We start from the raw sequence: 55,755 nt of genomic DNA, 5'->3' as shown, positions 1-55,755 counted from the left end.
CACCGGGATGTCGGCGGCGCCGGCCTCGCGCAGCCGCTCCAGCACGTCCGGCACCAGCTGCGCGTGCGAGCCGGACAGGATGGACAGGCCGACGCCGTGCACGTCCTCGGCGACGGCCGCGGCCACGATCTCCTCGGGCGTGAGCCGGATGCCCTGGTAGACCACCTCGAACCCGGCGTCACGGGCCCGTACGGCGATCTGCTCGGCGCCGTTGGAGTGCCCGTCCAGGCCCGGCTTGCCCACCAGGAAGCGGAGCTTGCCGACCCCGAGGTCGCGGGCGGTCGCGTCGACCTTGCGGCGGACCAGGGCCAACGCGGTGCCCGCCTCGGCGGTCACCGCGACCGGCGCGGACGAGACACCGGTGGGCGCCCGGTACTCGCCGAAGACCTCGCGCAGGGCCCCGGCCCACTCGCCGGTCGTGACGCCGGCGCGGGCGCACTCCAGGGTGGCGGCCATGAGGTTGTCGGTACTGGCCGCCGCCTCCTTCAGCCGCTCCAGCGCCTCGCCCTGACGGGAGTCCTCGCGCGTGTCGCGCCACTGCCGGAGGGCCTCCACGACGCGTGCCTCGACCGTCGGGTCGGCCGTGTGGATGGCCGCGTCCAGATCCGCCGTCAGCGGGTTCGGCTCGGTCGCCTCGAAGCTGTTGACGCCGACGATCGTCTCCTGGCCGGACTCGATACGCGCCCGGCGCTCGGCGTGCGAGGAGACGAGCTGCGACTTCAGATAGCCCGACTCGACGGCGGCCATCGCGCCGCCCATCTCCTGGATCCGGTCGATCTCGGCGAACGATTCCTCGACCAGCTCCGCCACCTTGGCCTCGATGACGTGCGAGCCCTCGAAGATGTCCGCGTACTCCAGCAGGTCGCTCTCGTACGCGAGCACCTGCTGCATGCGCAGCGACCACTGCTGGTCCCACGGGCGGGGCAGGCCCAACGCCTCGTTCCAGGCCGGGAGTTGGACGGCACGCGCGCGTGCGTCCTTCGAGAGGGTCACGGCCAGCATCTCGAGGACGATCCGCTGGACGTTGTTCTCCGGCTGGGCCTCGGTCAGGCCGAGCGAGTTGACCTGGACCCCGTACCGGAAACGCCGGTGCTTGGGGTTCTCGATCCCGTACCGCTCGCGCGTGATCCTGTCCCAGATGCGGCCGAACGCCCGCATCTTGCACATCTCCTCGATGAAGCGGACGCCCGCGTTCACGAAGAAGGAGATGCGGGCGACCACGTCCCCCTTCTGGTCCTCGGCGATCTGGCCCGACGCGAACACCGCGTCCAGTACGGCGATCGCGGTGGACATCGCGTACGCGATCTCCTGGACCGGCGTGGCTCCCGCCTCCTGCAGGTGGTAGCTGCAGATGTTGATGGGGTTCCACTTGGGGATGTTGTTGACCGTGTAGCAGATCATGTCCGTCGTCAGACGGAGGGAGGGCACCGGCGGGAAGACGTGCGTCCCCCGCGACAGGTACTCCTTCACGATGTCGTTCTGCGTCGTCCCCTGGAGCTTGGTGATGGCCTCCTTGTCGAGACCTTGCTCCTCGGCGACGACCTGGTAGAGCGCCAGCAGCCACATGGCGGTGGCGTTGATGGTCATCGAGGTGTTCATCTGCTCCAGGGGGATGTCCTGGAACAGCCGGCGCATGTCACCGAGGTGCGAGACCGGTACCCCGACCCGGCCGACCTCGCCGCGGGCGAGGATGTGGTCGGGGTCGTAACCGGTCTGCGTCGGCAGGTCGAACGCGACGGACAGACCGGTCTGGCCCTTGGCGAGGTTGCGCCGGTACAACTCGTTCGACGCCTCGGCCGTGGAGTGACCGGCGTAGGTCCGCATCAGCCACGGCCGGTCCTTCGGGCGCTCTGTCATCAGTCGAACCTCAGACGTTCCGGAAGCGGTTGATGGCGTCGATGTGCTGGGCGCGCTTCTCCGCGTCGCGCACTCCGAGGCCCTCCTGGGGGGCGAGGCACAGGACCCCGACCTTGCCCTGGTGGAGGTTGCGGTGCACGTCGTACGCGGCCTGCCCGGTCTCTTCCAGGGAGTACACCTTGGAGAGCGTCGGGTGGATCTTGCCCTTCGCGACGAGCCGGTTGGCCTCCCAGGCCTCGCGGTAGTTGGCGAAGTGCGAGCCGATGATGCGCTTCAGGGACATCCACAGGTAGCGGTTGTCGTACTCGTGGTTGTAACCCGAGGTCGAGGCGCAGGTGACGATGGTGCCGCCCTTGCGGGTGACGTACACGGAGGCGCCGAAGGTCTCGCGGCCGGGGTGCTCGAAGACGATGTCCACGTCCTCGCCGCCGGTGAGTTCACGGATGCGCTTGCCGAAGCGCTTCCATTCCTTCTGGTCCTGGGTGTGCTCGTCCTTCCAGAACCTGTAGTCCTCGGCCGTGCGGTCGATGATCGCCTCGGCGCCCATCGCCCGGCAGATCTCCGCCTTCTGGGGCGAGGACACGACACAGACGGGGTTGGCGCCGCCGGCGAGCGCGAACTGGGTGGCGTACGAGCCGAGTCCGCCGCTCGCGCCCCAGATGAGGACGTTGTCGCCCTGCTTCATGCCGGCGCCGTTGCGGGAGACGAGCTGCCGGTACGCGGTCGAGTTGACGAGCCCCGGCGCGGCGGCCTCCTCCCAGCTGAGGTGGTCGGGCTTGGGCATCAGTTGGTTGGACTTCACGAGTGCGATCTCGGCGAGGCCGCCGAAGTTCGTCTCGAAGCCCCAGATACGCTGCTCGGGGTCGAGCATCGTGTCGTTGTGGCCGTCGGACGACTCCAGCTCGACGGAGAGGCAGTGCGCGACGACCTCGTCACCGGGCTGCCAGGCGTTCACGCCGGGGCCGGTGCGCAGGACGACGCCCGCCAGGTCGGAGCCGATGATGTGGTACGGCAGGTCGTGTCGCTTGGTGAGCTCGCTGAGCTTGCCGTAGCGCTCCAGGAAGCCGAACGTCGGCAGCGGCTCGAAGATCGACGTCCACACCGAGTTGTAGTTGACCGAGGAAGCCATCACGGCCACCAGAGCCTCGCCCGGGCCGAGTTCGGGGACGGGGACGTCGTCGACGTGCAGGGACTTGCGGGGGTCCTTGTCGCGGGTGGTGAGCCCGGCGAACATCTCCGTCTCGTCCTTGTGCACGGTGACCGCGCGGTACGAGTCGGGCAGCGGCAGAGCGGCGAAGTCGGCGGAGCCCGACTCCGGCGACTGAATCGCGTCCAGGATTTCCTTCACGGTGTTGCCTCCGGCGAGTGGCGTCCTGAGGGAAGACGCTGAGGGTTACGTCGGGGTGGTTGCTGCTGGTGTGAGGCGTGCCGTCGGTTCGGCGGAGTTGGAGCTCGGCAGCGCTTTGTGGCGCGGAAGGTTGCCTGTGACGCAGGCGTCCGGGCGCGCAGGCCAGTGGCTTGCGGGGACAGCCGGCGTACGAAGGTTCTCTGCACGCCGGCCGCCCGGACATCTCCAACGTATGGCACGGCGTGTCACCTGACAAGGCACCGAGTGCCAACAATTTCTCTCACTTGTCATCTGCCGGTAACAGATGAGCGATGATCGATCAGAAACAGGGTTGGCCTGCTCGCTCCGGCAGGTCCGGCAGGTCCGGTGGGTCCGGCGGGCCTGGGAAGTCGTGCTGGGGTCGTCGTCGGGTGGGCTCACGCACCCAACGGTCCGCCTGCTCGTCGATCTTCGCCAGCCGGTGGTACCCGCACGGGGACGCCCGGCGACCGTCTGGCGCCGTCGGGTGACGAGAAGGGGTACTACGAACGTTCCCGAAGAGCCTGTTCGATCGTGCGCATGACCTGCTGCAGGGGAGCGTCGACCCGGGCGACGGTCACCAGCACCTCGCCCTCCACCGATGCGGCGGACACCGGCGACGAGAGAGGCGCGGTGTCCCGCCCGACCCCGATCCCCGTACCGAAGGTCTTCCGTACGATCGAGAAGGCATGGTCCAGCTGGGCCTCGACGTCACCCTGCGCCCCGGCCCGCAGCCACCGCCGCAACACATGGTTGTGGGCCGTGACCACGGCGGACGCGGCGACCTCCGCGAGCAGCGGGTCGTCGTTGGCGTCGTCGTCGTGGGCGTGCTCGTCGAAGTGGCCCAGCAGATAGCGGGTGAACAACCGCTCGTACCGTGCCACGGACGCGATCTCCGCTTCACGCAGCGTCGGCACCTCGCGGGTGAGCTTGTAGCGCGACACCGAGATCTCCGGCCGGGCCGCGTACATCTTCATGACTTCCTTGATGCCCCGGCAGACCGTGTCGAGCGGGTGCTCGTGCGCCGGTGCGGCGTTGAGCACCGCCTCGGCCCGGATCAGCGTGTCGTCGTGATCCGGGAAGATCGCCTCTTCCTTGGATCGGAAGTGCCGGAAGAAGGTGCGCCGGGCCACCCCTGCCGCCGCCGCGATCTCGTCGACCGTCGTCGCCTCGTACCCCTTCGTCGCGAAGAGCTCCATCGCGGCGGCCGCCAGTTCTCGGCGCATCTTGAGTCGTTGGGCGGCCGCGCGACTGCCCGCGGCGCTCTCCGGAGCGTCGGACGTAGCTGGTGTACGGGAGGACTTGGCGGGCTGGGACATGCCACGAACGTACTGCATCTGCGCAGGGGGGCGCTCATGACCGGGTCTCTCCCCGCCCGGGGCGGGGAGCGGGGAACCGGCCGGGTCCAGCAGTCCGCCCCAGCCCGCGCGGTCAGCGAGCCGCTCGCCCGGCAAGTCCCCGGGCCACTCCTCCCGCGGCTCAGCGCCGGGCATATTCGCGGAAGCCGCGGCCCGTCTTGCGGCCGAGGCAGCCCGCGGCCACCAGGTGCTCGAGCAGCGGGGCCGGGGCCAGACCCGGGTCGCGGAACTCGCGGTGCAGGACCTGCTCGATGGCCAGCGAGACATCCAGACCGACCACGTCCAGGAGCTCGAAGGGGCCCATCGGGTAGCCGCCGCCGAGCTTCATCGCGGCGTCGATCTCGTCGAGCGAGGCGTAGTGCTCCTGGACCATCTTGATCGCGTTGTTCAGGTAGGGGAACAGCAGCGCGTTCACGATGAAGCCCGCCCGGTCGCCGCAGTCCACCGGGTGCTTGCGGACCTTCGCGCAGACCTCGCGGACCGTGGCGTGCACGTCGTCCGCCGTCAGGACCGTCCGCACGACCTCGACGAGCTTCATCGCCGGGGCCGGGTTGAAGAAGTGCATGCCGATCACGTCCTGCGGCCGCGAGGTGGCGCGGGCACAGGCGACCACGGGCAGCGAGGAGGTCGTGGTGGCCAGGATCGCGCCCGGCTTGCACACCTTGTCGAACACCGCGAACAGCTGCTGCTTGATCTCCAGGTCCTCGGCGACGGCCTCCAGCGCGAGATCGACCTCGGCGAAGGCGTCGTACGAACCCGCCGGGGTGATCCGTTCCAGCGTCTCGGCCGCGGCCTCGGCGGTCATCCGGCCCTTGTCGACAGACCGCGAAAGCGACTTGCCGATACGGGCCTTGGCGGCCTGCGCCTTCTCCTCGCTGCGGGCGGCGAGGACGACCTCGTACCCGCCCTTCGCGAAGACTTCGGCGATCCCGGACGCCATCGTTCCGGAACCCGCGACACCGACCGAGCGAACGGAGCGACCAGGAGTTTCCGGGCCCCCGGAGAGCGGTGTCAGCGCGTCCCGCACGACGGTCGCGCTGCCCGGGGCGTCGTACGTGTAGAAGCCGCGGCCCGACTTGCGGCCGGTCAGGCCCGCCTCGCTGAGCTGCTTGAGGATGGGCGCGGGCGCGTGCAGCCGGTCGTGCGACTCGACGTACATGGCCTCCAGGACCGTACGTGCGGTGTCGACGCCGATCAGGTCGAGCAGGGCGAGCGGGCCCATGGGCAGGCCGCAGCCCAGCTTCATCGCGGCGTCGATGTCCTCGCGGCTCGCGTACTTGGCCTCGTACATCGCGGCCGCCTGGTTGAGGTAGCCGAAGAGCAGGCCGTCGGCGACGAAGCCGGGGCGGTCGCCGACCGCGACGGGCTCCTTGCCGAGTTCAAGGGCGAGGTCCGTGACGGCGGCGACGGCGCCCGGCGCGGTCAGCACGGACGAGACGACCTCGACGAGCTTCATCGCCGGGGCCGGGTTGAAGAAGTGCAGACCGAGCACGCGCTCGGGGCGGGCCGAGTCGGCGGCGAGCCGGGTGACGGACAGGGCGTTCGTGCCGGTCGCCAGGATCGTCTCCGGGCGCACGATGCCGTCCAGCTCGCGGAAGATCTGGTGCTTGACCTCGTACGACTCCGGGGCCACCTCGATCACCAGGTCGGCGTCGGCCGCGGCCCGCAGGTCGGTGGAGGTGCGGAAGCGGGCGAGGGTGTCGTCGCGTTCCTGCTCGGTGAGGCGGCCGCGCCGCACGGCACGGGCGGTCGAGGACTCGAGCGCGGCGGCGGCGTGGGCGGCGGCGGCCTCGCTGATGTCGACGCCGACGACCTCGCGGCCGGCCCGGGCCAGGATCTCGGCGATGCCGGTGCCCATCGTGCCGAGGCCGACGACGGCGACGGTCTTGATCGGGGACGGAGAGGTGTCGGACAGAGAGGTGCCGGACAGGGGAGTGGCCATCGCGGGACTCCAGGAATGAGTGACGACTGAGGGACGCACCCGGCGCCAACGGGCGCACGCAGTGCGGAGATTGCGGGTGATGCCGGGCTACGAAGCGCACACGCCCGGTGCCGTTCGCGGATGCGGAACGCAGGCCGCGAAGCGGTGTTGGGGAACCCGACCGGCCCTGTCCCGGAGCCGAGTCGTACTGAGGTACATGAAGTACCGAACCGACCAGCACTCATGGTGGCTGCGTCACCAGGCCACCGCGAGCAAGTCAGCGAGTGGGTAACTCGCTCGATTGAGCTTAACTCGTGGGTAACGAGCACGCCAGTCCGCGTCGGTGCCGGTCCTTTGTGATGTACGTCGCCGATAGGCTCGGCATCATGGACGAAGAGTTGCGATCGCTCACCCAGCGCTTACGGAACGAGGCGGGCGCGGCGGCGTCGTCCTCGTACGAACGTCTTGTCTCGACCGGCGACCTCGACGAGCTGGCCGCCCTGCTCATCGCTCCCGAACAGCCGTTGTGGGCAAGGGAGTTGGCCGCGTTCCGGCTTGGTGTCGCGGGGGACCGGCGGGCCTTCGAAGCCCTTGTCCTGCTCCTGAACCACCGCGACCCGCAGCGCTGCGCGTCCGCCGCGTACGCCCTGGCCCGGCTCGGCGACCCGCGCACGGCCCGCGCGGCGGCCGCCCTCGCCACCAACGAACTGCGCGTCGCCTACGCACTCCATCCGGTGCGGCTCCTAGTCGAACTCCGCGCCCCCGAATCCGTGCCGGCGCTGATCACCACCCTGGCCCGCCGCTTCCGCCCCCAGGACCCGTACCGTCGCGTCGCCCTGGCCTGCGTGGAAGGCCTCGGCACGCTGGGTGACGAACGAGCCCGCCCCATCCTGAACGAGGCCCTCGCCCGCCCGTCCCTGGCCCAGGCGGCGGCCGGCGCCCTGAAGAGGCTGCCGGCACCGCGAGCACCGAGGGCACCGAAGGAGTGACGGGGTAAGGGGTGTGCCAGGGAGGGTGGTCGACGGGCCGCCTCCCGCAACGCCTCGTCGACCGTTCCCACCGAACGAGCGTAGTGCCGTACGCCCCCGGCAGGTCCCGGCCGTGCTCGGAATTATGTACTCCGCGCCCGGTCCAACCTCCTTGCCTTCAACCATGGTTGAAGCGCGAAACCGGGTGTAGCGGTAGTGCGTAACGCACCTCGGGTACCTCGATTCCCTCCACTTCGAAGGGCTCCTCGGTGCCGTCCGCGGTAAAGCCGGCCTTCTCGTAGAAACGCCGGGCGCGCTCGTTCTCCTTGAGCACCCACAGCAGCATCCGGCCGTGTCCCGCGGCCGCACACCGGGCGGTGGACTCCCGCAGGAGGGCGCGGCCCACACCGCGTTCAGCTCCGGAACCCGAGCAGTTTGTGCAGCGTCGCGCCGCGCGAACCCGAGGCCTTCTTGCTCAGCGGCTCCGGGTCGGGCAGCGCCTCGCACACCGCGTCGGCCTCGCCGCCGCCGCGCGGCACCTTGCCACTGGCCAGGTACGTGGCCAGGTGTTTGTCCAGGCAGGTGCTCCCGCTCAGCGTGATGCCGTGGTTGCCACCGCCCTGCTCGACCACCAGGCTGGAGCCGCCCAGCAGGTGATGGACCGTGACGCCGCCCTCGTACGGGGTGGCCGCGTCGCCCGTCGCCTGGAACAGCAGCGCCGGCGGCACCGAGTCGTTGGAGATGTCCACGGGGTCGAGGATGTCCGTCGGCCAGAACGCGCACGGCGCGTTGTACCAGGCGTTGTTCCAGGTCATGAACGGCGCCTTCTCGTACACCGCCTGGTTGTGGTCGCGCCACTGGTTCCAGTCGCGCGGCCAGGCCGCGTCACGGCACTGCACCGAGGTGTAGACGCTGTAGCCGTTGTCGCCCGCCGCGTCGACGGCGCCGAAGTTCTCGTACGCCTCGACCAGCGGGTCGTCGTTCTTGTTGTTCACGAACGCCGCGAACGCCTCGGCGAGATACGGCCAGTAGCCGTTGAAGTAGCCGCCGGGACTGAACGTGTCCTCCAGTTCGGACGGGCCCACCGTTTTGTCGGCGGGCTTCTTGGCCAGCGCCGCCCGCATGGCGTACCACTTGGCCTCGATCCTCTCCGGGTCGGTGCCGAGCTTGTACGTGGCGTTGTGCTTGGCGACCCAGGCGATGAAGGCCCGGTGGCGGTCGTTGAAGGCGTAGTCCTGCGCGATGTTGTCGTCGTACCAGACGCCGCTGGGGTCGACGACGGAGTCGAGGACCAGACGCCGTACGCGCTCCGGATAGTGCTTCGCGTAGACGGCGCCCAGGTAGGTGCCGTACGAGTACCCGAAGTAGTTGATCTTCTTGGCGCCGAGCGCGCGGCGGATCGCGTCCATGTCGCGGACCGCGCTCGGCGTGTCGATGTACGGCAGCAGGTCCCTGTGCTTCGTGCCGCACGCCTCGGCGAAGGCCCGCACCCGGTCGAGGTTCGCCTTCTCGATGGCCGGAGTGCTGGGCACGGAGTTGGGGCGTGCGGGGGAGAAGTGCCCCGGCTTGCAGTTCAGGGCGGGCTTGCTCGCGCCGACGCCGCGTGGGTCGAAGCCGATGACGTCGTACTGCGAAGCCACCGCCTTCGGTAGCGAGGCCGCGACGAACCCGGCCAGCTTGAGACCGCTGCCCCCGGGTCCGCCCGGGTTCACCAGCAGCGGCCCCTGGTACTTCTTCGAGGTGTGCGGGACCCGCGAGAGCGCGAGCGTGATGCGCTCGCTGTGCGGGTCGGCGTGGTCGAGCGGAACTTTCAGGGACGCGCACTGGAGCGTCGGATAGTCCTCGGTGCCGCACTTCTTCCAGCCGAGCTTCGCCGATTCGGCGGACCGCGTGGTGCGTGGTGCGGTCGCGGAGCCCGCACGCGCGTCGGCCGGGATCGCTGTGATCATTCCGGCCACGACGGCAGCGGTGCCGCACAGAGCGGCCGCACGTCGGTTCACGAGGAACCGCTTCGCATCAGCGTTCAGAGTGCGGATTCCGACCTGGTCTTCCGGCCGGGGATCCGGGGGTTGTCCCCCGGGAAGATGCAGCATGACGCCTCCCGAGACGGAGGTTTTGAGCCGTGCACGCCACGGCCTTCGCCGTATCGTCCCGGAGTAGGCGCCCGGAAAGACCCGATTCGAACAGACTTGACCCAATCGGGCCGCGGGATGCGCCCGGATGCCGCGTAAGGGGTGTCAGTTGGGGAACGCGGAGATGCTGGTCAGAGGAGTGTGAGCTGGGTCGGTCCCGGCACGGGCGCCTCGGGCTCGGGTACCGGAATCCTGCGCGGCATCCCCGCGCGCGTGGGGCCTATCCCGTACTCCTCGGCCAGCTCATGCACCTGACGGGTGATCCGGCGCTGATACCACTTCGGGGCGTACGCGCCCTCCGCGTACAGCCGCTCGTAACGGCGCACCAGGTGCGGGTGGTAGTGCTCCAGCCAGCTCATGAACCATTCGCGCGCCCCCGGCCGCAGGTGCAGCACGAGCGGGGTCACCGAGGTGGCGCCGGATGCCGCGATCGCCCGTACCGTCGCACGGAGTTGGGACGGCTCGTCGCCGATGAAGGGGATCACCGGGGCCATCAGGACCCCACAGCCGATGCCGTTCTCGCTCAGGGTGCGTACCACGTCGAGGCGGCGCTCGGGGGCAGGCGTGCCCGGCTCGACGGTCCGCCACAGCTCGTGGTCGGTGAAGCCCACGGAGACGGAGATTCCGATCTCGGTGACGGCAGCCGCCTGCTTCAGGAGGTCGAGGTCGCGCAGGATGAGCGTGCCCTTCGTCAGGATCGAGAAGGGGTTCGCGCGGTCGCGCAGGGCCGCGATGATGCCGGGCATCAGCTGGTAGCGGCCTTCGGCGCGCTGGTAGCAGTCCACGTTCGTACCCATCGCGATGTGCTCGCCGAGCCAGCGCCGTGAGCCGAGCTGCCGTCGCAGCAGCTCCGGGGCGTTCACCTTCACCACGATCTGGCTGTCGAAGCCGAGGCCCGTGTCGAGGTCCAGATAGCTGTGGGTCTTGCGGGCGAAACAGTAGACACACGCGTGCGTGCACCCCCGATAGGGGTTGACCGTCCACTCGAAGGGCAGGCGTGAGGCCCCCGGCACCCGGTTCACGATCGACCGGGCCCGGATCTCGTGGAACGTGATCCCACGGAACTCGGGAGTGTCGAACGTACGCGTGGTAACCGCGTCCGCGCCGAACAGCGCGGCGTTCCCGGCCGGATTCCCGCCGGACTCCACTGTGAGGTTTTCCCAGCGCATGAGGCCTCCTCGTTAGCACTGGCCCCAGAATAGAACACATGTTCCCTTGGTGGTGTGTGGAGTCGGTCAAACTTTCCGGCAGGGGTTGAGTCGAGGGATCGATGTGCCCGCCCGCCTGCCTCCGCCGGGCCGTTGCCGACGCTGGAGTACGAGGAAAAGAATTTGAGGAAGGCGTCTCTGCCGCGCCACCATCGGCGACGGCCTGGGAGGTCCTGACATGACCAGTAAGTTCACCGAGCTCGCGATCGACTGTGCCGATCCCCGCGGTCTCGCCCGGTTCTGGTGCTCGGTCCTTGACTACGAGGTGCGGGACGAAGGCGACGGAATCGTCACCATTGGCTCCCCTGTGGTGCCCGAAGGCAGGAACCGCCCTGGTCCGGTGCCGCCGACGTTGACATTCGCGCACGTGCCCGAGGGCAAGACCGTCAAGAACAGGCTCCACATCGACGTCAACCCAACCGACAGGGAGCAGGACGAAGAGGTCCGTCGCCTGCTCGACCTGGGTGCTCGGCATGCCGACGTCGGCCAAACCGGCGATGAGAGCTGGGTCACGCTTGCCGACCCGGAGGGGAACGAGTTTTGCGTCCTCGCGGGCCGCCGGCCCTGATCGGAGACCGCACCCTCCCGAGTTGGAGAATCCCGACACGAGCGAGATCAACTATGCCGACTTCTTGACCCATGGCATGCGAATGGCGTGCGACCGGAGTTTCGATGGCCTTGGAGGACCCCGATTTGGGCGGCTCGGGCGCGTGATGGTTGGCTGAGCGGCGACCCCCGAGATCCCGAGTGCTGGAGGAACGCAATGGCGCAGGTCGAGGCCACCACGGAGCGAGTTGTAGCGGCTCAGCCGGACGACGTGTTCGACGCGCTGGCCGACTACAACGGCACGCGGGCGAAACTCCTGACCGAGCACTTCAGCGAGTACGAGGTGCGCGAGGGCGGCGACGGTGAGGGCTCCCTCGTCCACTGGAAGCTCCAGGCCACCAGCAAGCGCGTCCGCGACTGCCTGCTCGAGGTGAGCGAGCCCACCGACGGCGAGCTCGTCGAGAAGGACCGCAACTCCTCCATGGTGACCACGTGGCGGGTCACCCCGGCCGGCGAGGGCAAGTCCCGGGTCGTCGTGAGCAGCGTCTGGAACGGTGCCGGCGGCATCGGCGGCTTCTTCGAGAAGACCTTCGCGCCCAAGGGCCTCGGCCGGATCTACGACGGGGTGCTCACGAAGCTCGCCGCCGAGGTGGAGAAGTAACCCTCCCGGTAGTCCTCGGGGTGTGGTGCCCGGAAGTGCCCTTCCGGGTGATTCTCACGCTCACCGTTTCGAGTGGTTTTCGGTACGGCTCAGCCGTACGCCGTAGGGCTCCCACCGGCGGTTACGTCCGCTCGGCCCGCTTGAAGGCGACTCGTCGCGCTTGCTCCCAGTTGTCGCGTAATGCGAGAAATGGGCCGCGCAGGCGCGACGAGGGGAGCAGCACGTGGGCGGGACGACTCTGGCGAAGAGCGAGAGGGCTCTTTCGGCTCCGGTCCCGGAAGCCCCTCAAGGGCCTCTGGAATCCCAGCGGTTGGAGGAGCTCGGTCCCCGCCGCATCCGGATGGTGTTCTTCGCCCTGATGCTGGCGCTGTCGCTCGCCGCGCTGGAGCAGATGATCGTCGCCACCGCGCTCCCGAAGATCGTCGGCGAGCTGCACGGCCTGGACAAGATGTCCTGGGCGATCACCGCGTATCTGCTCACCTCCACCGTCGGACTGCCCGTCTACGGCAAGTTGGGTGACCTCTACGGCCGCAAGGGCGTCTTCCAGTTCGCGATCGTCGTCTTCGTCGTCGGCTCCGCGCTGGCCGGATGGTCGCGCACCATGGACCAGTTGATCGCCTTCCGCGCGCTCCAGGGCGTCGGCGCGGGCGGTCTCCTGATCGGCGTCCAGGCGATCATCGCGGACATCGTGCCGCCACGGGAACGCGGCCGCTTCATGGGCCTGATCGGCGCCGCGTTCGGCCTGGCGTCGGTCGCGGGCCCGCTGCTCGGCGGCTACTTCACCGACCACCTCTCCTGGCGCTGGTGCTTCTACATCAACGTGCCGTTCGGCCTGGTGACGCTCGCCGTCGTGGCCGTCGTGCTCAAGCTCCCGAAGCCCACCGCCAAGCCGCGCCTCGACGTACTCGGTGCGCTGCTGCTCGCCGCCGCCTCAACCTGCCTGGTGCTGCTGACCAGTTGGGGCGGCACGGAGTACGTCTGGGGCTCACGCGTCATCCTGGGGCTCGGTGCCGGAGCCGTCGCCGCGACAGTCCTGTTCCTCGTCGCGGAGCACTTCGCCGCCGAACCCCTCATTCCGCTGCGGCTGTTCCGCGACAGCGTCTTCAACGTCACGGGACTCGTGGGCGTCATCGTCGGTGTCGCACTCTTCGGCGCGGCCAGCTATCTGCCGACGTTCCTGCAGATGGTCGACGGCGCCACCGCCACCGAGTCCGGTCTGCTCATGCTCCCGATGATGGGCGGCATCGTCGGCGCCTCGGTCGTCTCGGGCCAACTCATCAGCCGAGGCGGCCACTACAAGATCTACCCGATCCTCGGCGGTGCCCTCTCCGTCATCGGCATGTGGCTCCTGTCGCGGCTCGAGGCCGACACGCCCCGGCTGCACTACAGCATCTGGATGGCCGTACTCGGCGCCGGTATCGGCCTGGTCATGCCGGTGCTGATCCTCGCCGTGCAGAACTCCGTGGACCCCCACGACCTCGGTACCGCGACCAGCGCCAACAACTACTTCCGGCAGATCGGCGGCAGCGTCGGCGCCGCGATCTTCGGCACGCTCTTCGCCGACCGGCTCGCCGACGCCCTCACCGGTCGGCTGCCCGCCGGAGCCGCCGCCGGGGCCGGACTGCCCGACATCGAGTCCATCACCCCGCAGGTCGTCCACGCGCTGCCCGCCGAGCTGCGCGACGGCTACATCCAGGCGTACGCCGACGCCATGCCGCGGATCTTCCTCTACCTCGTGCCGGTGCTCGTCCTGGGCCTGCTCATCGCCTTCTTCCTCGAGGAGAAACCGCTGGTGTCCCACCACACCCCCGTCGCCGACCCCGAGACCGCGCCCCTGAACAGCTCGATTCCGCAGGCCGGTTCGTCGTACGCCGCCGAGGTCCCCGTGTGCGGCACGGTGCGGCATCCCGACGGCAGCGTCGTGCCCGGCGCCACGCTCACCCTCATCGACATCGCGGGACAGCAGATCGGGCGCGGCGCGAGCGGTGACGACGGGCGGTACGCGCTGTCGACGCCCGGATCGGGGTCGTACGTCCTGATCGCCGCGGCGGGCGGGCATCAGCCGCAGGCCGTCAGCGTCACCGTCGGCGAGCGAAGCGAGATGGGGGTCCCCCCGCCCGGGGGGTGGGGGAGGCCGGTGGAGCTGGACGTCGTGCTCGGGGGTGCGGGGCGGCTGGCCGGGAGTGTGGTGACGGCGGACGGGACGCCTGTGCGTGACGCCGCCGTCACGCTCACCAATGTGCACGGGGAGGTGGTGGCCACTACGCGCAGCGGGCGTGAAGGGAGCTATGTCATCACTGAGTTGGTGGCGGGGGAGTACACGCTCGCCGCGAGTGCCCCCGCCCTTCGGCCGGCCGCGCTGCCCGTGAGTGTGCAGGCCGCTCGGGAGACTCGGCAGGATGTGGAGCTTGCGGGCGGGGCTGTGTTGCGAGGGACTGTACGGGCCAGTGGGGGGCGGCCGGTGGAGCATGCGCGGGTGACGTTGCTGGATGCCGCGGGGAATGTGGTGGACACGTTGACGACGGGTGGTGAGGGAACGTTCCGGTTCGTTGATCTTTCGTCTGGGGAGTACACGGTGATCGCGACGGGGTACCCGCCGGTGGCCACGGTGCTTCAGGTGGCCGGGGGCGGGCGGACTGAGCGGGATCTTCAGTTGGGGCATGAGGACTGAGGGGCGGGGGTTGTTCATGGCTGGTCGCGCCCACGCGGCGGAGCCGCAAATTGGCACAGCCCCGCGCCCCTCAGGGGCGCGCCGGTGTCAATTCAGGCAATGGCACACATGGCAACCGGCTGCGGACGTACCGTGGTTGTGGCGGTACAGACTTTTGCGGACCGTGGGAGAGAGGGCCTGGGTCATGGACCGTGGCACCAAGAGGGGCGCGACTCCCGACCGTGTGGCCGGTAACGGCGCGGCGGCCGGTCGTGTCCCGCTGGCCGTGGTCGTCGTCGACCGGGACGGTCTGGTCTCGCACTGGAGCCGGGGCGCTCGGCGCCTGTTCGGTGCGGCCAGGGAGGAAGCGGTCGGCCGCTCCGCCGTCGACCTGCTGCCCGTCTCCGGTGCGCTGCCCGAGGGCGACGAGAGCACGCTCTCCGGTGCGTATGACGCCTACGACGGACTCGGTCCCGACCTCGAATCCTCGCTCGACGGGCGGCTGTCCTACCCGGCGGCGGGCCGCGCGCGGCTCACGGTGGCGGGCAGCGACCGGGTCGACGTGCTGTGGTGGGCGTACCCGCTGGTGGGGCCCGGTCCGGAGCGACTCCTGGTGCTCGCCGCCGACGCGGGCGGGCTGCGCCAGGATGATGACGCCGACGGAAATGTGGTCCTGGAGCGCATCGCGCCCGGGTTCGCGCTGCACACCGACTTCCCCGGAGCCGAGGAGCTGGCCCGCAGGCTGCCGGAGATCCTGCCCAGCATGAGCGTCGGCGACAGTGCCCGCATCGTCGCGCAGGTACTCGAACTGGGCTATCCCATCCTGGAGTTCAGCCAGAACGACCGGGTGCCGGTCACACCCGACTGGGGCGTGCCCCGGCGTGCCGAGCGCAAAGCGCGTCGGGAATGGGCGGTCGCGGCGGCCGCATCCGGAGAGCCCCTGCCGGAGGATGTCGAGGACGAGGGCGAAGACCTCGAATACGTCGCCGTCCGCGAACGTCTGGAGTTCCTGAACGAGGTCAGCGGGCGCATCGGCACCTCGCTCGACCTGTCCCGCACGATCGTCGAGGTCAGCAAGGCCGTGGTGCCGCGCTTCACCGACGTGGCCGGGACGTATCTGCGCGAGCAGGTCGTCGCCGGTGAGGGCTTTCCCGACGGCGTGCCCGACACGACCACGATGTGGCACCGGGTCGCTGTGGAGCACACGGACGAGCCCGGCCGCTGGGACGACGTCGTGCCGGTCGGCGAGGCCATGCCGTTCCCGGCGCACACCCCGTTCTTCCAGTGCATGACCTCCGGCGAGCCCGTCCTCGTGCCGCGCATCAGCGAGCAGATGGGGCACATGATCGCCGCCCAGTTCGAGAAGCGCGACATCCGGCCCCTCATCAGCAACCGCTCCATGCTGATCGTGCCCCTCAAGGCCCGCAACGTGGTGCTGGGCTTCATGATCCTGCTGCGCCACCCCGAGCGCGTCGAGTTCAACGACATGGACCGGGTCACCGGTGCCGAACTCGCCGCACGCGCCGGGCTCGTGCTCGACAACGCCCGCATGTACACGTACCAGGAGAGCGTCGCAGAGACCCTCCAGGACAGCATGCTGCCGCACATCGCGCCGCGCATGGCCGGCTGCGACATCGCCACCCGCTATCTGCCGGGCACGTTGCTGGGGCGGGTCGGCGGCGACTGGTTCGACTCGGTCAAGCTGCCCGGATCCCGGACCGCTCTCGTCGTCGGCGACGTGATGGGCCACGGCCTCAACTCCGCGGCGATGATGGGCCAGTTACGCACCGCCGTACAGACCATGGCGGCCCTCGACCTGCCGCCCGCCCAACTCCTGCGCAACCTGGACGACTTGGCGCAACGCCTCGGCGAGCACTACCTCGCGACCTGCCTGTACGCGGTGTACGACCCCATCGCGAGCGAGCTGGAGATCGCCAACGCGGGCCACATTCCCCCGGTGTTGGTCCGAGCCGAGGACGGCCGCAGTGATCTGCTCGATCTCCCGACGGGCGCGCCCATCGGGGTCGGCGGGGTCCCCTTCGAGTCCGTACGAGTCCGGGTGGCGCCCGGCGACCGGCTCGTGATGTGCACCGACGGGCTGGTCGAGGTGCGCGGCGAGGACATCGGCGTCGGCCTCGCGACCCTCTGCGAGTCCGCCGCGCACCCGGCCGCCTCCATGGACGACGCCTGCGACACCATCATCCGCGCTCTCAACACCCGAGGCGGCCGCAAGGACGACGTGGCCCTCCTGATGGCCCGCCTCAACGGCATCGAGCCCGAGGACGTCGCCCAGTGGCGGATCGGGCTCAGCCCGGTCGAGGTGGGCAGGACGCGCGCCGTGGTCCGCGAACAGCTACACGTGTGGGGCCTCAACTCCGTTGTGGACACGGTCCAGTTGCTGGTCAGCGAGCTCATCACCAATGCCGTGCGCCACTCGCACAGCCGCCCCATCGAACTGCGGCTGGTCCGGGGCGACACGCTGCTGGTCGAAGTGGCCGACGACGACCACACCCTGCCGACGCTGCTCAGCGCGGGCCCGCTCGACGAGTCCGGACGCGGCATGCGCGTGGTCACCACGCTGGCGCGTGAGTGGGGGACCAGCCGCACGGGCTCCGGCAAGACGGTGTGGTTCGAGTTGACCGTGCCGCGTCGCTGACCCTCTGGGGGCGCGAGGGGCGCTCACATCGGCGTACGCCTGTGGAATGAGCGGTGAAGGTGTGCGCCACGCGCTTGTCGCTTTGCCCGGGGCACGATAAACCGGACTGCCCGTCACTTTTCGGCGGTCTGTGGTCACATCCTGGGGAGCTGGCATGAGCGTGACGACTCGTTACAAGGAGGCCTGGGAAGGCTTCTGGCGTGAGGCCCCCGACGAACAGGGAGCCGTGTTCTGGGACGCCGAACCCGCTGTCACGGTGGGCGTCCATCTCGCCCTGTTCGAGCCGCACCTGGCGGCTCCCGGCCTGCCCCTCGTGGACCTCGGCTGCGGCAACGGCACCCAGACCCGGTTCCTCGCCGACCGCTATCCGCGCGTCGTCGGCGCCGATCTGTCGGCTGCCGCCCTCGACCATGCCCGGCAGGCCGATCCGGCGGGCCAGGCCGCGTACCGCCTGTTCGACGCGGCCGAGAAGAGGGAGGCCGAGACGCTGCACGCCGAGATCGGCGACGCCAACGTCTATATGCGCGGCGTGCTCCACCAGTGCGAGCCCGACGACCGGCAGCCGCTCGTCGACGGCCTCGCGACGCTCCTCGGCGAGCGAGGCCGCGCCTTCCTCGTCGAACTCGCCGAGGCGGCCGGGCAGGTCCTGCGGGGCCTCGCCCAGAGCCCGGCCGGCCCGCCGCCGAAACTCGCGCCCGTCTTCCGGCACGGCATCGCGCCGGGTGCGGTGTCCGACGCCGCGGTACCGGAGTATCTGCGCGCCGCCGGACTCACCGTCCTCGCGAGCGGCGAACTGCCCCTGGTCACCACGGAGTTCCAGCCCGACGGCACGCGGATCGAACTGCCGTCGAAGTGGCTGGTCGTGGAGCGTACCTGAGCCGCGTCGCCGGGCCCACGGTACGGGGCCCGGCGATCTCCCCGGTGGTGCGGTGCAGTAGTTCAGACCGTCGGGCTGGAAGTAGAGGTCCCGGGTGGACGAGCCTGGAGACCCTTGGCCCGAAAAGGAATATGTGACATAGTACTGGCGTGACAAAGCCTCTGACCTGCGATGTCGTGATCGTCGGGGCCGGAATGGTGGGCGCGGCCAGCGCCCTTTACGCGGCCCGGGCGGGCCTCGACGTCATCCTGGTGGACCGCGGTCCGGTGGCGGGCGGCACGACCGGCGCGGGCGAGGGGAACCTGCTCGTCTCCGACAAGGAACCGGGGCCCGAACTCGAACTCGCCCTGCTCTCGGGGCGGTTGTGGGCCGACATCGCCGCCGAGCCCGGGCTGGCCGAGGCCGTCGAGTACGAGGCCAAGGGCGGGCTCGTCGTCGCCTCCGCGCCCGAGGGCCTCGCGTCCCTGGAGGCCTTCGCCGCCGGACAGCTCGCCGCCGGCGTGGACGCCGTTCCGGTCGCCGCCGGTCAACTCCACGACCTGGAACCGCACTTGGCGCCTGGACTCGCGGGCGGAGTCCTCTATCCGCAGGACGCTCAGGTGATGCCGACGCTTGCCGCCGCACATCTCGTACGGCTCGCCCGCACCGCCGGGGCCTCGCTGCGGGCCGGTTGGACGGTCACGGAGGTGCTGCGCACGGCGGCGGGGGCTGTACGCGGAGTGCGTACCTCCAAAGGCGACATCCACACCCCCGCGGTCGTCAACGCGGCCGGCACCTGGGGCGGGGAACTGGCCGCGCTGGCCGGGACCTCCCTGCCCGTGCTGCCCCGGCGCGGCTTCGTCCTCGTCACCGAGCCACTGCCGCGCATGGTGCGACGCAAGGTGTACGCCGCCGACTACGTGGCCGACGTGGCCAGTGACTCGGCGGCGCTGCAGACCTCGCCCGTGGTGGAGGGGACGGCCGCGGGACCGGTACTGATCGGGGCGAGCCGGGAGCGGGTCGGTTTCGACCGCTCCTTCTCGCTGCCCGTCGCGCGGGCGCTGGCCGCCGGGGCGACGGGGCTCTTTCCCTTCCTGGAGACGGTCAAGGCCATGCGCGGTTACCTCGGTTTCCGTCCGTACATGCCCGACCACCTGCCCGCGATCGGCCCCGACGCGCGCGTGCCGGGCCTCTTCCACGCCTGCGGGCACGAGGGCGCGGGGATCGGACTCGCCACCGGTACCGGGCACTTGATCGCCCAGGCGCTGACGGACAAGAAGCCCGACATGGACGTCGCACCGTTCCGCCCCGACCGCTTTCCGGACCCGTCGCCCGAGGAGGTCCCGTGACACCCCGCACCCCGCTGGAACTGGCCCACGCCAGGCCAGGACCCGCCTTCACCGTCACCTTCGACAACCGCGAGATCACCGTCCTGCCCGGCCAGACGGTGGCCGCCGCGCTCTGGTCGGCGGGCATCACGTCCTGGCGTACGACCCGGGGAAGCGGCGAGCCGCGCGGTGTCTTCTGCGGTATCGGTGTGTGCTTCGACTGCCTGGTGACCGTCAACGGGCGGGCGAACCAACGGGCTTGTCTGATTCGCGCCGAGGCCGGGGACGTGATTCGCACGCAGGAAGGGACCGGTCACCATGGCTGAGCGGCCGCGTCCGACGGTGGCGGGGAGACCGCACCTCGCGGTGATCGGCGCGGGACCCGCCGGTCTCGCTGCCGCCCTGGCCGCGGCCGCACGCGGGGTACGGGTGACCGTGGCCGACTCCGCGGCGGAGGCGGGTGGGCAGTTCTACCGTCAGCCCGCCGCGGGGCTCGGCGCCCGCCGTCCCCAGGCCCTGCACCATCAGTGGCGCACCTGGGAGCGACTGAGGGACGGGCTCGCGGCGCAGATCACGGCTGGCCGTATCACGCACCTGACGGATCATCATGTCTGGTTCGTGGAGCGGCATTCCGACGCTTTCACCGTCCACGCCCTCCTCGGTCCCGATCAGGAGGAGGCCGTCGCCGTCCGCGCCGACGCGGTGCTGCTCGCCACCGGTGGGTACGAGAAGGTGCTGCCGTTCCCCGGGTGGACCCTCCCCGGAGTGGTCACCGCGGGCGGGGCGCAGGCCATGCTCAAAGGCGGGCTCGTGCTGCCGGGGCGTACCGCCGTGGTGGCCGGGACCGGGCCGCTGCTGATGCCGGTCGCCGTCGGACTCGCCTCGGCCGGGGCGAAGGTCGCCGCGCTCGTGGAGTCCGCGGATCCGCAGGGGTTCGTACGGCAGTCCCGTACCCTCGCCTCCCATCCCGCCAAGCTCGCCGAAGGCGCCCGGTACGCGGCAGAGTTGGCGCGGCACCGGGTCAAGGTGCACGTCCGCCACACCGTCGTCGCGGCGCACGGCACCGGCCGGCTCGACGCCGTGACCGTCGCCGCGCTGGACGGCGACGGGCGGGTGCGGGCCGGCACCGAGCGCCGCATCGCCTGCGACACCCTCGCCGTCGGCCACGGGATGCTCCCGCACACCGACCTGGCCGAGGCACTCGGCTGCCGCGTCGACGGGGTGAACGTCGCGGTGGACGACGAGCAGCGCACCGACATGTCCGGCGTGTGGGCCGCGGGTGAGATCACGGGAATCGGTGGCGCGGTGCTCTCGCTGGCCGAGGGCAGGATCGCGGGACTGTCCGTCGCCGCGCGGCTCAACTCCCGTACGCCCGATTGGAGTTCGTACGCGTCAGCCGCCAAGGCCCGGGCGCGGCTGCGCGAGTTCTTCGCGGCTGTCGACACCGTCTACGGCCCGCCCGCCCACTGGACCGAGCAGGTCACCGACGACACCGTCGTGTGCCGTTGCGAGGAGGTGCCCGCCTCCGCGGTCCGGGAGGCCGTCGACGAGCTCGGCGCGGGGGACGTGCGCACCGTGAAGTTGCTGACCCGGGCCGGGATGGGCTGGTGTCAGGGCCGGATGTGCGCGCCCGCGGTGGCGGGGCTCGCGGGGTGCCCGGAGGCGCCCTCGCGACGGCCGTTCGCCCGGCCTGTGCCGCTCGGCATCCTCGCGCGCGAACCCGGTGAATCCCAGTGAAATCCAATGAACCCAGTCAAATGCCACATCCAATGCCACACCCTAAGAATCGGATGGGACCGCTCATGACCGACAACCGCCCCTGGCGTGGCGTCCTCGTCGCCACCGCGCTGCCGCTGAACGACGATCTCTCCGTCAACTACGACAAGTACGCCGACCACTGCACGTGGCTCGTCGAGAACGGCTGCGACGGCGTCGTACCGAACGGCTCGCTCGGCGAGTACCAGGTGCTCACCCCTGAGGAGCGGGCCAAGGTCGTGGAGACCGCGGTCGCCACGATCGGCGGGCAGCGGGTGATGCCGGGCGTGGCCGCGTACGGTTCGGCCGAGGCCCGCCGCTGGGCCGAGCAGGCGCGCGACGCTGGCTGCGCCTCCGTGATGCTGCTGCCCCCGAACTCCTACCGCGCCGACGAGCGCTCCGTCCTCGCCCACTACGCGGAGGTCGCCAAGGCGGGCGTGCCGATCGTGGCGTACAACAACCCCATCGACACCAAGGTCGACCTCGTGCCCGAGCTGCTCGCGAGGCTGCACGGCGAGGGGTACATCCACGGGGTCAAGGAGTTCTCCGGCGACGTACGCCGCGCCTACCGCATCGCTGAACTCGCCCCGGAACTCGACCTGTTGATCGGCGCCGACGACGTCCTGCTGGAACTCGCCGTCGCGGGCGCCAAGGGCTGGGTCGCCGGATACCCGAACGCGCTGCCCGCCGCGAGCGTCGCCCTCTACCGCGCCGCGATCGCGGGCGACCTGGACACGGCGGGCAAGCTCTACCGGCAGCTGCACCCGCTGCTGCGCTGGGACTCGAAGGTCGAGTTCGTGCAGGCCATCAAGTTGTCGATGGACATCGTGGGGCGGCACGGCGGTCCGGTCCGGGCGCCGCGCGTGCCGCTGCTGCCCGAGCAGGAGAAGGCGGTGCGCGAGGCAACCGAGCGGGCCGTGGCCGCCGGGCTCGCCTGACCCCCGAACCACGAGCCCGACACCCGAAACGACGAGCCCGACACCCGAAACGACGAGCCCGACACCCGAAACGACGAGCCCGACACCCGAAACGACGAGCCCGACACCCGAAACGACGAGCCCGACACCCGAAACGACGAGAGGCAGACCATGCGCAGCAAACTCGTCCTGCACGCCGTCGACTCGCACACCGAGGGCATGCCGACCCGCGTGATCACCGGCGGCATCGGCACGGTCCCCGGCGCGACCATGAACGAACGCCGCCTCCACTTCCGTGAACACCGCGACGACATCAAGCAGTTGCTGATGAACGAGCCGCGCGGCCACTCGGCGATGAGCGGCGCGATCCTCCAGCCGCCCACCCGCCCCGACTGCGACTACGGCGTCATCTACATCGAGGTCTCGGGATATCTCCCGATGTGCGGGCACGGGACCATCGGCGTCGCGACCGTGCTTGTCGAGACCGGCATGGTGGAGGTCGTCGAGCCGGTGACGACCATCCGCCTCGACACCCCGGCCGGCCTCGTCGTCGCCGAGGTCGCGGTGGAGGACGGGGCCGCCAAGGCGGTCACCCTCCAGAACGTGCCGTCCTTCTCCGTCGGCCTCGACCGCAAGATCACGCTCGCCGACGGGCGGACGGTGACCTACGACCTGGCGTACGGCGGCAACTTCTACGCGATCCTGCCGCTCGACCAGTTCGGGCTGCCCTTCGACCGGGCGCGCAAGGACGACATCCTCGCCGCCGGACTGTCGCTGATGGACGCCATCAACGCCGAGGAGGAGCCCGTCCACCCCGAGGACCCCTCCATCCGTGGCTGCCACCACGTGCACCTCGTCGCCCCCGGTTCGACGGCCCGGCACTCGCGGCACGCGATGGCGATCCACCCCGGCTGGTTCGACCGCTCACCCTGCGGAACGGGCACCAGCGCGCGCATGGCCCAGCTGCACGCACGCGGTGAACTCCCCCTGCACACCGAGTTCCTGAACGAGTCCTTCATCGGAACGCATTTCACCGGCCGACTTCTCGGCACCACAGAGGTCGCCGGAATCCCGGCCGTCCTGCCCAGCTTCACCGGCCGCGCCTGGGTGACCGGCACGGCCCAGTACCTGCTCGACCCCAGTGACCCGTTCCCGGCGGGCTTCGTCCTCTAGAACCGCCCGCGAACCGCCCGCGAACCGCCCGCACCGACGAGAGCCCCAAGCGCCAAGGAGACACCTCGATGCCCGCCCAGCGCCCCAGTGCCCCCGCCCTGCCCACGCTGGGCGGCAACAAGCCCAGCTACCGCGAGCGCGTCGCCGACGCCCTGCGCGCCGCCCTGATCGCCGGGGAACTGCGCCCGGGCGAGGTGCACTCCGCGCCGACCCTCGCCGCCCGCTTCGGCGTCTCCGCCACGCCCGTACGCGAGGCCATGCTCGACCTCGCCAAGGAGGGCCTGGTCGACACGGTGCCCAACAAGGGCTTCCGGGTCACGGCCGTCTCCGAGAAGCAGCTGGACGAGTACACCCACATCCGCTCGCTCATCGAGATTCCCACGACCGTGGCGCTCGCCGCCACCGCCGACCCGGCCGCCCTGGAGGCGCTGCGCCCGGCCGCGCGGGAGAGCGTCACGGCTGCCGCCGGCGGTGACCTCATCGCGCACGTCGAGGCGGACATGCGTTTCCACCTGGGCCTGCTCGCCCTGTCCGGCAACGAGCACCTGGTCGAGGTGGTCCGCGACCTCCGCAAGCGCTCCCGTCTCTACGGCCTGCACGCGCTGGTGAAGGCGGGCCGCCTGGAGGCGTCCGCCGCCGAGCACCTGGAGATCCTCGACGCGCTCATCGCCCGCGACGAGGCGACGGTACGGGCCGTCATGACGCGGCACCTCGGACACGTACGGGGCTTGTGGGCGGCCGAGTGACAACTGGAGATCCGGCGGGTTCCCGGCCGTTTCCCTTCCTGGCTCTTCCAGGTCAACGCGGCCTGGCTGGAGCCGTCCCCCGACCGCGACAGACCTGCCCGCCCGGACCCGCGCCCTGCTGTTGAACGACGAGTTCGCCGACGCCGAACCGAAGAAGCTCCGCTACCTGTGCACGGCATCCCGGGAACCTTCGGGACAAGTCCTGTCGCGCTGAGTCGAAGAGGCGTCGTGCCGTGTCGCGCGCGATGCCCATCAGCTCGCCGACGATCGAAGCAGCTTCGATCCGAGGAGAGAATCATGACTGCACCGGCGACGACGGGCAGCGCGGTGGTGCGTGGCGCGTGCCCGCACGACTGTCCTGATACCTGCGCCATGCTCGTAACCGTCAAGGACGGCAAGGCAATCGAGGTGGCCGGCGATCGGGAGCACCCGTTCACCCGCGGTGGCCTGTGCGTGAAGGTCGACAACTACTTGGACCGGGTCTACAGCCCGGATCGGGTGCTCTACCCGCTTCGGCGTACCGGCCCGAAGGGCAGCGGTCAGTTCGAGCGGATCACATGGGACGAGGCGCTGGACGAGATCGCTGAGAAGTTCCGGGCGATCTCGGCGGAGTACGGCCCGGAGGCGATCATGCCGTGCAGCTACCTCGGCACGCAGGGGATCCTCAACGGCCTGAACGTCGGTGACCCTTTCTTCGCGAAGCTCGGCGCCACCGTCTCGGAGCGGACCTATTGCGATTCGGGTGCGTGTACCGCGTACATGATGACCATCGGCGACAGCGCGGGCGTGGACCCGGAGAGCTTCGTGCACTCGAAGTTCATCCTGATCTGGGCGTGCAATGTCATGAGCACGAACCTGCACTTGTGGCCGCACATCGCGGAGGCGCGCAAGCGCGGGGCGAAGGTTGTGGTGGTCGACCCGGTCAGGACGCGGACGGCGAAGGCCGCCGACTGGCACATCCCCATCCGGCCGGGTACCGACGGCGCGCTGGCCATGGCGATGATGCACGTCATCATCAACGAGGGGCTCACCGACGACGACTACGTCGCCCGCTACACGGTCGGCTACGACGAGCTGGTCGATCGGGTGGCCGAGTGCACGCCGGAGTGGGCGGCCGCCGAGACCGGGGTTCCGGCGGAGGACATTCGCCGACTGGCGCGGGAGTATGCCACCTCGCAGCCGTCCGTGATCCGTATCGGGGTGGCGGTCGAGCGGCATGCCGGCGGCGGGCAGACGGTGCGGGCGCTGTCCTGCCTGCCGGCTCTGGTGGGCGCCTGGCGCAAGCCCGGTGGTGGAATTCTCCAGCTCCCTCTGTGGGCGTTCCCCGTGAACTGGGGGGCGTTCATGCATCCGGAGATGCTCACTCCCGGCACGCGGGTGGTGAACCAGTATCTCCTCGGTGAGGCACTCACCGGTGGGTTGGAGTCCGGCCCGCCGCTGAAGGCGCTGATGGTGTACAACTCCAATCCGGTCGTGGTCTGTCCCGACCAGGACAAGATGATCCAGGGCCTGAGCCGTGAGGACTTGTTCACCGTGGTGAGCGAGCAGTTCATGACCGACACGGCGGAGTTCGCCGACATCGTTCTGCCGGCGACCACTCAGCTGGAGCAGGAGGACATCATGTTCTCCTGGGGGCATATGTACGTCTCCTACAACCACCGGTCCATCGAGCCGCTGGGCGAAGCGGTGCCGAACACCGAGTTGTTCCGCCGGCTGGCGGCGAGGATGGGCTTCACCGACGACGTGTTCCGGCGCTCCGACGAGGACATGGTCGCGGAGGCGTTCGACTGGTCGGCGCCGGCGATGCGGGGCATCACCGTGCAGTCGCTCAAGGAGAAGGGCTGGCAGCGGCTGAATCTTCCCTCGGCCGATGAGTACGCCCCGCATGCCGAGGGGAACTTCCCGACCGCGTCGGGCAAGGTCGAGTTCAAGTCCAGTGCCGCGGCCGGCGGTAACTTCGTGGTTCCGCTGTTCCGGCAGGGCTCCAATGACCATCAGCCGGGGAACCCCATCGACCCGCTGCCGCATTACATCCCGCCCCGCGAATCCATCCGCGCGAACCCGGAACTGGCCGCGAAGTACCCGCTGAACCTGCTCACTCCGAAGTCGCACGCGTACATCAACTCCAGCAGCGCCAATCTGCCCATGCACCGCAAAGTGCAGGGGGAGCAGACGATCCTCATCAGTGCGGAGGATGCCGAAGAGCGGGGCATCACGACCGGCCAGTACGTGCGTGTGTTCAATGACCGCGGCGAGTTCGTGGCCCGCGCCAAGGTCGATGCCTCGGTCCTGACCGGCGTGGCTGTGTCTCCCATGGGGGGATGGCGCAAGCACGCCAAGACACTCTCGACGATCGCCTCTGTGACGCCGACGATTTTCGCCGACCTGGGGAACGCGCCGACGTTCTCCGACACCCTGATTCAGATCGAAGGGGCCTGAGTCCTTTTCGAGTGGCGCTGCCTGCTGAATGGCGCGCACAGACGACATCACGAGGAAAAACCATGGCTTATGTTGTGACGGACGCCTGTCTGGACATCCTGGATCGGTCCTGCGTCGAAGAGTGCCCGGTCGACTGTATTTATCAGGGCGACCGGATGATGTATATCCACCCCGACGAATGCGTCGATTGCGGTAAGTGCATGCCGGCCTGCCCCAGCGACGCCATTCACTGGGAGCACAAACTGCCTGAGGAGGCAGTTCCCTTCAAGGAAGCCGCCGTCGAGTTCTTCGATGAGCACCCGGACGCGGCCGGCGGGGCGACCCCGCGTGGGCCGGTCGGGGTCGATCACGCGCTGGTGGACGGGAGGCGGACCGACCGTGCCGAGTGAACTGCCCCCCTCCGCGGATCCGGGGGGGCGCCGCATGGTGGACGTGGCCATCGTCGGCGCAGGGCCAACCGGGCTGTACGCGGCCTATTACGCGGGGTTCCGGGGTCTGTCCGTAGCGCTTGTCGACGCCCTGGAACAACCCGGCGGACAGATGGCGGCGCTGTATCCGGAGAAACAGGTGTACGACGTCGCGGGCTTCCCCGCGGTGCGGGCCCAGGACCTCGTCGACTCCCTGGTCGAACAGGCGGCCATGGCCAAGCCGGAATACCTCCTCGGCCATCAGGCCACCACCTTGACCGAGACCGACCAGGGAGTCGAGATCACCACCAGCCGGGGGACTGTCGTGGCGGCGAGGGCCGCCTTGATCACCGGCGGGATCGGTAGCTTCAGTCCCCGCCCGCTGCCCGCGGCGGTGGGGTACGAGAACCGCGGCCTGAAGTACTTCGTGCCGAGGCCGGACGAGTTGGCTGGCACCGACGTGGTCATCGTCGGGGGCGGGGACTCAGCCGTGGACTGGGCCCTGAGCCTGGAACCAGTCGCCCGCAGCGTCACGCTGGTGCACCGGCGGCAGCAGTTTCGCGCGCACGACTACAGCGTTCAGCTTCTGCATGCCTCGTCCGTCCGGCTGTGCACGCCGTTCGAGGTGCGGGCCGTCCGTGGGGGTCGGCAGATCGAGGAAGTGGAGATCGCACACGCGCGGTCCGGCGCCGGGGAAGTGCTGAAGGCCGACTCAGTGGTGGCCGCGCTCGGCTTCCTGTCCAACATCGGCCCGATCACACAATGGGGTCTGGCACTCCGCGGCCGGCATCTCCTGGTGGACCGATTCATGCGCACGAACTTCAGGCGTGTGTTCGCGGCAGGCGACATCGCGGACTACGACGGCAAGATCAAACTCATCTCCGTCGGATTCGGCGAGGCGGCACTCGCGATCAACAACCTGGCTCCCCTGGTCGACTCCCGGCTGCAGGCCGTCCCGGGGCATTCGAGCGACGCGCTCCAGCGTGCCGGCGGCGGAGGCTGACAGCTGGGGCTGACGGCAGGGGGCCGGGCATGCTGACAGCAGGCAGGTCCAGCCCCCGGGAGCCTTCTGGATTACGACCGGGCGCGTGCGCGGTACTCGCTCGGGGACATCCCGTACACCTCGCGAAAAGCCCGGCTGAAGACGGCCAGCTCGCTGAAACCCCAGCGCACGCTGATCTCCGTGAGCGTCAGTTCACGATCCGCCCGGGCGAGGAGCTCACGGCGACACCGTTCCAGCCGTCGCTGTCGAATGACCTGAGCCACCGTGCTTCCCCGCCGCGCGAACAGCCGCTGCAGTTGGCGGGTCGAGATGAAGTGCGCGTGAGCGACCAGCGTCGGGCTCAGGCAGGGATCGTCGAGGTTCTGGTCGATGTAGGCGTCGATCTGTCGCAGCAGTCCCTCGTGAGCAGCGCTCCCGCCTCCGAGCCCTGACGCCTCGGCCGCGATGGTGGCGACCAGCTCACCGACCTCGTCCGCGAGGCGAGCCGCGTTCGGGGGGCTGACCGTGGGGCTGGTGACGAGCAGATCGGCGAGCATGCGGCTGAGTACGCCCGTGATCCCGCTGCTGCCGTCCAGCGCATGGCAGGTGACCTGCGGCGATTCGTGCTCGGTCAGTTTCACCGTCTCACGCGGCCAGGTGAAGACGCTCAGCTCCCACTGCGGAAGCTGGGGCTCCGCTCGCAGTGCCCAGGAGAACGGCCGCTCCGTCTCGTAGACCACGAAATCGCCTGGCCGCAGCACGCACGCACGGCCGTCCTGGGTGACGTGTGCCTCCCCGCTGCGGACCAGACCCACCTGCAGGTATCGCGCGCCATCGCGGTGCAACAGGTCATCCGTGCGAGCGATCTCCTGAGTCACCGAGCGGACACTGGACACCCGAAGGTGGCCGAGGAAGCTGCTGCGCACCCCGCCGGTGAACTGGCCGTCCGATGTGGCACCGACGTCCAGGGTCACGAAGTGTTCCCGCAGCATGTCGCGCCACACGCCGTGCCGGCTCGTTGTGGTCACATCCGTGGTGGTCGCAAACGTGACATCGGGCGCTGACGACATGGCGAACCTCGCTTGGCCGCTGCTGGTTTGCGTAGCCGGGGCACCTGCGGCCCGCTACGGCCGTACTCGTTTTCGAGATCACGGCACTCCACTCTTCGCCGGAAGCTAGCGCGCCCTGTGTCCCCCCGATGTTGGATGTCTGTAAACAATAAGAAAACTATGATTCACGGAATGATCTTGATGGGCGGCCGCCGGGTGATCCGGGCAACCATTCCAGGCTGCGGAGCAAGCGCAGGCACCTGAATTCTCTGGGATGTCGTGTCGCGTTTCGTCAAGGAGATGGCGCGGAAAGTGACGCGGCGCCGGGCCGGCCTCATAGATCATGGCGAAACGCGACAACGGAAGAGCCGGCCGCCACGCCAGAATTGGGTGGGCGCCCAGGCCTTTGGCTGCGTACTCGAATCAGCCGGTCAAAAGGGAACTGATCAGCCGGTCAAAAGGGAACTGAATTGTTCGCAGCGCAGCAGATGGCGGCCGCCGTACAGGCGATACCCCTGCGCCCCAGCGGTCTGAGGGGACGACAATGAACAGGCACTACGCGGTCGGCACCGGAGCCGCGGTGATCGGGGCACCTCCGGCGGACGACATACAGGCAGATGACCATTGGGTCGGGCTCAGTCGCGCGGAACTCCGGGCTGACCCGGCGCTGGCTTGGGCCACCAGGCCCGGATGTGGTGCCGTGGTGTCGTTCACCGGCGCGGTCCGGGACCACAGCAGCGAGTGTGACCGGGTCGTTGCCATCGATTACGAGGCATTCGAGCGGCATGTGGTCCCGCGACTGCGGCAGATCGCCGGCGCGGCACGGAACCGGTGGCCCGACCTGGGCCGGGTGGCGTTGTTCCACCGGGTGGGCCACGTGCCGGTAACCCAGGCCGGCGTGCTGGTGGTCGTCTCGGCGGCGCATCGCGAGGAGGCGTTCAGCGCGGCGCGATTCTGCATCGACGTGATCAAGGAAGCGGTCCCGGTGTGGAAGCGCGAGTACTCCCAGGACGGTGGAGGTCACTGGGTGCCCACGGGGCACCAGATCGAGACCGTGGGCGACGCCGCACGGCGGTGGGATTCGCCACGGGACCAGGGAGCGATGGCGACATGACGGGCAAGCCGGGAGCAAGCTTGCTCGACGTTCGCGGGCGCCCCCTGCGCGACCTGCGGATCTCTCTCACCGACCGGTGCAATTTCCGCTGCCGCTATTGCATGCCCCGAGAGCACTTCGGGTCGGCGCACCGGTATCTCGGCCGCGACGATCTGCTGGCCCCCGGCGAGATCGAGCGGTTGGCTCGGCTGTTCGTTTCCCTCGGCGTGCGAAAGATCCGGCTCACTGGCGGTGAGCCCCTGCTGCGACGTGGGATCGAGGACGTGGTGCGAGCGCTCGCGTCGATCCCCGAAGTCGATCTCGCCATGACCACCAACGGGGTTCTCCTGCCGGCCAAGGCCGACCGACTCGCCGCAGCCGGCCTGCGACGGGCAACGGTGAGCCTGGACTCCCTGGACGACTCGGTCTTCGCGCGAATAACCGACACAGCCGTCCCAGTGGCCCGGGTGCTGGCCGGTATCGAGGCCGCGACCCAGGCAGGTCTCACCCCCCTCAAGGTCAATATGGTGGTGAAGAGGGCCGTCAACGAGTCGTCCGTCCTGCCCATGGCCGAGTATTTCCGCGGCAGCGGGCACATCCTTCGATTCATCGAGTACATGGACGTCGGCGGAACGAACCACTGGCAGCTGGGTGAAGTACTGCCTTCGGCATCCGTGTTGGGCTTGATCAACGCCCGATACCCGCTTGTGCCCGTCGCCCCCAGCCAGCCCGGCGAGGTCGCCACGCGCTACCGGTACCGCGACGGAGCAGGCGAAATCGGCGTGATCGGATCAGTGACGCAATCCTTCTGCGGCACCTGTTCCCGCGCCCGCCTTTCCGCCGACGGAAAGCTCCACACCTGCCTGTTCGCATCAAGTGGAACGGATTTCCGAGCGCTGCTCCGGGCAGGCGCGAGCGACGCGGAACTACTCGACGTCATCCGCGGGCTCTGGACGGTACGTGAGGACCGGTATTCCGAGCTGCGTGGGCGGCCCGAGACCGTGGCGAAGCGCGTGGAGATGTCCTACATCGGCGGCTGACCAGTCCCCGACGGAGATGTCGGAAACGGAAGGAATCGGAGAAGAGCCATGCCCCGCTTGCTGCTGTTCGCCGCCGCGCGTGAAGCGGCTGGACGAAGTAATGACGTGATCCCTGGAGGCACTCTCGGGGAGGTACTCGAGCAGGCGTGCAGCCGCTACGGCCCCGCCTTCGCCGAAGTCCTCGCCTACTCACGCGTCTGGGTCAACGGCGAGGGCCGACAGGACGCGACCGGCGCCGCGTGCGCGCCGGATGACGAGATCGCCGTCCTGCCACCGATCAGCGGTGGCTGAGGGATCTACGGAGTTGCCGGTCCACATGAGTTCGGTCGATGACTACCGTGCCGAGAGGCTCACATCGTTCACCCGTGCCAATTGCCTCATCGCGCTCCCGGAGCAACTCACGGACGCCGACCGAGGTGACGAGGTGGACATCCTGTTGCTCGACGGTGTGTAGCTCCCCGCTGAGGAGGATCCCAGGAACCGGTCGGCCCGTCCCTGTGGGCCGCCTCCCGACTGCGATACAACTGGAGCATGGCAAAGATCCTCATCAGCGCCGACATGGAGGGCGCCACCGGGGTGACCTGGCCGGCCGACGTGCTGCCGGGCACACCGCAGTGGGAGCGGTGCCGGTCGATGTTCACCTCGGACGTGAACGCCGCCGTCCGCGGCTTCTTCGATGGAGGCGCCGACGAGGTCCTCATCAACGAGGCCCACTGGACCATGCGCAATCTGCTCCTTGAGGAGCTGGACGAACGGGCCGAGATGCTCACCGGGCGGCACAAGTCGCTGTCCATGGTCGAGGGTGTGCAGCACGGGGACGTCGACGGCATCGCGTTCGTCGGCTATCACGCGGGGGCGGGCATGGAGGGCGTACTCGCCCACACCTACCTCGCCAACTCGATCACCGGCGTGTGGGTCAACGACGTACGGGCCAGCGAGGGCCTGCTCAACGCGCACGTCGTCGCCGAGTACGGGGTCCCCGTGGTCCTGGTCACCGGCGACGACGTGGCCTGCGAGGACGCGCTCGGCTACGCGCCCGAGGCGCTGAAGATCGCCGTCAAGGACCACGTCTCGCGGTACGCGGCCGTGTGCCGGACTCCGGCCCGTACCGCCGCCGACATCCGAGCGGCGGCGAAGGAGGCCGCCCAGCTCGCGGTCCGGCACGAGCCCACCCGGGCGGGCCCCTTCACCGTGGCGCTCGAGTTCGACGCCGAGCACCTGGCCATGGCGGCCACCGTCGTCCCGGGCGTCGACCGGACCGGGGAACGGAAGGTCGCGTACACCAGCCCGACCATGTACGAGGGCATCCGAGCCTTCAAGGCGGTCACCACGATCGTCTCGGCCGCAGTGGAGGAAGCGTATGGCTGACGAGCGCACGATCGACGAGCGCGTGGTTGACGAGCAGGCCCTCGACGAGGTCGTCCGGTTCACCTCCGACCTCATCCGCTGCGACACCACCAACCGTGGCGGTGGGGACTGCCAGGAGCGGCCGGCCGCCGAGTACGCCGCCGCCCGGCTCGCCGAGGCGGGCCTGGAGCCGACCCTCCTGGAGCGCACGAAGGGGCGTACGAACGTCGTCGCGCGCCTGACGGGCACCGACCCGTCCGCCGACGCGCTGCTCGTCCACGGTCACCTGGACGTCGTACCGGCGGAGGCGGCGGACTGGAGCGTGCACCCGTTCTCCGGGGAGATCCGCGACGGGGTCGTCTGGGGCCGGGGCGCGGTCGACATGAAGAACATGGACGCGATGATCCTCGCGGTCGTCCGGCAATGGGCGCGCTCCGGTGTACGCCCCCGCCGTGACCTGGTCATCGCCTTCACCGCCGACGAGGAGGCGAGCGCCGAGGACGGCTCGGGTTTCCTCGCCGACCGGCATCCGGGCCTCTTCGAGGGCTGCACCGAGGGCATCAGCGAGTCCGGGGCGTTCACCTTCCACGACGGCGCCGGCCGCGAGCTGTATCCCGTCGGGGCCGGTGAGCGCGGCACCGGCTGGCTGAAGCTCACCGCACGCGGCCGGGCCGGCCACGGCTCCAAGGTGAACCACGCCAACGCGGTGACCCGTCTCGCCGCCGCGATCGCCCGGATCGGTGCCCACGAGTGGCCCGTCCGGCTCACCCCGACCGTCAGCGCGGCGCTCACCGAAATGGCCGCGCTGTACGGCATCGAGGCCGATCTCGACGATGTGGACGGGCTGCTGGACAAGTTGGGGCCTGCCGCCTCTCTCGTCGAAGCCACCGTGCGCAACAGCGCCAACCCCACCATGCTCAACGCCGGTTACAAGATCAACGTGATTCCGGGGGAGGCCGTCGCCCACGTGGACGGCCGCTTTCTGCCCGGCACCGAGGACGAGTTCCGCACGACCCTTGACCAGCTCACCGGACCCGACGTGGAGTGGGAGTTCCACCACCGTGAGGTGGCCCTGCAGGCGCCGGTGGACTCGACGACGTACGCCAAGATGCGCGCGGCCGTGGAGGAGTTCGCGCCCGAGGGGAATGTAGTGCCGTACTGCATGTCCGGCGGCACGGACGCCAAGCAGTTCTCGCGCCTCGGCATCACCGGATACGGGTTCACGCCGCTGAAGCTCCCCGTGGGATTCGACTACCAGGCCCTCTTCCACGGCGTCGACGAGCGCGTGCCGGTCGAGGCGCTCCACTTCGGCGTCCGCGTGCTCGACCGTTTTCTGCGCACGGCCTAGGGAAGATGGGGGACATCGTGCAGACCCTGGCCTATGGTTCCTGGACTTCGCCCATCGACGCGTCGCTGGCCGCCGCGCACGACGGGCACCCCGACTACGTCGGCTTCGTCGGCGACGAGGCCTGGTGGACCGAGCCCCGGCCCACCGAGGGCGGCCGCCGCACCCTGGTCCGCCGCCGCGCCGACGGCACCGAGGAGTCGGTGCTGCCCGCCCCGTGGAACGTCCGCAGTCGTGTCATCGAGTACGGCGGACAGCCCTGGACCGGGGTGATGCGCGAGGACGGGCCGCTGGTGGTCTTCGTCGACTTCGCCGACCAGCGGCTGTACGCGTACGAGCCCGCCGCCCCCGACGAAGAGCCGCGCCCGCTCACGCCCGTGTCGCTCGTGGGCGGCGGACTGCGGTGGGTGGACCCGCGGTTGCACCTCGAACTGGGCGAAGTCTGGTGCGTACTGGAGGAGTTCACCGGCGACGGACCCACCGATGTGCGCAGGGTCGTCGCGGCGGTTCCGCTGGACGGCTCGGCGGCCCAGGACCTGGACGCGGTACGCGAACTCACCGACGGGCAGCACCGGTTCGTCACCGGGCCCCGGCTCTCGCCCGACGGGAGCCGAGCCGCCTGGCTCGCGTGGGACCACCCGCGGATGCCGTGGGACGGGACCGAGCTGATGGTCGCCGAGGTGGCTCCCGACGGAACATTGCGCGGGACCCGGAAGGCCGGCGGCGGCGCGGACGAGTCGATCGCCCAGGCCGACTGGTCCTCCGACGGTGCCTTGCTCTACGCGAGCGACCGCACCGGCTGGTGGAATCTCTACCGGGACGGCGAGCCCCTGTGCCCGCGCGAGGAGGAGTTCGGCGGGCCGCTGTGGAAGATCGGGCAGTGCTGGTTCGCACCCCTGGCGGACGGCCTGATCGCCGTCGTGCACGGCCGGGGCGCCACCGCGCTCGGCATCCTCGACCCGGAGACCGGCGAGGTCGTCGACGCGGCCGGACCCTGGACGGAGTTCGCGGCCACACTCGCCGTCGACGGCAGCCGCGTCGTCGGCATCGCGGCCAGCCCGCGCAGCGCGTACGAGGTGGTCGAGCTCGACGCCCGCACCGGCCGGGCGCGCGTCATCGGCGCCGCGCACGACGACCCGGTGGACCCCGCGTACTACCCGGAACCGCTGATCCGCACCTTCACCGGGCCCGCCGGGCGCGAGATCCACGCGCACGTCTACCCGCCGCACCACCCCGGTCAGGTAGCACCCGGCGACGAACTGCCGCCGTACGTCGTCTGGGCGCACGGGGGCCCCACCAGCCGCGCACCACTCGTCCTGGACCTCCAGATCGCGTACTTCACCTCCCGGGGCATCGGTGTCGCCGAGGTCAACTACGGCGGGTCCACCGGGCACGGCCGTGAGTACCGCAACCGGCTGCGCGAGCAGTGGGGTGTCGTGGACGTCGAGGACTGCGCGGCCGTGGCGCTCGCCCTCGCCGAGGAGGGCACCGCCGACGGCGACAGGCTCGCCATCCGCGGCGCCAGCGCGGGCGGCTGGACGGCGGCCGCGTCGCTGGTGAGCACCGAGGTGTACGCCTGCGGGACCATCCTCTACCCCGTCCTCGACCTCGCGGGCTGGGGCATCGGAGAGACCCACGACTTCGAGTCCCAGTACCTGGAGAGCCTCGTCGGACCGCTCGCCGAGGTCCCCGGCCGGTACGTCGAGCGCTCGCCCGTCGAGCACGCCGACCGCATCACCACCCCCTTCCTGCTCCTCCAGGGTCTCGACGACGTCATCTGCCCACCCGCCCAGTGCGAGCGGTTCCTGGCCCGCGTGGAGGAGCAGCCGCGACGCGTGCGGCACGCCTACATCGCCTTCGAGGGCGAGAGTCACGGCTTCCGGCGCCTGGACACGATGGTGCGGGTCCTGGAGTCCGAACTCTCCCTCTACGCCCAGGTCTTCGGCCTGAATCCGCCCGGTATCCCCACCCTGGAGCTCGCCAAGTGAAGGAACCCGCCACATGAAGGAACGCACCGCGTGAAGGAACTCAGCAGACCGCGGCGCCTGGTCCCCGGTGCCCGCGTCGCGGTCGTCGCGCCCAGCGGGCCGGTGCCCGAGGAACGGCTCCAGACGGGGCTCGACATCCTGCGAGGGTGGGACCTGGAACCGGTGGTGGGGCCCCATGTCCTGGACCGGCACGGGGAGTTCGGCTATCTCGCGGGCACGGACGCCGACCGGGCCGCCGACTTCCAGGCCGCCTGGTGCGATCCGACCGTCGACGCGGTGCTGTGCGCCCGCGGCGGGTACGGCGTGCAGCGCATGGTCGACCTGCTCGACTGGGACGCGATGCGGGCCGCCGGGCCCAAGGTGTTCCTCGGCTTCAGCGACATCACGGCCCTGCACGAGGCGTTCGCGACGCGCATGGGGATCGTGACGCTGCACGGGCCGATGGCGGCGGGCATCGACTTCATCAAGAACGCGCGAGCTCAGGAGCATCTCCGGGCGACGCTCTTCGAGCCGGAGTCGGTGCGGACCATCACGTCCGGCGGGCGTGCGCTGGTCCCCGGACGGGCCCGCGGCGTCCTCCTCGGCGGCTGTCTGTGCCTGCTCGCCGCCGACCTCGGCACACCACACGCCCGGCCCTCGGCGAGCGGCGGTCTCCTCTGCCTGGAGGACGTCGGCGAGGAGACGTACCGTCTGGACCGCTACCTCACCCAACTCCTGCGCGCGGGCTGGCTCGACGGGGTCGCCGGGGTCCTGCTGGGCTCCTGGGACGGGTGCGTCCCGTCGTACGACGAGGTGCGGTCCGTCGTCCTCGACCGGCTGGGCGGACTCGGGGTGCCGATCGTGGAGGAGTTCGGGTTCGGGCACTGCGCAGGGGCACTGACGATTCCGTTCGGGATGCGGGGGGAGCTGGACGCGGCGGCGGGGACGCTGAGGCTGGACGAGCCCGCGCTGATGTGACGGGGGAGCGCGCCGTGTCCTCAACTCGGGACATCCGAGTGAACCGAGTCCTCCACTGAATCTCCGTCAAGAAACGCCCGGCACGGAGATTGACCCTGTCTGACACGTGTCACAGCATGACTATCGGCCAGGTACTTACCGGTCGGTAGTCGGGTTGTCCCCAGTGTGGAGGTCTACGTGTCCCGTCGCTCTCGCATGCCTCGATCCCGCGCCTCGCTCGCCCTCGCTCTCGGTGCCGCGCTCACCGTGCCGTTCACGCTCACCGCACCGGCCTCGGCCTCGGCGGTGGCCCAATACACCGTCACCGCACTCAAGTTCACGGTTTCGGCGGGCGGCCGTACCTGCACCATCGACGCCGACCTGTACCGCCCGGCGGGCGTCGACAAGGCGCATACCGCGCCCGCCGTGCTCGCCACGAACGGGTTCGGCGGCAGCAAGTCGGACGGCTCGACGGACAAGATCGGGAAGGCCTTCGCCGAGCGCGGGTACGTCGGACTCGTCTACTCCGGGCTCGGGTTCGGGAACTCGGGCTGTCTGATCTCGCTCGACGACCCGCGTATCGACGGCCGCGCGGCCTCCTCGCTCGTCGACTTCCTCGCGGGGCGACGGGCCGCCGACGACGGGACCAGGGCTGACTTCGTGACGCAGGACGGCGCCGGCGATCCACGGGTCGGCATGATGGGCGGCTCGTACGGCGGAGCCATCCAGCTGGCCACCGCCTCCGTGGACCACCGCGTCGACGCGCTCGTTCCGCTCATCACCTGGCACGACCTGGCGTACTCGCTGGCGCCCAACAACGCCTCCCGTTCCGTGCCCGGCGCCTTCAAATGGCAGTGGGCCAACGGCTTCTACCTCATCGGGGAGAGCCAGCCCCTGCTCGTGCCGAACCTCGACCCCTCCCGGATCAACTCCATCCCGTGCCGGCACTTCGTGAGCGACGCCTGTGCGACCGTCCGGACCCTCAACTCCGGAAGATATCCGGCGCACCGGACCGCGAAGATGCTCTCCTACGCGCGGAGCGTCTCACCGGTGTCGTACCTGAAGAGCGTGCGGGCACCCACGCTGCTGGTCCAGGGCCAGGCCGACACCCTCTTCAACCTCAATGAGGCGGAGGCGACGTACCGGACGCTCAAGGCGCAGGGGACCCCGACCAAGATGATCTGGCAGTCCTGGGGGCACAGCGGCGGGCCCATCTCCCCAGATCCGGGTGAATTCAACCTGAGTCAGGGCAACTTGGACTCCAGCTATGTGGGCCGGCGGATCCTCGCGTGGTTCGACCGCTACCTGCTGAAGAAGAGCGTCGACACCGGGCCCGCGTTCGCTTACTACCGGGACTGGGTCGCCGCCCCCGGTACGTACGGCACGTCCTCGCGGGTCCCGTCGCCGAGCCGGACGCTGTACCTGTCCGGCGACGGCAAGCTCGTCGACAACCGGAGGAAGGTGGCACGCGGCAGCCGCTCGTACGCCAACTCGCTTGTGCCGACGAGTCATTCGGAAAGCTCGCTGGCCGGGCTGATCGGGATCACGGACCCGGCTCCGTACGACACCGAGGGCACGTACGCGGGCTGGACGAGCTCGCCTCTCGCCGGGCCCCTCGATGTCGTCGGCGTGCCGAGGGCCACTCTGAAGGTGGTCTCGCCGCAGGCCGAGCGGGTGCAGCACTCCGGGGACGCGGCGGACAAGCTGGTCCTCTTCGCGAAGCTGTACGACGTCGCGCCGGACGGGACGAAGACGCTGGTGCGCCGGCTTGTCGCACCCGTGCGGGTGCCGGACGTGCGCAAGAGCTTCACCGTGTCGCTGCCGGGGATCGTGCACCGCTTCGAGGCGGGGCATCGGTTGCGGTTCGTGGTGGCGGGGAGCGATGACGCGTACTTGGGGAACAGAGGGGTCAAGCGGGTGAGTGTGACCAGTGGGCCAGGGGAGACCGGTGTGCTTCAGCTGCCTGTCGTGGGCGGTTCACCGAGGTGATCGTGTCGAGCGGTTCAGCGAGGTGATCGTGTCGACGGGTTCGCCGAACTTTCCCGTCACCCGGAGGCCCCTCACCGCGCGTAATCCTCGCATTGCGCCCATCCTGATTACATGAGCCGGAAGACATCAGGTGGCAGCGGCGGCGGTGGCAGGGCCCGTGGCAGGGACCTGCTGACCCCTGCCCGGGTCGCCGTCGTCGCGCTGGCCGTTCTCGCTCTGGTCTTCATCTTCGAGAACACCCGCACCACGGAGATCCGCCTGCTGATCCCCGAGGTCACCATGCCCCTGTGGATGGCCTTGCTCGGCACTGCGGTGATCGGTGCGTTGTGCGGTGCCTATTTCGTGAAGCGCCGGAGGTAGCCGACCGCGTACCGTGGCGGGATGTCTGGCACCGCCGAATACCTCGCCGAAGGCGCCCGCGTGGGCATACGCCACTACACCCACGAGGACGGCGCCGAGTTCACCGCTCGGGTGCGCGAGAGCAAGGAGCTGCACCAGCCCTGGCTGTTCCCGCCGACCAGCACCGCCGCCTACGGCTCGTACGCCGGGCGGCTGATCGAGGATCCGACCAAGGCCGGGTTCCTCGTCTGCGAGAAGGACGGCGGCCAGATCGCCGGGTTCATCAACATCAACAACATCGTCGAGGGCGCCTTTCAGTGCGGAGCCCTGGGATACGGGGCGTTCGCGCACGCGGCCGGGCGTGGGCTGATGAGTCAGGGGCTCGACCTGGTCGTCCGGCACGCGTTCGGCAGGCTCGGCCTGCACCGGCTGGAGATCAACGTCCAGCCGGGCAACGCCGCCTCGATCGCGCTGGCCCGCCGCTGCGGCTTCCGGCTGGAGGGCTTCTCGCCGGAGTTCCTCTACATCGACGGGGCCTGGCGGGACCACGAACGCTGGGCCATCACCGCCGACATGCTTCGAGGCTGACACCGTCGTCGCCGCTTCCGGACGCGGCCGGACACCTTCGTGTGAACCCGGTGGGCGGTGGGAACCCGGGTGATCCCGCACGTTGGGAAGGAGGCGGACCCGATGACCACCAGGCCGCACGATCCCGGGGCCGATCCCGAGGACGAGGGCATCCCGGACATGCAGGACGGGACGCCGGAGCAGCAGCGGTCCAGTGATCCGCAGCAGCTGCCCGTCGCCGGGGACGAACCGACCATCGCCGAGGAGCGGGACACCACGGTCAACGAGGTGATCGAGCGCGAGCCGCTCGACGAACGGCTCGCGGACGAGGAGCCCGAGGTCGACGCCGAGGGCGAGCCGGGGCCGCCCGAGGAACCGGCCGGGCTGCTGTACGACGAGCCCGACCCCGACCTGCCCCGCGAACAGGACGTCTACTCCCAGGAGGGCACGACGAGCGGCCTGGCGGCGGAGGAGGAGGCCGTACGGATCAGGGACGAAGAGGACTTCGAAGACGATCAGCTGACGTAGGCGCTCGGCCACACAGGAATCTCGGCCACCCGCCGGTTCACGTGTCGACGTGTTGAGTGCGTGACGTGTTTGACGTGCCCGTTGGCGCGAGGAGCGGCGCGAGGAGCGCTACTCCGCGGCCCGGCGGTCCACGTACTCGTACACGTACCCGTCCGGATGCATCGCGATCAGGTTGCGGCCGACGGGCGTGGCCACCGGGCCCACGAGGACATGCGCGCCCGACTCGGTGAGCACGTGGTGGGCTTCGTCGACGTCCTTCACGGCGATCGTCGCAGAGACCTTCCGGAGCACCTCGAGCTCCGCCTCCGGTCCGCTCATCAGCAGGAAGCAGCCGACCGCGGCGACCGATACGCCGCCGCGTTCGAAGCGGAACGCCTGCCCGCCCGCCAGCTTCTCGTAGAAGGGGACCGCAGTGTCCAGGTCGTCGACGCAGATGCGCAGCGTGGCTCCCAGAATTTCCATGTGCACGAGCCTAGTTGGGGCCGGCCGGGAGCGAGATCGTTTCGAGAGATCGTTTTGAGCGGGTCCCACGTCCCGGCCTGATCCGGCCGGGCGGTACCCCGCCCGGCCGGGCGTTACGCGCGCGGGGGTACGGGTACTCGCGGGGCATGGACCGCATCGATCACCTGGAACATCTGGACAAGAGCCTGGTCGAGGAACTGGCGCAGGTGGCCCGCGACGCCGTACGCGACGAACTGCGGGAGCAGACCCGCAGGCAGCGCCGTACGGCCGCGCTGTACGCCGCGTCCGGCGCCGTCGCCCTGTATGCGGGCGCGGCCCTCGCCCTCACCTTCGGCCTCGCGCTCGCGCTCGGGATGCCCGACTGGGCGGCCGCACTGATCACCGCGGCCGTACTCGGCGTGCTCGCGTTCGTGCTGCGCAACGCGGCGCGGCCGTCGGCGTCCCGGCCCACACCGGAGCGGATCGCGGAGACACAGGGGCAGGGTGGGTCCGTCGGCGGCGCTACGACTCCCGGGACGCCGCCCGGCGGGCTCCCCGGGCCTGCCTATCCGCCGGTGCCGCCCGTCGCGCCGCCCGGTGGCATGACCGGTGCGCCAGGGGCGCCTGGAGCGGGCGCGCCCGGGGCGCCGGGCGGCCGCCCGGCGGATCCCGGCTCGCCGGACCACCCGGTGAGGTGAGCCATGTCGCGCCGCAGGGCCGTCGTGGTGACCGGGGCCAGCGGCGGCGTGGGCCGGGCCACGGCCCGGGCCTTCGCCGCCCGTGGCGACCGGATCGCCCTCCTCGCCCGGGGCCGCGACGGACTGGCCGCGGCGGCGGACGAGGTGCAGCGGATGGGCGGCGAGGCACTGGTCGTCCCTGTCGACGTCGCCGACGCCAAGGCCGTCGAGGACGCCGCCCAGCGGGTCGTCGACGCGTTCGGGCGGATCGACGTCTGGGTCAACAACGCTTTCGCCGGCGTCTTCGCACCGTTCACCGAGATCACGCCCGACGAGTTCCGCCGGGTCACCGAAGTGACGTACCTGGGCTATGTGTTCGGCACGCGCGCCGCGCTGCGGCACATGCTGCCGCGCGACCGGGGGACGATCGTGCAGGTCGGCTCGGCGCTCGCGTACCGGGGGGTTCCGCTGCAGTCCGCGTACTGCGGGGCCAAGCACGCCATCCAGGGCTTCAACGAGTCCCTGCGCTGCGAGTTGCTGCACGAGGGGACCCGGGTGCGTACGACCATGGTGCAGCTGCCTGCCGTCAACACCCCTCAGTTCGAATGGGTGTTGAGCCGGATGCCGGGCCGGGCCAGGCCCGTTCCGCCCATCTACCAGCCGGAGCTCGCCGCCCGAGCGATCGTGCACGCGGCCGGGCATCCCCGGCGCCGCGAGTACTGGGTGGGCGGCTCGACCGCGGCCACCATGGTGGCCAACTCCGTTGCCCCCGGCTTCCTCGACCGCTACCTCGCCCGCACGGGTTTCGACGCTCAGCGCGACGACGACGGCGCCGCTGGTGCCGACGGTCACGGCAACCTGTGGTCTCCGGCCGACGGGCCCTACGGCCGGGACTTCGGCGCGCACGGCCGCTTCGACGACGAGGCGCTGCCGGGTAGTGCACAGGACTGGGTGTCACGGAACCGGGGGCGGGTCGGAGTGGGACTGGCCATGGGCGGCGCGCTGGCGCTGGCAGCCCAGGTCAAGCGCAAGCTGTCAACTACCCGTCGCTGAACAGCCCCCGCCCCACGGCCACAGCGCCAGCACGGTCCGGCTCCGCCGGGCCGTCACCTGGCCGCTTCGCGGCCCTGGCGCTTCCGGCCCGATTCCGCGGTGCTCCGCAGCGCCACCACCAGATGCGATTCCTCCCGGGCGTGAACGCCCGGGGTCCCTCGCAAGAACAGGCTGAACTCTGGCCCCTGAAAGGGTCTCAAGCCACCCGGTACTCCTCCACCTCCTCCGTCCGCAGCGTCAGCCCGTGTCCGACGCCGCCGTCCGGACGGATCACCCCGCCCGTCGGATCCAGCGCGCCGTCGAAGAACATCGACTCGATGCGGACGTGGTCGTGGAACCACTCGATGTGCCGGAGATTGGGGACGGCGGCGGCCACCGCGGCGTGGGCGTGCGGGGCGCAGTGGGCGGAGATCTCCAGGCCGTGGGACTGGGCGAGGGCCGCGGCGCGCAGGAACTCGGTGATACCGCCGCACCGGGTGGCGTCGATCTGGAGGCAGTCGACCGCGCCGGCGGCGATCATGCGGGCGAAGTAGGGGAGGTCGTAGCCGTACTCGCCCGCCGCGACGTCGCAGAGCAGCGCGTCGCGGACCAGGCGCAGGCCGGTCAGGTCGTCGGAGGACACCGGTTCCTCGTACCAGCCCACGCCGTGCTCGGCGAGCGCGTGCCCGACGCGTATCGCCTGTTTGCGCGTGTAGCCGCCGTTGGCGTCGACGTACAACTCGGCCTCCGCACCGATCACTTCGCGCGCGGTGCGGACGCGGGACAGGTCCCGGTCGGCCGCGCGTCCCCAGGCCTCGCCGATCTTGATCTTGACGCGCGGGATCTGCTGGCCATGCACCCAGCCGTTCAACTGGGCCGCCAGATGCGTGTCGTGGTACGTCGTGAAGCCCCCGCTGCCGTACACGGGCACGGCCTCGCGGGCGGCGCCGAGGAGGCGTACCAGGGGTAGCTCGAGGAGCCGGGCCTTGAGGTCCCACAGGGCGATGTCGAGAGCGGAGATCGCGCAGGCGGCCACACCCGGGCGGCCGGCGTTGCGGATCGCGCGGCACAGCGCGTCGTGCGCGGCGGGGATGTCGAACGCGTCAAGACCCATGACGACCGGCCCGAGTTCCTCGCGCAGCAGGTCGCCGACGGCGGCCGGACCGTAGGTCCAGCCGCTGCCGGTCGCGTCGCCCGCCGTCACCTCGGCGATCACCACGGTCGTGGTGTCCCAGGAGAGTGTGCCGTCGGCCTCGGGTGCGTCCGTCGGAACCGTGTACGTGGAGACGACGGGCTGATGCAGTTGCAGACTCGGAATCATCGGGCAGCCCGCTCACGCCCGCCGCGTGCGGGATGTTCTCGACGGGCCACCGCGAGGCATCAGCGGATCCCCTCCTGAAGCTGCGGCAGCACCTTCGTCCGGTAGAAATCGAAGAAGCCGCGCTGGTCGGGGCCGATCTGGTTGACGTGGATCCGGTCGAAACCGGCTTCCGCGAACGCGGTGAGCGCGGCGATGTGCTCGTCCACGTCGTCGCCGCATACGACGTTCTGGCTCACCATGTCCTCCGTGACCAGCGGCTCCAGCTGCTCGAAGTGCTTGGGCGAGGGGAGGACCTGGCCCATTTCGCCGGGCAGCAGTTGGTTCGACCAGAGGCGGTGGACCGTACGCACGGCCTCGTCGCGGTCGTGGCCGTAACAGACCTTCGTGCCGCCGCTGACCGGTTTTCCGCCTCCGCCGCCCTTGCGGAACTGCTCCACCATCGATTCCTCCGGCATCATCGTGATGTAGCCGTCGCCGACGCGGGACGCGAGGGATGTCGCCGCCGGGCCGAAGCCCGAGATGTCGATCGGGACCGGCTCGTCGGGGACCGTGTAGAGGCGGGCGTTCTGGACCGTGTAGTGCGGGCCGGAGTGGTTGACCTCCTCGCCGGTGAAGAGGTGGCGCATCACCTGGATCGCCTCCTCCAGCATCTCCAGGCGGACGTGCGCGGGCGGCCAGGCGTCGCCGAGGATGTGCTCGTTCAGGGCTTCGCCGCTGCCGACGCCCAGCCGGAAACGGCCGTCCGTCATCACCGCGCTGGTCGCCGCGGCCTGCGCGGTGACCGCCGGATGCATCCGTACGGTCGGGCAGGTGACCGCCGTGCCGATCGGCAGGGACACGGCCTCGGAGAGCGCGCCGATCACCGACCACACGAAGGGGCTCTGGCCCTGCGCGTCGTTCCACGGGTGGTAGTGGTCCGAGATCCACAGCGACTGGAAGCCGGCCTGCTCGGCCATCCGCGCCTGCTCGACGAGATCCGCCGGGCCGAACTCCTCGGTCGACAGGAAACAGCCGTATTCGGGCATGGTGGCACCTCCGCGACGGGCCCGGTGGGGTCCTCGTCCGGGTAACCCCGGCGCCCGGTGCGAAACGCCGTCGCCCGTGGAGCTCGACGTTGCCGTCGCCCGAGGACCTCGACGTTTGGGTGCCCGGGCCAGGGGGACGCGGAAAGCTCCGTACGAGTGACCCCGCCGGAGGCAAACCATGAGTCGACCCCGCGTCGTGATCGTCGGCGCCGGCTTCGCCGGATACCAGACGGCACGCACCCTGTCCCGGGTGGCCCGGAACAAGGCCGACATCATCCTGCTGAACCCGACGGACTACTTTCTGTATCTGCCGCTGCTGCCCCAGGTCGCCGCCGGAGTCCTGGAGCCGCGCCGCGTCACCGTCTCGCTCTCCGGCACCCTGCCGCGCGTACGGCTGGTGCTCGGCGAGGCCGACGGGATCGACCTCGACGCGCAGACCGTGCACTACAGCGACCCCGAGGGAGGCGCCGGCACCCTCTCGTACGACCGTCTCGTGCTCGCCGCCGGCAGCGTCAACAAGCTGCTGCCCATCCCCGGTGTCGCCGAGCACGCACATGGCTTCCGGGGACTGCCGGAGGCGCTGTACCTGCGCGACCACGTGACCAGGCAGGTGGAGCTCGCGGCGGCCGCCGACGACCCCGAGACCTGCTCCTCGCGGTGCACCTTCGTGGTCGTCGGCGCGGGCTACACCGGTACCGAAGTGGCCGCGCACGGGCAGTTGTTCACCGACGCGCTGGTCCGCAAGCAGCCGCTTCGGCAGGGCATGCGCCCGCGCTGGCTGCTGCTCGACATCGCGCCGCGCGTGCTCCCGGAGTTGCACGAGCGGCTCTCGCGCACCGCCGACCGCGTGCTGCGGCAGCGGGGCGTCGACGTCCGCACCGAGACCTCCGTGAAGGAGGCCACCCCCGACGGGGTGCTGCTCAGCGACGGGGAGTTCATCGACACCCGGACGCTGGTCTGGTGCGTCGGGGTACGGCCCGATCCGCTGGCCGAGGCGCTCGGTCTCGCCATGGAACGCGGCCGGCTGCTCGTCGAGCCGAACCTCCAGGTGCCCGGCCGTCCCGAGGTGTTCGCCTGCGGGGACGCGGCCGCCGTGCCCGATCTGGAGAGGCCGGGACAGTACACGCCCATGACGGCCCAGCACGCCTGGCGGCAGGGCAAGACGGCGGGGCACAACGTCGCCGCCTCGCTCGGCGTCGGCGACCGCCGCGACTACCGGCACCGCGACATGGGCTTCGTCGTCGACCTCGGCGGGGTGAAGGCCGCCGCCAACCCGCTCGGCGTCCATCTCTCCGGACCGCTCGCCGGTGCCGTCACCCGCGGCTATCACCTCGCCGCGATGCCCGGCAACCGCATCCGGGTCGCCGCCGACTGGTTCCTGGACGCCGTACTCCCGCGCCAGGCCGTCCAGTTGGGCCTCGTCCGCTCCTGGTCGGTCCCCCTGGACACGGCTTCACCGGAGCTGGCCCGGGTGCCGGGCGTACCGGAGAGGGCAACGTCTCCTGGCGCGCGTGCGAACCTTCCGGATCCCAGGCCCGGGACGCCCGCGGCCGGGGGCTCCGTCACGCGTGACCCCGGCAATCGCCCGGCACCCACGTCCGCCGACCTCGCGTCCCCTGATCCCCGCCGCCCGACGGCCCCGGATCCCGGGCCTCCGGCGGTCGCGGAGCCTGGCCCTCCGGCGGCCCACGATCCCGGGCGTCCGGCGTTGGCTGGTTCTGACGGGCACGCCGCCCCAGCCCCCGGCCGCAAGGGAGGCAACCCCGGTTCCGACGATCCCGCCTCTTCAGACCCAGAGCGCCCCGCGGAAGGAGAGTCATGAACACCCGTCAACTTACCGAGCTGGGGCAGCAGTTGCGTGTCGACAGCGTGCGGGCGGCCGCCGCGGCGGGGTCCGGGCACCCGACCTCCTCGATGTCCGCCGCCGACCTCATGGCGGTGCTGCTCGCCCGTCATCTCCGCTACGACTTCGCGCGGCCCGCCCATCCCGGGAATGATCGCTTCGTTCTCTCCAAGGGGCATGCCTCGCCGCTGCTGTACGCCGCGTACAAGGCGGCCGGGGCGATCAACGAGACCGAGCTGATGACCTTCCGCAAGCTGGGCAGTCGGCTCGAAGGGCATCCGACGCCGCGCCGACTGCCGTGGGTCGAGACGGCCACCGGGTCGCTCGGGCAGGGGCTGCCGGTCGGCGTCGGTATCGCCCTGTCCGGCAAGCGGCTCGACCGGGTCGGCTACCGGGTGTGGGTGCTGTGCGGAGACAGCGAGCTGGCCGAGGGCTCCGTGTGGGAGGCGGCCGAGCACGCCGCGTACGAGCACCTCGACAACCTCACCGCGATCGTGGACGTCAACCGGCTCGGCCAGCGCGGCCCGACCCGGCACGGCCACGATCTCGACGCGTACGCCCGTCGCTTCCAGGCCTTCGGCTGGCACACGATCGAGGTCGACGGCCATGACGTCGACGACGTCGACCGCGCGTACGGCGAGGCCATCTCCACGATCGGGCAACCGACCGCGATCCTCGCCCGCACCCTCAAGGGCAAGGGCGTCGAGGCCGTCCAGGACCGCGAGGGCCTGCACGGCAAACCGCTGCCCGAGGCCGACGAGGCGATCACCGAGCTCGGCGGGGTGCGCGACATCCGGGTCGAGGTCCAGCAGCCGCCAGCCGCCCGGATGCTGCACGCCGTACGCGCCGGCCATCTGGAGCTGCCGCGCTACGAGATCGGCGACAAGGCCGCCACCCGCAACGCGTACGGGCAGGCGCTCGCCGCACTCGGCACCGCGCGCGGCGACGTCGTCGCCCTCGACGGCGAGGTGAGCGACTCGACCCGCGCCGAGTTCTTCGCGAAGGAGCACCCCGACCGGTTCTTCGAGTGCTACATCGCCGAGCAGCAGCTCGTCGCGGCCGCCGTGGGGCTCGCCTCGCGCGGCTGGGTGCCGTACGTCTCGACCTTCGCCGCGTTCCTCACCCGCGCCCATGACTTCATCCGCATGGCGGCGGTCAGCGGCGCCGACATCAACCTCGTCGGCTCGCACGCGGGCGTCGCGATCGGCCAGGACGGGCCCTCGCAGATGGGCATGGAGGACCTGGCGATGTTCCGGGCGACGCACGGCTCGACCGTGCTGTACCCGTGCGACGCCAACCAGACGGCCAAGCTCGTCGCCACGATGGCGGGCTGCGAGGGCATCCGCTACCTGCGCACCTCACGCGGGGACACCCCGGTCGTCTACGGGCCGGGCGAGGAGTTCCCCATCGGCGGCAGCAAGGTGCTGCGCGTCTCCCCGGAGGACCGGCTCACCGTCGTCGCCGCCGGAGTGACCGTGCACGAGGCGCTGTCCGCCGCGGACGCGCTGGCGGCCGACGGCATCCCCGTCCAGGTCATCGACCTGTACTCCGTCAAGCCCGTCGACCGCGCCACCCTGCGCGAGGCCGCCGAGCACACCGGCTGCCTGCTCACCGTGGAGGACCACTTCGAGGAGGGCGGCCTCGGCGACGCCGTCCTGGACGCCTTCCTCGACGGCCGCCCCATGCCCCGCCTGGTCCGTCTCGCCGTGCGCAGCATGCCCGGCTCGGCCTCGCCCGCCGAGCAGCTGCACGCCGCGGGCATCGACGCCGAGTCGATCGCGGCCTCGGCGAAGCTGCTCGTGGAACACGCGGTCGTGCGCTGACGACGCCGACACACAGCCGGCGTACACAACGGGGCGCGTACACATACGGGCCGCGTACACATACGAAAGGAGTGACCATGGCCGGTACGCAGACCGTACGGGCCGGCAGGCGGACTCTTGAGGTGCACCGGCCCGACAAGGTGATGTTCCCCGGTGACGGGCGGGCCAAGGAGTACACGAAGGCGGACATCGTCGGGTACTACCGGGAGATCGCCCCGTTCATGCTGCCGCACCTGCGAGGCCGACCGCTGATGATGGAGCGCTACCCGGACGGACTCGGCGGGCCCAGGTTCATGCAGAAGAACGTTCAGAAGCACGACCCGGACTGGATCAACCGCGTTGAGGTGCCCAAGGAGGGCGGCACCGTCACCCACCCCCTGTGCGAGGACACCGCGACCCTCGTCTACCTCGCCGACCAGGCCTGCCTCACGCTGCACCGGTGGCTGTCCCGGGTCGACCGGATCGACCGCCCCGACCGGCTGGTGTTCGACCTCGACCCCGGCGGCGACGACTTCGAGCCGGTGCGCGAGGCCGCCCGGCTGCTCGGCGAGCTGCTCGACGAGCTCCGGCTGCCGTCCGCCCTGATGACCACCGGCTCACGCGGACTGCACGTCATCGTGCCGCTCAACGGGCAGCACGACTTCGACGAGGCACGCGAGTTCGCCAAGGACGTCGCCGACACGCTCGCCGAGGCGCACCCAGACCGGCTCACCACGGCCGCCCGCAAGAAGGACCGGGGTGACCGCCTCTACCTGGACGTCCAGCGCAACGCCTACGCCCAGACCGCGGTCGTCCCCTTCACCGTCCGTGCCAAGCCCGGCGCCCCGGTCGCCACGCCCGTGACCTGGGCGGAGCTCGACGGCCCAGGGTTCGGCCCCCGCCGCTGGACCATCGCCGACGCCGCCGAGCAGGCCCGCACCGACCCGTGGTCCGGGCTGCTGCGGGGCGGGCGCGCGCTCGGCCCCGCACGGCGTCGGCTGAACGCGCTGCGTGGCTGACGGACGCACCGGCGTTCACCGGCGAACACACCCGGCGTTCGTAGGTTGACCCTCGTAGGTGGTTTGGCCAACGGCCGCCGGGCCACTCGGAGTGCGAGGTGGCCATGTCGAACACATCGAGCACACCAGGTTCACAAAATTCATCGAAATCATCCAAGGAGAGGCAAAAAGGCGAGGCGGATGACGTGCCGGGCCCCATGGAGGTGCTACGCCACGCGCGTGCCCAGCTCGCGGAGCTGACCGGCATGGCGGCCGAGTCCGTGTCGTCCTTCGAGCGCACGGAGGACGGCTGGACGCTGGAGATCGAGGTCCTGGAACTCGTCAGGGTCCCCGACACGATGAGCCTGCTCGCGAGCTACGAGGTGAACCTCGATCCGCAGGGCGAACTCACCGGCTACCGACGCGTCCGCCGCTACGAACGCGGGAGGGCCGACGCACACAGGCAGGGCGGCCGGTAGGCCGCCCACCCCCCCGCTCAGGCACCCACAACAGACAAGGAGGCACGGTCGGCATGACCGTTGTCCCGGCACAGCAGACCGGCGGCGGAGGCACCAGTGGCCTGTACGACGTCCTGGAGCTCGTCCTGGACCGAGGGCTCGTCATCGACGCCTTCGTCCGGGTCTCCCTCGTCGGCATCGAGATCCTGAAGATCGACGTCCGCGTCGTCATCGCCAGCGTCGACACGTATCTGCGCTTCGCGGAGGCCTGTAACCGGCTCGACCTGGAGGCCGGGCCCCGCAAGAGCCCCGGAGTCCCCGACCTCGTCGGGGAGATCACCGAGTCCGGTGCGCGCGGCAAGTCCAAGGGGGCGCTGTCCGGCGCCGCGGAGACCATCTCCGACGCCTTCAAGCAGTCCCGCGAGGAAGCCCAGACCGAGTCCAGGGAGTCCAGGCCGCGCGCCCGCAAGGCCCCCACCTCGCGCCGGAAGGAGGAGCAGGAGTGAGCACGTACGTCTACGGCATCGCGGCCGACTCGCATCCTGCGCTTCCCGACGGCATGGGCGGGGTCGGCGACCCGGAGCGGCCGGTCCGTATCGTCAAGGCGGGCGGCCTCGCCGCGATCGTCAGTGACGCCCCCGAAGGACTGCGGCCCAAGCGCAAGGACCTGCTCGCCCACCAGAACGTGCTGGCCGAGACGGGTGCGGGCGGCCCCGTGCTGCCCATGCGCTTCGGCAGCCTCGCACCGGACGACGAGGCCGTCGCCGGTGTGCTCGCCGAGCGCTCCGACCACTACAAGGAGCGCCTCGGAACGCTGGCGGGCAAGGTCGAGTACAACGTCAAGGCCAACCACAACGAAGAGGCCGTACTGCACCGTGTGATGGCCGAGAACCCCGAGATCCGCGCGATCACCGAGGCCAACCGGCAGGCGGGCGGCGGCACTTACGAGCAGCGGCTGCGGCTCGGCGAGCTGGTGGTGGCCGCGCTGAAGTCCCGTGAGGCGGAGGACGCGGTCGACCTGCAGCACACCCTGGAGCCGGTCGCCGACGCCATGAGCGTGGGCCCCGAGTCCACCGGGTGGCTGGCCAACGTGTCGTTCCTGGTGGAGCGCGAGTCGGCAGAGGTGTTCCTCAGCGCGGTCGAACAGGTCCGCAAGGGGCATCCGCACCTCGAAGTGCGCGTCAACGGGCCACTGCCGCCCTACAGCTTCGTCGAACCGGGGCCGTCCGAGCCCGCCGGGACCGGGCGATGACGCCGAGACCGAGGAGCTGAGGAGATGGGGCTGATCGGAGAGGTCCTGCTGCTGCCGTTCGCCCCCGTGCGCGGCAGTCTCTGGGCCATCAAACAGGCTCTGGCCGAGGCCGAGCGCGAGTACTACGACCCGGCGGCGATCCGAGCCGAACTCGGTCGGCTCGAGGAACGGCTCGAGGCGGGCGAGATCGACGAAGCGGAGTTCGACCGCCAGGAGGACGAGCTGCTCGACCGGCTGGAGATCGCCATGACCAGAAACACCGGACCAGGTAACGGGACGCCACAATGAATCGAGTAGGGCTGGGCCTCGCCGTAGGAGCCGGATACGTCCTCGGACGTACGAAGAAGATGAAACTGGCGTTCGCCGTCGGCACGATGGTGGCCGGCAAACGGATGCATCTGAGCCCGCGGGCACTCGCGGACCTGGCATCTCAACAGCTGCAGAACAACCCGCAGTTCAAGGAGATCGGGGACCAGCTGCGCGAGGACCTGCGCGGGGTGGGGAAGGCCGCCTCCGGTGCGCTGGTCGAGCGGCAGATCGATGGCCTCGCCGACCGGCTGCACGGACGGACCGCCGAGGTGCGCGACCAGCTCGCGGGCGTGGTCCGGGACGTACCGGGGCCGGACGTACCGGGGCTCGGCGACGAAGACGAATCGCGCGAGGCGGACGACGAGTACGACGAGCCGGAGGACGAGTACGAGGAGTCGTCCGACGAGGCCGACAGCGAGGAGGCGGAGGAGGAGGCGGAGGAAGCCTCTTCCGAGGAGGAGCCCGCGGAGGACGAGCCCCGGTCGCGGAGGAAGGCTTCCGAGCGGACGGCTGCCGCCAAGAAGGCTCCTGCCAAGGCGGCGCAGCGGAAGCCCTCCGCGAAGAAGGCTCCCGCCAAGAAGACGGCGGCGAAGGCCGCCAAGAAGGCTCCGGGGAAGAAGGCGGCCGGAGCGAGGACCTCCGCACGCCGCTCCAACCGGCCCCGGGTGAAGGGAGGCGGTGACGATGACTGACACTCTGGGGGCCGCGACGGACCGGGCGAAGAAGAACCCGCTGACCGAAGTCGCCCACAGCGAGGCCGCCGACCGGCTCAAGGAAGAAGCCCAGGCGTATCTGTCCGCCCAGGCCCAGCGGATGCTGGTCGGGGTCGGGCACAAGCTCGGCGCGACGACGGGCAAGCTCAACGACATCGCCGAGGGCAACAGTCCCGGCTTCGCCAAGCTCGCTCTTGACGGCGGGCGCAAGGTGGCCGAGGGCAAGGGGCCGCTGAGGTCCGCCCTCGAGCTCGGCGCGGGCCGGGCCAAGGACAAGGTGGTCGGCGCCTTCAAGAACATGACCGGCGGCAAGGGCAAACGCAAGGGCAGCGCAGGCAAGAAGCCCACGGTCATCATGGAGTTCATCGACGTCGGCGTGCCGCTGCGCACCGCGTACGACCAATGGACCCAGTACCAGGACTTCAGCACCTTCGCGAAGGGCGTCAAAGGCGCGAACCGCGTCGACGACACCACCTCCGACTGGCAGCTCAAGGTCTTCTGGTCCAACCGCAGCTGGAAGGCCAACACCAAGGAGCAGGTGGCGGACGACCGGATCTCCTGGACGTCGGAGGGCGCCAAGGGCACGACGAAGGGCGTCGTCTCCTTCCACCCGCTCGCCGAGAACCTCACCCGCATTCTGCTGGTCATCGAGTACTACCCCCAGGGTCTGTTCGAGAAGACCGGCAACATCTGGCGCGCGCAGGGCCGCAGAGCGCGCCTCGACCTCAAGAACTTCGCCCGCTTCATCACGATCAAGGGCGAGGCCGAGGACAGCTGGCGCGGCGAGATCCGCGACGGCGAGGTGGTCCGCAGCCACGAGGACGCGCTCGCGGAGGAGGAGAGTGACGAGGCCCCTGAGGACGAGGAGGGCCCCGAGGACGAGGAGGAGCCCCTGGAGGCGGAGGGCGAGTACGAGGACGAGGACGAGGAGGCGGACGAGGAGGCGGACGACGACGAGGGGAAGCGCGCTTACGGCGAAGAAGAGGAAGACGAAGAGGGTGACATGGAAGAAGCGGCGGAGGAACCGTACGAAGACGCCGAGGCCGTGGAGCCCCGGCCTCGGAGCCGTCGATGACCACGGCTCAGCGCTTCCCCGATCCTTACGGACACGAGGGCAGCAGCGCCAACCTCGCCGACATCCTCGAACGGGTGCTGGACAAGGGCATCGTTATCGCGGGCGACATCCGCATCAACCTGCTCGACATCGAGCTGCTCACCATCAAGCTGCGGCTCATCGTCGCCTCCGTCGACAAGGCGAAGGAGATGGGCATCGACTGGTGGGAGACCGATCCGGAACTCTCCTCGCGCGCCCGCCGCAACGAACTCGCCCGCGAGAACGCCGAGTTGCGCGCGCACGTCGCCGAACTGGAACGCGGGCGCGAGTACGAACCCACGGAGGATCGAGGACGTACGGGCGAGCGCGAACGTACGGAGGAGCGCGAACGTACACGCACAGGGGAGGAGGCCCCGTGAGCGGTCTGCGCTACGTCTACGCCGTCTGCCGCCCCTTCGGCACGACGCTGCCGGCCCAGCTGACGGGCGTCGTCGCGGGCATGCCGCCCAAGCGGCTGACCCACCACGGGCTGGTCGCCGTCGTCAGCCACGTACCGGAGGCGGACTTCGCCGAGGAGCCGCTGCGGGCCCACCTGGAGGACCTGGACTGGCTCGCCGCGACCGCACGGGCCCACCAGAGCGTGATCGACGCGCTCACCGTCGTCACCTCGCCGCTGCCGCTGCGGCTCGCCACCGTCTTCCGGGACGACAGCGGCGTACGCACGATGATGGAGGCGCGCGAGGAGACCTTCCTGCGGACGCTCGACCGGCTCGAGGGGCGGGTCGAATGGGGCGTGAAGGTATACGCGGAATTCACGGAGTCCTCAGCGGCTCCGGAAACGCGGCAGCCTGCCGGGAAAGCCGGGACGGGACGCGACTATCTGCGGCAGCGGAGCAGCCGGCGCAGAGCACAGGAAGAGAAGTGGGAGCACGCCGAGGAATTCGCGCGTCGGCTGCACCACCACCTTTCCGGGCACGCGGAGGACGCCCGGATCCACGCGCCGCAGAACGCGGCGCTTTCCCGTGCCGCCGGTCAGAACGTGCTCAACGCCGCCTATCTGGTGCCACGTTCGGAATCCGAGGAATTCGTGGAACTGGTGGACCGTACGAAGTCGGACGAGCCGGGCCTGCGGGTGGAACTCACCGGGCCCTGGGCGGCGTACTCCTTCAGCGGCCCGGCGGGGGAGGAGGGCGCGTGACCGTCGTCGAACGCCGGGAGATCGCCCTCGTCGACCTGCTCGACCGGCTGCTCGCGGGTGGAGTCGTCATCACCGGGGACCTCACGCTGAGGATCGCGGACGTCGATCTCGTACGTATCGACCTGAACGCGCTGATCAGCTCGGTGAATGAACAAGTCCCCTCGCCCTTCCGGGAGTTGCCGTGACACAGGAAGGTGAAAGCGTGACCGGCGATGTGCACGGGAGGACCCGGCGGAACCGTCTGGACCTCGAACCCGACACCGTGGAACGGGACCTGGTCAAGCTCGTGCTGACCGTGGTGGAGCTGCTGCGCCAGTTGATGGAGCGGCAGGCGCTGCGCCGCTTCGACACAGGGGAGTTGACGGAGGATCAGGAAGAGCGGATCGGCCTCACGCTGATGCTCCTCGACGACCGCATGACCGAGCTGCGCGAGCGCTACGGACTGCGGCCCGAGGACCTCAATCTGGACCTCGGGCCGCTCGGGCCGCTACTCCCCAGGGAATAGAAGTACGGGAATTTCCCAGGAATCCCGGGGAGTGGAACTACGGGAAGAGAACTACCAGCGATACCAGCGTCCCCTGGTACCGGTCGCGCTCGTTCCGCGTACCAGGAATCCCAGCAGCCACACGACGAGAACCACCAGCGCGATCCACCAGAGCAGTTTCACCGCGAAGCCGGCGCCGAAGAGAAGCAGCGCCAGAAGCAGTACCAACAGGATGGGAACCATAGTGTGATACCTCCTGCTGTCCGGGTTTCCCGGCGGCAGGAAATCAGGCCGGCTTGCGGCAGAGAATTTCCCCGTGCAGGACGGAGAACCAGGCGTCCTCCCGCCGCCCCCATTCCCGCCACGCGTCCGACACCGCGCGCAGTTGGCCGTCGGTCGCGTGGCCGCCCTCCGTGGCGCGGTCCGCGTAGGCGGAGGCGACCGTGCGGTCGGCCCACAGGCCGCTCCACCAGGCCCGCTCCTCCGCGGTGGCGTAACACCAGGTGCTCGACGAGGCGGTGATGTCGGTGAAACCGGCCCGCAGCGCCCAGGACTTGAGTCGGCGCCCGGCGTCCGGCTCACCGCCGTTGGCGCGGGCCACGCGCCGGTACAGGTCCAGCCAGTCGTCCAAACCCTCGGACAGCGGATACCAGGTCATCGCCGCGTAGTCCGCGTCACGGACGGCCACGAAGCCACCCGGCTTGGTGACCCGGTACATCTCGCGCAGCGCCCGCACGGGGTCGCCCACGTGTTGCAGCACCTGGTGCGCGTGGACGACGCAGAAGGTGTCGTCCGGGTAGTCCAGCGCGTGGACGTCCGCGACCGCGAACTCGACGTTCTCCAGGCCCCGTTCGGTGGCCGTGGCCCGAGCCTGGCCGAGGATGCCCGGCGCGTGGTCGACGGCGGTGACATGGCCGTCCGGCACCAGCTCCGCCAGGTCGGCGGTGATGGTGCCGGGACCGCAGCCGATGTCCAGGATCTTCATGTGGGGCTTGAGCGAG

General features: G+C 70.1%; 54 protein-coding genes and 1 pseudogene (2 of these 55 running past the window's edge). 42 read left to right on the top strand and 13 right to left on the bottom strand.

The annotated features are described in order from the left end of the window. The 4 genes from ACTWQR_RS10320 to ACTWQR_RS10305 form a co-directional block, all read right to left on the bottom strand. A protein-coding gene (locus ACTWQR_RS10320) for a protein meaA (RefSeq protein ID WP_443226654.1) crosses the window boundary here: on the bottom strand, positions 1 to 1,857 show its 5' portion. It extends 165 nt beyond the left edge of the window; the window shows 1,857 of its 2,022 coding nt (coding positions 1-1,857); the start codon lies at positions 1,855 to 1,857; its stop codon lies off the left edge, out of view. Positions 1,858 to 1,867: 10 nt separating this feature from the next. Then, a complete protein-coding gene (ccrA, locus tag ACTWQR_RS10315; RefSeq protein WP_443226653.1) occupies positions 1,868 to 3,205 on the bottom strand; it encodes a crotonyl-CoA carboxylase/reductase in 1,338 nt (445 codons plus the stop codon). A gap of 521 nt (positions 3,206 to 3,726) precedes the next feature. Next, a complete protein-coding gene (locus tag ACTWQR_RS10310) occupies positions 3,727 to 4,542 on the bottom strand; it encodes a TetR family transcriptional regulator (RefSeq protein WP_443226652.1) in 816 nt (271 codons plus the stop codon). Positions 4,543 to 4,702: 160 nt separating this feature from the next. Then, complete coding sequence (locus ACTWQR_RS10305) at positions 4,703 to 6,523, bottom strand: 3-hydroxyacyl-CoA dehydrogenase family protein (protein ID WP_443226651.1); 1,821 nt, start codon at positions 6,521 to 6,523, stop codon at positions 4,703 to 4,705. Between the two features lie 365 nt (positions 6,524 to 6,888). Between ACTWQR_RS10305 and ACTWQR_RS10300 the strand changes: the two genes are divergently transcribed. Next, a complete protein-coding gene (locus ACTWQR_RS10300) occupies positions 6,889 to 7,491 on the top strand; it encodes an adenylosuccinate lyase (protein WP_443226650.1) in 603 nt (200 codons plus the stop codon). Positions 7,492 to 7,648: 157 nt separating this feature from the next. Here the strand turns inward: ACTWQR_RS10300 and ACTWQR_RS10295 are convergent. From ACTWQR_RS10295 to ACTWQR_RS10285, 3 genes and pseudogenes are all read right to left on the bottom strand, one after another. After that, positions 7,649 to 7,879: pseudogene (locus ACTWQR_RS10295) on the bottom strand (GNAT family N-acetyltransferase); the annotation flags it as partial. 4 nt (positions 7,880 to 7,883) lie between these two features. Then, on the bottom strand, positions 7,884 to 9,470 hold the full coding sequence (locus ACTWQR_RS10290) for an alpha/beta fold hydrolase (RefSeq protein ID WP_443226649.1): 1,587 nt from the start codon (positions 9,468 to 9,470) through the stop codon (positions 7,884 to 7,886). A gap of 263 nt (positions 9,471 to 9,733) precedes the next feature. After that, positions 9,734 to 10,771 (bottom strand): Rv2578c family radical SAM protein, encoded by a 1,038-nt coding sequence (locus ACTWQR_RS10285; protein WP_443226648.1) that lies wholly within the window; start codon positions 10,769 to 10,771, stop codon positions 9,734 to 9,736. Positions 10,772 to 10,988: 217 nt separating this feature from the next. Here ACTWQR_RS10285 and ACTWQR_RS10280 point away from each other — a divergent pair, with 217 nt between their 5' ends. From ACTWQR_RS10280 to ACTWQR_RS10215, 14 genes are all read left to right on the top strand, one after another. Then, entirely contained in the window at positions 10,989 to 11,378 is a 390-nt protein-coding gene (locus ACTWQR_RS10280) for a VOC family protein (protein WP_443226647.1), read from the top strand. Between the two features lie 195 nt (positions 11,379 to 11,573). Continuing rightward, positions 11,574 to 12,017, top strand: a complete 444-nt coding sequence (locus ACTWQR_RS10275) for an SRPBCC family protein (RefSeq protein ID WP_443226646.1) — start codon at positions 11,574 to 11,576, stop codon at positions 12,015 to 12,017. A gap of 223 nt (positions 12,018 to 12,240) precedes the next feature. Next, positions 12,241 to 14,688, top strand: a complete 2,448-nt coding sequence (locus tag ACTWQR_RS10270) for an MFS transporter (RefSeq protein WP_443226645.1) — start codon at positions 12,241 to 12,243, stop codon at positions 14,686 to 14,688. 184 nt (positions 14,689 to 14,872) lie between these two features. Beyond that, a complete protein-coding gene (locus tag ACTWQR_RS10265) occupies positions 14,873 to 17,323 on the top strand; it encodes a SpoIIE family protein phosphatase (RefSeq protein ID WP_443226644.1) in 2,451 nt (816 codons plus the stop codon). 154 nt (positions 17,324 to 17,477) lie between these two features. Continuing rightward, on the top strand, positions 17,478 to 18,200 hold the full coding sequence (locus ACTWQR_RS10260; RefSeq protein WP_443226643.1) for a class I SAM-dependent methyltransferase: 723 nt from the start codon (positions 17,478 to 17,480) through the stop codon (positions 18,198 to 18,200). A gap of 149 nt (positions 18,201 to 18,349) precedes the next feature. Next, the gene (locus ACTWQR_RS10255; RefSeq protein ID WP_443226642.1) at positions 18,350 to 19,528 is read left to right on the top strand and encodes an NAD(P)/FAD-dependent oxidoreductase; all 1,179 of its coding nucleotides are present in this window, start codon (positions 18,350 to 18,352) and stop codon (positions 19,526 to 19,528) included. Continuing rightward, complete coding sequence (locus ACTWQR_RS10250; RefSeq protein WP_443226641.1) at positions 19,525 to 19,833, top strand: (2Fe-2S)-binding protein; 309 nt, start codon at positions 19,525 to 19,527, stop codon at positions 19,831 to 19,833. The genes ACTWQR_RS10255 and ACTWQR_RS10250 overlap by 4 nt, the downstream gene beginning before the upstream one ends. Continuing rightward, positions 19,826 to 21,244 (top strand): FAD-dependent oxidoreductase, encoded by a 1,419-nt coding sequence (locus ACTWQR_RS10245; protein ID WP_443226640.1) that lies wholly within the window; start codon positions 19,826 to 19,828, stop codon positions 21,242 to 21,244. The genes ACTWQR_RS10250 and ACTWQR_RS10245 overlap by 8 nt, the downstream gene beginning before the upstream one ends. A gap of 65 nt (positions 21,245 to 21,309) precedes the next feature. After that, a complete protein-coding gene (locus ACTWQR_RS10240; protein ID WP_443226639.1) occupies positions 21,310 to 22,200 on the top strand; it encodes a dihydrodipicolinate synthase family protein in 891 nt (296 codons plus the stop codon). A gap of 150 nt (positions 22,201 to 22,350) precedes the next feature. Next, positions 22,351 to 23,352 (top strand): proline racemase family protein, encoded by a 1,002-nt coding sequence (locus ACTWQR_RS10235; RefSeq protein ID WP_443226638.1) that lies wholly within the window; start codon positions 22,351 to 22,353, stop codon positions 23,350 to 23,352. Between the two features lie 68 nt (positions 23,353 to 23,420). Next, positions 23,421 to 24,098, top strand: coding sequence for a GntR family transcriptional regulator (locus tag ACTWQR_RS10230; RefSeq protein ID WP_443226637.1), 678 nt, complete (start codon positions 23,421 to 23,423; stop codon positions 24,096 to 24,098). Positions 24,099 to 24,395: 297 nt separating this feature from the next. Beyond that, positions 24,396 to 26,537: a molybdopterin-containing oxidoreductase family protein gene (locus tag ACTWQR_RS10225; RefSeq protein ID WP_443226636.1), complete on the top strand. Its 2,142-nt coding sequence runs from the start codon at positions 24,396 to 24,398 to the stop codon at positions 26,535 to 26,537. A 62-nt stretch (positions 26,538 to 26,599) separates the two neighbouring features. Further along, positions 26,600 to 26,926 (top strand): ferredoxin, encoded by a 327-nt coding sequence (gene fdxA, locus ACTWQR_RS10220; protein WP_443226635.1) that lies wholly within the window; start codon positions 26,600 to 26,602, stop codon positions 26,924 to 26,926. A gap of 34 nt (positions 26,927 to 26,960) precedes the next feature. Next, entirely contained in the window at positions 26,961 to 27,947 is a 987-nt protein-coding gene (locus ACTWQR_RS10215) for an NAD(P)/FAD-dependent oxidoreductase (protein WP_443226634.1), read from the top strand. Positions 27,948 to 28,018: 71 nt separating this feature from the next. On the opposite strand, the gene ACTWQR_RS10210 is transcribed toward ACTWQR_RS10215, so the two are convergent. Further along, positions 28,019 to 28,954 carry a helix-turn-helix domain-containing protein gene (locus ACTWQR_RS10210; RefSeq protein ID WP_443226633.1) on the bottom strand — a complete coding sequence of 312 codons (936 nt, stop codon included), beginning with the start codon at positions 28,952 to 28,954 and terminating at the stop codon, positions 28,019 to 28,021. A 565-nt stretch (positions 28,955 to 29,519) separates the two neighbouring features. Here ACTWQR_RS10210 and ACTWQR_RS10205 point away from each other — a divergent pair. From ACTWQR_RS10205 to ACTWQR_RS10150, 12 genes are all read left to right on the top strand, one after another. Continuing rightward, entirely contained in the window at positions 29,520 to 30,089 is a 570-nt protein-coding gene (locus tag ACTWQR_RS10205) for a molybdopterin synthase catalytic subunit (RefSeq protein WP_443226632.1), read from the top strand. Continuing rightward, a complete protein-coding gene (gene moaA / locus ACTWQR_RS10200; RefSeq protein WP_443226631.1) occupies positions 30,086 to 31,108 on the top strand; it encodes a GTP 3',8-cyclase MoaA in 1,023 nt (340 codons plus the stop codon). The genes ACTWQR_RS10205 and moaA overlap by 4 nt, the downstream gene beginning before the upstream one ends. A 48-nt stretch (positions 31,109 to 31,156) precedes the next feature. Then, complete coding sequence (locus ACTWQR_RS10195) at positions 31,157 to 31,399, top strand: MoaD/ThiS family protein (RefSeq protein WP_443226630.1); 243 nt, start codon at positions 31,157 to 31,159, stop codon at positions 31,397 to 31,399. A gap of 25 nt (positions 31,400 to 31,424) precedes the next feature. Beyond that, entirely contained in the window at positions 31,425 to 31,562 is a 138-nt protein-coding gene (locus ACTWQR_RS10190; protein ID WP_443226629.1) for a hypothetical protein, read from the top strand. A gap of 77 nt (positions 31,563 to 31,639) precedes the next feature. Further along, entirely contained in the window at positions 31,640 to 32,476 is an 837-nt protein-coding gene (locus ACTWQR_RS10185) for a M55 family metallopeptidase (protein ID WP_443226628.1), read from the top strand. Further along, entirely contained in the window at positions 32,469 to 33,803 is a 1,335-nt protein-coding gene (locus tag ACTWQR_RS10180; protein ID WP_443226627.1) for a M20/M25/M40 family metallo-hydrolase, read from the top strand. Before ACTWQR_RS10185 ends, ACTWQR_RS10180 begins: the two co-directional genes overlap by 8 nt. Positions 33,804 to 33,808: 5 nt before the next feature. Next, positions 33,809 to 35,788, top strand: coding sequence for a prolyl oligopeptidase family serine peptidase (locus ACTWQR_RS10175; RefSeq protein WP_443226626.1), 1,980 nt, complete (start codon positions 33,809 to 33,811; stop codon positions 35,786 to 35,788). A gap of 30 nt (positions 35,789 to 35,818) precedes the next feature. Beyond that, positions 35,819 to 36,745, top strand: a complete 927-nt coding sequence (locus tag ACTWQR_RS10170) for a S66 peptidase family protein (RefSeq protein ID WP_443226625.1) — start codon at positions 35,819 to 35,821, stop codon at positions 36,743 to 36,745. A 195-nt stretch (positions 36,746 to 36,940) separates the two neighbouring features. Continuing rightward, positions 36,941 to 38,713, top strand: a complete 1,773-nt coding sequence (locus tag ACTWQR_RS10165) for a CocE/NonD family hydrolase (RefSeq protein ID WP_443226624.1) — start codon at positions 36,941 to 36,943, stop codon at positions 38,711 to 38,713. Positions 38,714 to 38,824: 111 nt separating this feature from the next. Continuing rightward, entirely contained in the window at positions 38,825 to 39,073 is a 249-nt protein-coding gene (locus ACTWQR_RS10160; RefSeq protein WP_443226623.1) for a DUF1049 domain-containing protein, read from the top strand. Positions 39,074 to 39,094: 21 nt separating this feature from the next. Further along, positions 39,095 to 39,640: a GNAT family N-acetyltransferase gene (locus tag ACTWQR_RS10155; RefSeq protein ID WP_443226622.1), complete on the top strand. Its 546-nt coding sequence runs from the start codon at positions 39,095 to 39,097 to the stop codon at positions 39,638 to 39,640. A gap of 102 nt (positions 39,641 to 39,742) precedes the next feature. Then, entirely contained in the window at positions 39,743 to 40,147 is a 405-nt protein-coding gene (locus ACTWQR_RS10150) for a DUF5709 domain-containing protein (RefSeq protein ID WP_443226621.1), read from the top strand. A gap of 108 nt (positions 40,148 to 40,255) precedes the next feature. Here ACTWQR_RS10150 and ACTWQR_RS10145 read toward each other — a convergent pair whose 3' ends face one another. Then, positions 40,256 to 40,609 carry a VOC family protein gene (locus tag ACTWQR_RS10145; RefSeq protein ID WP_443226620.1) on the bottom strand — a complete coding sequence of 118 codons (354 nt, stop codon included), beginning with the start codon at positions 40,607 to 40,609 and terminating at the stop codon, positions 40,256 to 40,258. Between the two features lie 146 nt (positions 40,610 to 40,755). Here ACTWQR_RS10145 and ACTWQR_RS10140 point away from each other — a divergent pair, with 146 nt between their 5' ends. Further along, positions 40,756 to 41,286, top strand: coding sequence for a phage holin family protein (locus tag ACTWQR_RS10140; RefSeq protein WP_443226619.1), 531 nt, complete (start codon positions 40,756 to 40,758; stop codon positions 41,284 to 41,286). Positions 41,287 to 41,289: 3 nt separating this feature from the next. After that, positions 41,290 to 42,318 (top strand): SDR family oxidoreductase, encoded by a 1,029-nt coding sequence (locus tag ACTWQR_RS10135; RefSeq protein WP_443226618.1) that lies wholly within the window; start codon positions 41,290 to 41,292, stop codon positions 42,316 to 42,318. A gap of 196 nt (positions 42,319 to 42,514) precedes the next feature. Here the strand turns inward: ACTWQR_RS10135 and ACTWQR_RS10130 are convergent, their stop codons facing one another. Both ACTWQR_RS10130 and ACTWQR_RS10125 read right to left on the bottom strand, forming a co-directional pair. Further along, entirely contained in the window at positions 42,515 to 43,618 is a 1,104-nt protein-coding gene (locus tag ACTWQR_RS10130) for an enolase C-terminal domain-like protein (RefSeq protein ID WP_443226617.1), read from the bottom strand. Positions 43,619 to 43,677: 59 nt separating this feature from the next. Next, positions 43,678 to 44,643, bottom strand: coding sequence for an LLM class F420-dependent oxidoreductase (locus ACTWQR_RS10125; protein ID WP_443226616.1), 966 nt, complete (start codon positions 44,641 to 44,643; stop codon positions 43,678 to 43,680). A 178-nt stretch (positions 44,644 to 44,821) separates the two neighbouring features. Here ACTWQR_RS10125 and ACTWQR_RS10120 point away from each other — a divergent pair, with 178 nt between their 5' ends. The 13 genes from ACTWQR_RS10120 to ACTWQR_RS10060 all read left to right on the top strand — a co-directional run bounded on the left by ACTWQR_RS10120 (position 44,822) and on the right by ACTWQR_RS10060 (position 54,775). Continuing rightward, complete coding sequence (locus ACTWQR_RS10120; RefSeq protein ID WP_443226615.1) at positions 44,822 to 46,465, top strand: FAD-dependent oxidoreductase; 1,644 nt, start codon at positions 44,822 to 44,824, stop codon at positions 46,463 to 46,465. Continuing rightward, positions 46,462 to 48,309: a transketolase gene (locus ACTWQR_RS10115; RefSeq protein WP_443226614.1), complete on the top strand. Its 1,848-nt coding sequence runs from the start codon at positions 46,462 to 46,464 to the stop codon at positions 48,307 to 48,309. Before ACTWQR_RS10120 ends, ACTWQR_RS10115 begins: the two co-directional genes overlap by 4 nt. 77 nt (positions 48,310 to 48,386) lie before the next feature. After that, positions 48,387 to 49,307 (top strand): non-homologous end-joining DNA ligase, encoded by a 921-nt coding sequence (ligD, locus tag ACTWQR_RS10110; RefSeq protein ID WP_443226613.1) that lies wholly within the window; start codon positions 48,387 to 48,389, stop codon positions 49,305 to 49,307. A gap of 104 nt (positions 49,308 to 49,411) precedes the next feature. Continuing rightward, complete coding sequence (locus ACTWQR_RS10105; protein WP_443226612.1) at positions 49,412 to 49,765, top strand: gas vesicle protein GvpO; 354 nt, start codon at positions 49,412 to 49,414, stop codon at positions 49,763 to 49,765. Positions 49,766 to 49,818: 53 nt separating this feature from the next. After that, on the top strand, positions 49,819 to 50,250 hold the full coding sequence (locus tag ACTWQR_RS10100; RefSeq protein ID WP_443226611.1) for a gas vesicle structural protein GvpA: 432 nt from the start codon (positions 49,819 to 49,821) through the stop codon (positions 50,248 to 50,250). After that, the gene (locus ACTWQR_RS10095; RefSeq protein ID WP_443226610.1) at positions 50,247 to 50,996 is read left to right on the top strand and encodes a GvpL/GvpF family gas vesicle protein; all 750 of its coding nucleotides are present in this window, start codon (positions 50,247 to 50,249) and stop codon (positions 50,994 to 50,996) included. Before ACTWQR_RS10100 ends, ACTWQR_RS10095 begins: the two co-directional genes overlap by 4 nt. Before the next feature lie 24 nt (positions 50,997 to 51,020). Beyond that, complete coding sequence (locus ACTWQR_RS10090) at positions 51,021 to 51,284, top strand: gas vesicle protein GvpG (RefSeq protein ID WP_443226609.1); 264 nt, start codon at positions 51,021 to 51,023, stop codon at positions 51,282 to 51,284. Beyond that, the gene (locus ACTWQR_RS10085; protein WP_443226608.1) at positions 51,281 to 51,997 is read left to right on the top strand and encodes a DNA primase; all 717 of its coding nucleotides are present in this window, start codon (positions 51,281 to 51,283) and stop codon (positions 51,995 to 51,997) included. Before ACTWQR_RS10090 ends, ACTWQR_RS10085 begins: the two co-directional genes overlap by 4 nt. Beyond that, positions 51,990 to 53,093 (top strand): SRPBCC family protein, encoded by a 1,104-nt coding sequence (locus ACTWQR_RS10080; protein ID WP_443226607.1) that lies wholly within the window; start codon positions 51,990 to 51,992, stop codon positions 53,091 to 53,093. Before ACTWQR_RS10085 ends, ACTWQR_RS10080 begins: the two co-directional genes overlap by 8 nt. Next, the gene (locus tag ACTWQR_RS10075) at positions 53,090 to 53,491 is read left to right on the top strand and encodes a gas vesicle protein (RefSeq protein ID WP_443226606.1); all 402 of its coding nucleotides are present in this window, start codon (positions 53,090 to 53,092) and stop codon (positions 53,489 to 53,491) included. Before ACTWQR_RS10080 ends, ACTWQR_RS10075 begins: the two co-directional genes overlap by 4 nt. Beyond that, positions 53,488 to 54,270 (top strand): GvpL/GvpF family gas vesicle protein, encoded by a 783-nt coding sequence (locus tag ACTWQR_RS10070; protein WP_443226605.1) that lies wholly within the window; start codon positions 53,488 to 53,490, stop codon positions 54,268 to 54,270. Before ACTWQR_RS10075 ends, ACTWQR_RS10070 begins: the two co-directional genes overlap by 4 nt. After that, on the top strand, positions 54,267 to 54,455 hold the full coding sequence (locus tag ACTWQR_RS10065) for a gas vesicle protein (protein WP_443226604.1): 189 nt from the start codon (positions 54,267 to 54,269) through the stop codon (positions 54,453 to 54,455). The genes ACTWQR_RS10070 and ACTWQR_RS10065 overlap by 4 nt, the downstream gene beginning before the upstream one ends. A 29-nt stretch (positions 54,456 to 54,484) precedes the next feature. Then, positions 54,485 to 54,775, top strand: coding sequence for a gas vesicle protein K (locus tag ACTWQR_RS10060; RefSeq protein ID WP_443226685.1), 291 nt, complete (start codon positions 54,485 to 54,487; stop codon positions 54,773 to 54,775). Between the two features lie 51 nt (positions 54,776 to 54,826). Here ACTWQR_RS10060 and ACTWQR_RS10055 read toward each other — a convergent pair whose 3' ends face one another. Next, positions 54,827 to 54,997, bottom strand: a complete 171-nt coding sequence (locus ACTWQR_RS10055) for a hydrophobic protein (protein WP_443226603.1) — start codon at positions 54,995 to 54,997, stop codon at positions 54,827 to 54,829. A gap of 43 nt (positions 54,998 to 55,040) precedes the next feature. After that, positions 55,041 to 55,755: the 3' portion of a class I SAM-dependent methyltransferase gene (locus tag ACTWQR_RS10050; protein WP_443226602.1), read on the bottom strand. It continues 101 nt past the right edge of the window; the window shows 715 of its 816 coding nt (coding positions 102-816); the start codon falls outside the window, past its right edge; the stop codon is at positions 55,041 to 55,043.

This window comes from Streptomyces sp. 2A115, from assembly GCF_052245575.1.
GTDB lineage: Bacteria > Actinomycetota > Actinomycetes > Streptomycetales > Streptomycetaceae > Streptomyces.
Note: the sequence above shows the minus strand (reverse complement) of the source record. Positions and strands in the feature narration are given on the sequence as shown.

What these genes read in the sequence shown, in the direction of transcription:
- ACTWQR_RS10075 (WP_443226606.1), top strand. Translation starts at nt 53,090, where the DNA reads ATGACCACGGCTCAGCGCTTCCCCGATCCTTACGGACACGAGGGCAGC.
- ACTWQR_RS10175 (WP_443226626.1), top strand. Translation starts at nt 33,809, where the DNA reads ATGGGGGACATCGTGCAGACCCTGGCCTATGGTTCCTGGACTTCGCCC.
- ACTWQR_RS10240 (WP_443226639.1), top strand. Translation starts at nt 21,310, where the DNA reads ATGACCGACAACCGCCCCTGGCGTGGCGTCCTCGTCGCCACCGCGCTG.
- ACTWQR_RS10115 (WP_443226614.1), top strand. Translation starts at nt 46,462, where the DNA reads ATGAACACCCGTCAACTTACCGAGCTGGGGCAGCAGTTGCGTGTCGAC.
- ACTWQR_RS10305 (WP_443226651.1), bottom strand. Translation starts at nt 6,523, where the DNA reads ATGGCCACTCCCCTGTCCGGCACCTCTCTGTCCGACACCTCTCCGTCC.
- ACTWQR_RS10190 (WP_443226629.1), top strand. Translation starts at nt 31,425, where the DNA reads ATGAGTTCGGTCGATGACTACCGTGCCGAGAGGCTCACATCGTTCACC.
- ACTWQR_RS10195 (WP_443226630.1), top strand. Translation starts at nt 31,157, where the DNA reads ATGCCCCGCTTGCTGCTGTTCGCCGCCGCGCGTGAAGCGGCTGGACGA.
- ACTWQR_RS10235 (WP_443226638.1), top strand. Translation starts at nt 22,351, where the DNA reads ATGCGCAGCAAACTCGTCCTGCACGCCGTCGACTCGCACACCGAGGGC.
- ACTWQR_RS10080 (WP_443226607.1), top strand. Translation starts at nt 51,990, where the DNA reads ATGACTGACACTCTGGGGGCCGCGACGGACCGGGCGAAGAAGAACCCG.
- ACTWQR_RS10280 (WP_443226647.1), top strand. Translation starts at nt 10,989, where the DNA reads ATGACCAGTAAGTTCACCGAGCTCGCGATCGACTGTGCCGATCCCCGC.
- ACTWQR_RS10100 (WP_443226611.1), top strand. Translation starts at nt 49,819, where the DNA reads ATGACCGTTGTCCCGGCACAGCAGACCGGCGGCGGAGGCACCAGTGGC.
- ACTWQR_RS10105 (WP_443226612.1), top strand. Translation starts at nt 49,412, where the DNA reads ATGTCGAACACATCGAGCACACCAGGTTCACAAAATTCATCGAAATCA.
- ACTWQR_RS10275 (WP_443226646.1), top strand. Translation starts at nt 11,574, where the DNA reads ATGGCGCAGGTCGAGGCCACCACGGAGCGAGTTGTAGCGGCTCAGCCG.
- ligD (WP_443226613.1), top strand. Translation starts at nt 48,387, where the DNA reads ATGGCCGGTACGCAGACCGTACGGGCCGGCAGGCGGACTCTTGAGGTG.
- ACTWQR_RS10140 (WP_443226619.1), top strand. Translation starts at nt 40,756, where the DNA reads ATGGACCGCATCGATCACCTGGAACATCTGGACAAGAGCCTGGTCGAG.
- ACTWQR_RS10145 (WP_443226620.1), bottom strand. Translation starts at nt 40,609, where the DNA reads ATGGAAATTCTGGGAGCCACGCTGCGCATCTGCGTCGACGACCTGGAC.
- ACTWQR_RS10120 (WP_443226615.1), top strand. Translation starts at nt 44,822, where the DNA reads ATGAGTCGACCCCGCGTCGTGATCGTCGGCGCCGGCTTCGCCGGATAC.
- ACTWQR_RS10245 (WP_443226640.1), top strand. Translation starts at nt 19,826, where the DNA reads ATGGCTGAGCGGCCGCGTCCGACGGTGGCGGGGAGACCGCACCTCGCG.
- ACTWQR_RS10260 (WP_443226643.1), top strand. Translation starts at nt 17,478, where the DNA reads ATGAGCGTGACGACTCGTTACAAGGAGGCCTGGGAAGGCTTCTGGCGT.
- ACTWQR_RS10125 (WP_443226616.1), bottom strand. Translation starts at nt 44,643, where the DNA reads ATGCCCGAATACGGCTGTTTCCTGTCGACCGAGGAGTTCGGCCCGGCG.
- ACTWQR_RS10185 (WP_443226628.1), top strand. Translation starts at nt 31,640, where the DNA reads ATGGCAAAGATCCTCATCAGCGCCGACATGGAGGGCGCCACCGGGGTG.
- ACTWQR_RS10310 (WP_443226652.1), bottom strand. Translation starts at nt 4,542, where the DNA reads ATGTCCCAGCCCGCCAAGTCCTCCCGTACACCAGCTACGTCCGACGCT.
- ACTWQR_RS10160 (WP_443226623.1), top strand. Translation starts at nt 38,825, where the DNA reads ATGAGCCGGAAGACATCAGGTGGCAGCGGCGGCGGTGGCAGGGCCCGT.
- ACTWQR_RS10265 (WP_443226644.1), top strand. Translation starts at nt 14,873, where the DNA reads ATGGACCGTGGCACCAAGAGGGGCGCGACTCCCGACCGTGTGGCCGGT.
- ACTWQR_RS10285 (WP_443226648.1), bottom strand. Translation starts at nt 10,771, where the DNA reads ATGCGCTGGGAAAACCTCACAGTGGAGTCCGGCGGGAATCCGGCCGGG.
- ACTWQR_RS10135 (WP_443226618.1), top strand. Translation starts at nt 41,290, where the DNA reads ATGTCGCGCCGCAGGGCCGTCGTGGTGACCGGGGCCAGCGGCGGCGTG.
- ACTWQR_RS10085 (WP_443226608.1), top strand. Translation starts at nt 51,281, where the DNA reads ATGAATCGAGTAGGGCTGGGCCTCGCCGTAGGAGCCGGATACGTCCTC.
- ACTWQR_RS10150 (WP_443226621.1), top strand. Translation starts at nt 39,743, where the DNA reads ATGACCACCAGGCCGCACGATCCCGGGGCCGATCCCGAGGACGAGGGC.
- ACTWQR_RS10055 (WP_443226603.1), bottom strand. Translation starts at nt 54,997, where the DNA reads ATGGTTCCCATCCTGTTGGTACTGCTTCTGGCGCTGCTTCTCTTCGGC.
- moaA (WP_443226631.1), top strand. Translation starts at nt 30,086, where the DNA reads ATGACGGGCAAGCCGGGAGCAAGCTTGCTCGACGTTCGCGGGCGCCCC.
- ACTWQR_RS10205 (WP_443226632.1), top strand. Translation starts at nt 29,520, where the DNA reads ATGAACAGGCACTACGCGGTCGGCACCGGAGCCGCGGTGATCGGGGCA.
- ACTWQR_RS10090 (WP_443226609.1), top strand. Translation starts at nt 51,021, where the DNA reads ATGGGGCTGATCGGAGAGGTCCTGCTGCTGCCGTTCGCCCCCGTGCGC.
- ACTWQR_RS10230 (WP_443226637.1), top strand. Translation starts at nt 23,421, where the DNA reads ATGCCCGCCCAGCGCCCCAGTGCCCCCGCCCTGCCCACGCTGGGCGGC.
- ACTWQR_RS10130 (WP_443226617.1), bottom strand. Translation starts at nt 43,618, where the DNA reads ATGATTCCGAGTCTGCAACTGCATCAGCCCGTCGTCTCCACGTACACG.
- ACTWQR_RS10180 (WP_443226627.1), top strand. Translation starts at nt 32,469, where the DNA reads ATGGCTGACGAGCGCACGATCGACGAGCGCGTGGTTGACGAGCAGGCC.
- fdxA (WP_443226635.1), top strand. Translation starts at nt 26,600, where the DNA reads ATGGCTTATGTTGTGACGGACGCCTGTCTGGACATCCTGGATCGGTCC.
- ACTWQR_RS10300 (WP_443226650.1), top strand. Translation starts at nt 6,889, where the DNA reads ATGGACGAAGAGTTGCGATCGCTCACCCAGCGCTTACGGAACGAGGCG.
- ACTWQR_RS10165 (WP_443226624.1), top strand. Translation starts at nt 36,941, where the DNA reads ATGCCTCGATCCCGCGCCTCGCTCGCCCTCGCTCTCGGTGCCGCGCTC.
- ACTWQR_RS10225 (WP_443226636.1), top strand. Translation starts at nt 24,396, where the DNA reads ATGACTGCACCGGCGACGACGGGCAGCGCGGTGGTGCGTGGCGCGTGC.
- ACTWQR_RS10215 (WP_443226634.1), top strand. Translation starts at nt 26,961, where the DNA reads ATGGTGGACGTGGCCATCGTCGGCGCAGGGCCAACCGGGCTGTACGCG.
- ACTWQR_RS10155 (WP_443226622.1), top strand. Translation starts at nt 39,095, where the DNA reads ATGTCTGGCACCGCCGAATACCTCGCCGAAGGCGCCCGCGTGGGCATA.